Raw genomic sequence first — 47,582 nt, forward strand, 5'->3', positions numbered from 1 at the left:
ACCTGGATCGTCCTCGACCTGGTCATCGCGCTCCTCGGCTCCGTCGGTGTCGTCGACCCGGAGCAGGCGAACGTCGGCTGGAAGATCGCGGTGGCGGCGGTGATCATGGCGGTGCAGGTCGCGATCTCCTTCCTCGGCTACCGCGCGATCGCCGCCTTCGAGCGCTGGACCGTGCCGCCGACCCTCCTGGTGCTGGCGATCATGTCGGTCGTCGCCTGGTTCTTCCTCGACATCGACTGGTCCTACGCCGGCCCCGCGGAGGGCGCGCTCACCGGAGGCGACCGCATCGCGGCCATGTCCATCGTGATGACCGCCATCGGCATCGGCTGGGGCCTCACCTGGCTCGCCTACGCCGGCGACTACTCCCGCTTCGTCGGACCCCGCTCCTCGAAGCGGGGGCTCTACCTCGCCAGCGTCCTCGGCCAGTTCATCCCGGTGGTCTGGCTCGGCGTCCTCGGCGCGACCCTCGCGACGAAGAACGGCTCCGTGGATCCCGGGGAGCTGATCGTCGAGAACTTCGGCGCCCTCGCGATCCCCGTGCTGCTCCTGGTGGTGCACGGTCCGATCGCGACCAACGTCCTGAACATCTACTCGTTCGGCATGGCGACCCAGGCCCTCGACATCAGGCTCGGGCGCCGCGCGCTCAGCCTCATCGTCGGCGTGCTGGCCTTCGCGGCCGCGGTGTTCTTCGTGTTCCAGGACGACCTCGCCACCACGCTCGACGCGTGGCTGGTCGGCCTCGTCGGCTGGGTCGCCCCGTGGGGTGCGATCGTGCTGGTGCACTACACGGTGTTCGAGCCGCGCGTCCGCTCCTTCGGGCACCTGTTCGCCCCCGTCGGCTCGCCGCTGCTGCCGGACGTCCGCTGGCGGGCGCTGCTCTCCTTCGCGATCGGCGCGACCCTGACCTGGCTGTTCATGAACGGCTCGGTGCCCGCCCTGCAGGGTCCGGCCGCGACCGCCCTCGGCGGCGTCGACGTCTCGTGGCTCGCGGGCGGAGTCTCGGCCGGCATCGCCTACCTCCTGCTCGGCCGGGACGCTCCCGCCTGGGTCGAGCGCCGGGAGTCGGCCGCGCCGGTCGCCGCGGAGCCCGAGCCCGTCCGCGGCTGAGCCCGAGCCCCTCCGCGGGCCGGCCCCCTCGCGAGCCGGCCCGCTCCGTCCCACCCCGCACCACGAACGGACCCGCCATGCCCCTCTTCCTCTCCGACGCCGCCGTGATCACCATGGACCCGGTCTCGGGCGCCGTCCCGATCACGGCGAGCATCCGCATCGTCGACGAGCTGATCGTCGCGATCGGCCCGGGCCTCGTTCCCGAGCCGGGCGACGAGGTGATCGACGGGCGCGACCGCCTGGTCGTCCCCGGCTTCGTCAACGCCCACACCCACTCGTGGGAGTACCTCTACAAGGGCCGCTACGACAACCTGCCGCTCGAGCTGTGGATGCTGCTGTCGTACCCGATCCTCGGGAACAGCCGCGTCGCTCCGGATCTGGTGCGGCTGCGCTCGTCGCTCTTCGCCCTCGAATCGCTGAAGGCCGGGGTCACGACCCTGGTCGACGACGTGCTCGAGAACCCGGACCAGGACGCTGAGCAGCTCGCCGCGGTCTTCGATGCGTACGACGAGATCGGAGTCCGCGCCAACATCTCGGGCCACGTGATCAGCAGGCCCTTCCACGAGACGATGCCGTTCCTCGAGGAGTACGTGCCCGCGGAGATCCTCGACCAGGCGCGGTCGGCGTCGCGCCCGACGACGGAGGGCTACCTCGCCTTCAGCCGCGAGGCGTTCGCGACCCAGCACGGGAGGGGAGGCGGTCGGCTGCGCTACATGGTCGCGCCGTCCGCTCCTCAGCGCTGCGGGCCCGAGCTGCTCGTCGGGGCGACCGAGCTGGCGCTCGAGCACGGGGCGGAGTGCCACATCCACGTCCTCGAGACGAAGACGCAGCTGGTGACCGGCGAGCTGTCCTACGGCTCGACCCTGGTCGAGTACATGGAGCGGATCGGCGCGCTCTCCCCGAACACGACCTTCGCCCACGGGATCTGGCTCACCGACTCCGACATGGAGCGGATCGCCGCCGCCGGCACGTCCGTCTCGCACAACCCGATCTCGAACCTCAAGCTCGGCTCGGGCATCGCCCCGTGGCGCGCGCTGCACGACGCGGGCGTGAACCTCGGCCTCGGCACCGACGGCTGCTCGAGCAGCGACTCTCCGCGCATGCTCGACGTCGTGAAGGCCGCGGCGCTCCTGCACAAGGTGACGGATCCGGACATCGCCACCTGGCCGACCGTGTCCGAGGTGCTCACGGCCGGAACGATCGGAGGCGCGCGCAGCGCCGTGCTCGACGACGTCACCGGCAGCATCGAGGTCGGCAAGCAGGCCGACCTCGTCGTCTACGACCTCGAGACGCTGAACTTCACCCCGCGCCAGCGGCTCGAGAACCAGCTCGTCTACTCCGAGAACGGCTCGTCGATCGACACCGTGATCGTCGCGGGCCGGATCGTCGTCTCGAAGGGCGTCTCGACCACCGTCGACGAGGCGGCCCTCCGCGCGGATCTCGCCGCGCAGCTGGGGGAGATCGTGGCCTGGCAGGACTCGCTGGACCGCACGAACGGCGTGCTCACCGAGCCGTTCCGGCGGATGTACGAGCGGGCGATGCGCCACGACGCCCCCGTCGACCGCTTCAGCGGCCGCCGGCTGGTCTGAGGGCGGTCCGGCTCCCGGCGGACTCCCGGCTCGGCACACGGACGGGCGGGGGCGCGGCTCCAGTAGGTTGCGCACATGAGGTGGCGAGCGGGAGCGGTGGCGGTGCTCGTCCTCGCGCTCGCCGGGTGCACCGCGCCGACCGACCCCGAGCCGACGACCGGGCCCACGGCCGCCCCCGTCTCCGGGCAGGTGGTCGGCGGCTACGGCGACCTGCACGTCGCGCCCGACGGGTCGATGATGTTCTGCTACTCCGACCCCGACCCGGGATTCACGGGCGTCTGGCGCGAGTGCCAGGACGGGATCCGCACTGTGGGCGTCGACCCGGCCGCGATCGATGCGACCCTCGGGGAGACGGCGACGGCCGATCCGGGCGGGCACCGCTGGGTCGGCGCGGCGGCCGGGAAGCGCACCACCGAGGACGGCACCGACGTCTACACGGTCTTCCTCGCGGGGACCCGCACGGACGACGCGTTCTCCGTGACCGCGGTCGGCGAGGGCTCCTACCGCGTGCCGTCCGAGTACCAGGAGCTGCAGCCGGGAGTGCCGGGCGGGTTCCTGGTGCGGCTCGAGCCGATCGGCTGAACGGGGGCGCCGGCGCAGGTGGAGGAGCCGAGCGGGGTGCAGCGGCCGGGAGGGACGGAGCGGGCGGAGTCGCGCACCCCTCCGCCCGACCTTCACAGCGGGCGCGGCCGGTACCGCTCGATCAGCGCGTCGAACAGGCCGTTCATCCGCTCGTCGACCACGCGGCGCGACTCGTCGGCGTCGTACCACTCCACGATCTCGCGGGCGCCGTCGCTGAAGCGCACCGAGGGGGAGTAGGCCGGGACGAGGCGGCGGATCTTCGCGTTGTCGAACACCATCGAGTGCGCCTTGTCGCCGACGATCCCGGCACCGAGCTCGGGGTCGGCCGCGGCGATCGCGTCGGAGGAGACGTGCACGAGGCGCGGCTCGACTCCGGCCGCCGCGGCGAGGTCGCGGTGGATCTCGTCCCAGGTCGGCGTCTCGTCGCCGGTGATGTGGAAGGCCTCGCCGATCGCGGCGGAGGCGCCGAGGAGGCCGACCAGGCCGACGGCGACGTCGTCGGCGTGCGTGAGCGTCCAGAGCGAGGTGCCGTCGCCGAGGACGACCACCTCCTGGCCACGCCGCATCCGGTCGACGACGGTCCAGCCTCCGTCGACGGGCAGCGCAGTGCGGTCGTAGGTGTGCGAGGGGCGGACGATCGTGACCGGGAAGCCGCTCGCGCGGTACTCGGCCACGAGCAGGTCCTCGCACGCGATCTTGTCGCGGGAGTACTGCCAGTAGGGGTTCCGGAGCGGAGTCGACTCGGTGACCGGGACGCTGCGCGGCGGCTTCTGGTAGGCCGAGGCCGAGCTGATGAAGACGTACTGGCCCGTGCGGCCGGCGAACAGGTCGATGTCCTGCTGCACGTGCTCGGGCGTGAAGGCGACGAAGTCGATCACGGCGTCGAAGCTCCGGTCGCCGAGAGCGGCGGTGACGGAGTCGCGGTCGCGACCGTCGGCCTGCACCTCGCGGACGCCCTCGGGCAGCGGGCGGAGCGACGTCCGCCCCCGGTTCAGCACGGTCACGTCGTGGCCGAGCCGCAGCGCCTCGCGGACGCAGGCGGCGCTGATGATGCCCGTCCCGCCGATGAACAGCACGCTGAGCGACATGGATCCTCCTCCGGCGGCGCCCGCGGCGGACGCCTCCCGATCCGATTCCCCCACATCGGGGCGCCGCACGCGAGTCCCTTGACCCGGCTACCGCTCGACGGGACGCCGTTGCTCGTCCTCCGGCTCGGGGGCGAGCAGCGCCTCCGGAGCGGCCGCCGCGGTCGGCGCGTCGGGCGCCGTCCGCTGCTCGAGGGAGCGGCCCCAGGCCGTGCCCGCGAGGATCAGCGCGATGCCGAGGAAGCCGACCGGCGCGATCGGATCGCGGGCGAGCGCGACTCCGACGACCGCGGCCCACACCGGCTCGGTGCCCAGCAGCAGGCTGACGCGGGAGGGCGAGGTGCGGCGCACCGCCCACGTCTGCACGAGGAAGCCGAAGACGGTGCAGACCAGGACGAGGTAGAGGAACAGGCCGGCGCCCACGGGGTCGAGCCCCGCGACGTACTCGGGGATCGGCACGCCGACGACGAGCGACGCGGCGCTGAACACGACGGCGCAGGTGCCGAGCTGCACCGTGGTCAGGCGGAGGGAGTCCATCGGCGCCCGCGCCGAGAGGCGGTGCATCGACGTGACGTGCACGGCCCGCACGACGGCGGCGCCGAGGATCAGCAGGTCGCCGGGGGAGAGCGGGCGGAGGGAGCCGTTGCCCGCGAGCAGCGCGACCCCGACGACCGCGACGAGGCATGCGAGCAGGAAGCGGCCCGGGAGCCGGCGCTTCGAGACGGCGGAGTCGAGGATCGGCGTGATCACGATCGTCAGGCTGATGATGAGGCCCGCGTTGGTGGCGGAGGTGCCGGCGATGCCGTAGGTCTCGAGCGCGAAGATCGTCGCGAGCAGCGCCCCGATGGTCACGCCGACCCGCCACTCCGCCGCGGTGATCCGGTGCCGCCGCGCCGCGACGATCACGGCCAGGCACAGGGCGGCGAGGGTCATCCGCGAGCCGAGCAGCGCCATCACGCTGGAGTCGGTGACGAGCTCCTTCGCCGCGAAGTAGGTCGAGCCCCAGGAGGCGGCGACCACGAGCAGGAGGAGGTCGACCCGGAAGCGGGAGAGGAGAGCGCGCACGGCTCATCGTGGCGGCACGGAGACCCGCAGGACAAGACTGCATCTTCTTCGCCGACGCGTAAGTTGGAACTCATGGAACTCGGACAGCTCAGGGCTCTGCGGGAGCTCGGCGAGCGCGGGAGCATCGCCGCCGTCGCCGCCGCGATGCGGGTGTCCCCCTCCTCCGTCTCGCAGCAGATCAGCGCGCTGCAGCGCCGCACGCCGACGGCGCTGACCTTCCGCGACGGGCGCCGGACCGCGCTGACCCCCGCCGGCCGCGCTCTCGCGGCCGCCGTGGTCGAGGTGGAGGTGGCGCTCGAGCGCGCGGCCCGGGCGGTCGCGGACTTCGAGGGGGAGCCGAGCGGCACCGTCTCGGTCGCCGCGTTCCACAGCGCGGGGCTGGCGATGTTCGGCCCGCTGCTGGAGGCGCTGCGCGCACCGGGTCTGCCGGGCGTCGCGCTCGCCGACTTCGACGTGGCGCAGAGCGCCTTCGCCGGGCTGACCGCGGATCACGACCTGGTCGTCGCGCACCGGCTCGCCGGCAGCGCCGAGTGGCCCGGGACCGTGCGGTCGACGCCCCTCCTCTTCGAGCCGCTCGACCTCGCGCTGCGGCGCGACCATCCGCTCGCCGCGAAGGACGTCGTCCGCCCCGCCGACCTCCGCGACGAGGAGTGGGTCGCGGTGCACGAGGGCTTCCCCCTGGAACGGGCGATCGACGCCATCGCGGTCCTCGCGGGCGGCGACGCGCGCATCCCGCACCGGATCAACGACTTCCTGGTCGCGGCGGCGGTCGTGTCGGCGGGCGACGGCGTGGCGCTGCTGCCGCGGTACACGACCGACCTGCGGCGCACGCCGGAGGTGGTGCTGCGGCCGCTCGGGATCCCGGGGCTCGGCCGCCACATCGACTGCCTCGCCCGGCCCGAGACGCTGGAGCGCTCGGCCGTGCGGGCCGTGCTCGAGCAGCTGACCGGGATCGCCGCGGGGCTCGCCGCCGCGCCGTAGCATCGTGCCGTGCACCGCCTGATCGAGACCACGGCCGGAGACCCGGCAGCCACGGACCTCTTCGCCCTGCAGGAGGCCGACCTCCTCGCCCGCTACGGCGGCGACGACACCGGTCCGCGCCCTCCCGCCGACGCTCCGACCCTGCTGCTCGAGGTCGACGGCGGGCTCGTCGGCTGCGTGGCGCTCGCGGTCGAGGACGGCATCGGCGAGATCAAGCGGATGTTCGTGGTGAGCGCCGCGCGGGGCCGCGGGCTCAGCCGCGTGCTGCTCGCCGGCGTCGAGCGGCTGGCGGCCCGCGAGGGCGTGGAGCTGCTCCGACTGGTCACCGGCACGGAGCAGCCGGAGGCGATGGCGCTCTACGCGAGCGCCGGCTACGACCCGATCGCGGGCTACGGCTACTGGGGCGACGAGCCGAGCGCCCGCTGCTACGCGAAGCGGCTCGACCGCGAGGCGCTGCTCGCCGACGCGGGCTGACGCCGGGCTGGCGCTGGGCTGATGCCGGGCTGGCCGTTCGGCCGTCGGGGCGTGACGCCGGGCTGACGCCGGGCTGCCCGTTCGGCCGTCGCGGGCCGGCGCCGGACTGACGTCGGATTCTGCGCTCGCCCGTCGCGGGCTCTCCGGGCCGCTCGGTCCGGGGTGCTCGCGAGTCGGGCCGCCCGCTCGGAGGGTCCGTATCGGCGAGTCCGACGGGGCATCTGCGACGTCGTGCACGACTGGTCGGCGCTGCGGAGAAGTCGCTGAGGATGAGGCGCGGGAGGCGCGGCGCGCCGCCTCAGGGCAGGTTCGCGCCAGAGCGGCCTCGAGCGGCGTGCCCCGTCGCGGAGCAGGCGACTCTGTCGGAGCGGCACGGGCATCCTCCCGCGCCTCTCACCCGACTCTGCCCCCGATACCCAGGGGTGCACGATGACAGAAGGACTCCGATGCAGAACGAAGACACCAGCACGCCGACCGGCGCCCCCGATCGTCTGACCCAGCGCCGAACCGTGGTGAAGGGCGCCGCATGGGCGATTCCTGTTGTGGCCGCCTCGATCGCCGCTCCGATGGCGTCGGCCTCGACCGCCCCCCAGTGCGCCCTGCAGGACGCGCAGCGCATCGACGCCACCTCGACCACCGCGCTCGCGGCCCGGACGATCCCCGTGCCCGCGGGAACCCAGTGGGTCCGCTTCACGGCGGTCGGCGGAGACGGCGGCGGCGTCCGCAACGGGTCGGACGTCAGCACCGCCGGTGCGCGGGTGACGGGCACCATCCCCGTCGACGCGCTCGGCGGAGCGTCCGAGATCGTCATCACCGCGGGCTCGGGCGGCAGCAACCAGGCCGGCGGCCGGGGGCTCGGCAACGGCGGGGCTCCGGGCACTCCGGGCTACATCGGCTCCGGAGGAGGGGGCGGGGCCAGCGGGATCACCGCTGCGGGCTCCCTTCTCGTCATCGCGGGCGGCGGCGGCGGTGGCGGAGCCGGCTTCACCTCGAACGACTTCACCCGGTCCTTCCGCGCCGGGCCGAACGCGGCGTCCGGCGGTCCCGTCGGCGGCTCCGGCTACGACAGCGCCGTCTCGCGCGCGGACAGCAGCACCGGCTCCACCGAGCAGGCCCCGAGCACCGGTGGAAGCCAGACCGGGCCGGGGCAGCCCGGTGTGACGACGGTGAACGTGACCGAGTCGGTTCTCGGCAGCCCGGGCTCCGGGCGCGACGGCGGTGCCGGCGCACCGAGGACGAACGCGAGCCGCCAGGTGACCTATGCGTCCGGTGGCGGTGGCGGCGGCTACTTCGGCGGTGCCGGCGGCGGCACCTCCCTGTGGGTGCGGGGTGGCGGCTCCTACGCGGCCAACGCGTCGACGGGCGCAGGAGGCAGCAGCTTCGCCGCGTCCGGCGTGACCGTCGAGAACTCCGACGTCGACACCCGTTCGCAGACGATGGGCTACGTGGAGGTCGCCTTCTTCGTCTGCGAGTAGCGCCTGCCCGAAGGCCAGGTGAGCCTCCGTGGTCGCCCGCTCCGGCGTGCGACCACGGAGGCTCGTCGTCGTCACCGTCCGCTCCACGTCGTCCCCGTCCTCCTGATGTCTCAGCACCATATCAGTATGGGACGGGAGGCGCCAGCCCTCACTCCTCCTGCGGCTCCGCGCCGTCGTGCTGCAGGCGCACCAGGACGCGGCGGAGGTGCATCGCCGCGAGGACGCCGGGCCCGAGGGTCCGGGAGGTCGCGGCGGTCCGCTCGTCGACGACCTGCACGAGGTGCCGGATCGCGCGGGCCGCGCCCCCGATCGCCCGGTGCGCGGCGGGGGAGCCGGCGTCATCGCGGTCGATCGCGTCGGCGACCGCCCGGCAGGCCTCGCTCAGCGGCGGGCCGAGGGCCGGATCGAACGGGAGCGCGCCCGGCCGCTCCCAGATGGTGTCCGCGAGGGCGCCGCTCAGATCGCGGACGTGGAAGAGGATCGCGTCGAGCGTCTCGAGGCGGAGGTGGTCGGGTCGGGAGTCGCGCCGGTGCAGCAGCGCGCGCGGGTTGCCCTTGCGGCTCTCGTCCGCGTCCGCGAGGGCCGCGCGGACCTCCTCCGCCGTCCGGGCCAGCTCCTCGCCGTTGCGCGCCCACGCCTCGTGCTCGGGCGGCCACGTCTCCTCGAGCGCGGCGGCCAGCTGGCGCAGGTGCTCCGCGAGCTCGCGCTGGAACGCGTCGACCCGGGCGGACGCCGCCTCGACGGTGAGCCCGGGGGCGACGACCACGTTCACCAGCAGCCCCACCACCACGCCCACCGCCATCTGCACGAGGTAGCCGAGGGAGTAGTCCTCGGCGTCGGCCCCGCCGATGATCAGCACGAAGAGGGCTGCCATCGGCACGTACTCGCGGCCCGCGCCGAACCACCCCGTCCCCGAGAGGACCACGCCGATCCCGACGACGAGCGGGATCGTCCACCAGGTCGGGCCGACGGTGACCACCACGAGGGCGGCGAGCCCGATCCCCGCCGCCAGACCGAGCAGGGTCTGCAGTCCGGTGCGGACCGAGCCCATCAGGGTCGGGTACATGCTGACCAGGGCGCCGAGCGGCGCGTAGTACGGGTACTGCTCCGCGACTCCGGGAGCGAGCGGCGCGACGGCCCAGGCGATGCCGACCGCCAGCGCCGTCTTGAGAGCCAGCATCAGGCGCGAGCCGGTGACCGCCTCCCGCCAGGCGAGGGCGGCGCGGGACGTCCGGGTGCGGGGCATCCCGGCACCCTAGGCGAGGGGCGCGGCCCGTCTCTCCCCTCTTGACAGCGGCGGCGGAGGAGGCGTGGAGCGGCGGTGGCGGGCCGAGGACGGCGGCTCGGGACGGCAGTGCTGTTCCCAACAGAGGAAGAACGTCCGATCCGGCCCTCCTGATCCGCGCCGTTCCGCGGGGCACCGCGAATCCTTCCTCCGTTGCGACCGCGACCGCGGATCGTGCGGCCCGCGTGAGGCGGAGCCACACCTCGACGATCGTGCCGGCCGTCTCGACGGCAGGGTCCCGAGCCCCGTCTCAGCGCGCCAGATGCTCGAACAGGGGATCCGTGTACGTCGTCACCGCCGCGTATCGGGCGGTCAGCCGCCGGTACTCCTCCGCCCGCTCGGGGTCCGGCTCGACGCGGTCGCGCTCGGCGACGGTCGCAGCCACGGCGGTGTCGAAGTCCGGATGCACGCCGGCGCCCACGAGCGCGCAGATCGCGGCACCCGTGCCCGCGGCGTCGGTCACGCGCATCCGCCGGGCGGGCCGGTCGAACACGTCGGCGACGATGCTCATCACGAGGTCCGAGCGGGAGCCGCCGCCCGAGACCACGATCTCGGCGAAGCGGCGGCCGAGCGCCGTCTCCATCCGGTCGACGTGCCCCCGCATCGTCATCGCGATGCCCTCCAGGATGCTGCGGTGCACGTGGAAGCGCCCCTGCCGTCCGTCGAAGCCGAGCAGCGCACCGCGGCGGTCCGGAGCGTCTCCGGGCGCGAGCCAGTCGAGCAGCGCGATCAGGCCGTCGGCGCCGGGCGGCACCAGGGCTGCTCCCGCGTTGAGCTCCTCGTCGGTGAGGCCGCCGGCGAGCAGCTCGCGCCACCAGCTCACCGTCCACATGCCGCGGCGGATCCCTCCGCTCTCGTAGAGGTAGCGGCCCGGCTCGCTGCCGAAGTTCACCCAGTACGCGTCCGACGAGGGGGCGAAGGGCCCCGTCGACATCGCGGCGATGTAGGTGCCGAGGGAGAGGAGCAGCTGGTCGTCGGAGCGCAGGCCGCTGCCGAGCGCCTCGACCGCCTTGTCGTTCGCGGTCCCGAAGACCGGGAGCCCGGCAGGCAGCCCCAGGGCTCCGGCCGCCTCGGCGCTCACCCGCCCGAGGAGCTCCCCCGGGTCGACCAGCTCGAACAGCTGCTCGGGCCGGAGGCCGGTCGCCTCGTAGGCGGCGGGGTCCGTCGACCAGCGCCGTGTCGCCTGGTCGATCGGCCAGACGCCCTGGTGGTTGGCGGCCGCGTCCCGGCGCTCGCCGGTGAGGCGGTGAGTGATGTAGCCGGAGGAGGTCGTGACGGACGCGACTCCCGGCCGCTGCACGTGCGGGCGCGAGACGCGCTCGTCCATCCAGCTCAGCATCGGCTCGGCCAGGCGTCCGTCGGCGTCGAGCAGCGCGCGGCAGAAGCGGATCGTGCACAGCCCCAGGCCGACCAGTCGCGCCGGATCGCCCCGGAACGACGCCATCGCCTCGGCGCAGGCGTCGACGATAGACTCCCAGACGTCGTCGCCCGGATGCACGACGTGCCCCGGCTCGGGCGTCTCGTACCCGCGGAGCCGGCGCTGCGCCGAGGCGTGCACCGTCCCGTCCTGATCGAGGATCAGCACCTTCGTGCTCTGGGAGCCGTTGTCGACCGCGACGACGTAGCTCGCCTGGTCCGCGGCGCTCACGAGTCGAGGGCGATCAGCGTGCCGGCGTTCATCACGCCTCGCGGGTCGAAGGCGTCCTTGAGCGTGGTCAGCATTCCGAAGGCGGAGCCGTGCTCCTGCTGCGTCCAGGGCGTGCGGTACTTGCCGATGCCGTGGTGGTGCACCATCGAGCCGCCCAGGCGCAGCGACTCCTCGACGATGATCGCGTTGAGCGGGACGTGGTACTCGTCGATCTCCTCGCGCGGGGACACGTGGATCGCGTAGTCGTAGACGAAGTAGAGGTTCGTGCCGGTCTGGTAGCTGTGCGACGAGTGCGCGCCCAGCATCGTCAGGTCAGCGGCGCGAGGGAACTCCCCGCGGATCCGGGTCATGACCGCGTCGTAGAGCGCGCGCACCCGGGACCAGTCGATCGAGACCTCGGTGGTGTAGCCGAGGTGCGCCTCGCGCAGCATCGTCTCCTTCTCGGCGTCGATCTTGTCCTGGCCCCAGTTGAGACCGTCGAACCAGCGCTCGATCAGTGCCGTCTCGACGCGCTGGTGCGGACGGGAGGCGAACATCTCCTCGATCGCCTCGGCCGTGGCGTCCGCGATCCGCTTCGGGCCCTCGGCGACCAGGATCACGACGCTCCTCCCCCCGGCGAAGTGCGCGAAGTGCTGGGCGGCGTCCTCGGGCGAGTACGCGCGGCAGACGGAGGGGCGGTAGCCCGCGGTCACCAGCTCGCGCAGCGCGTCGACGCCGTCGGCGAAGTCGTCGACGAGGAAGCCGAAGAAGCGGTTGTTCTCGGGCTGGTACCGGAACACCTTGATCGTCACCTCGGTGATCACGCAGAGCGCGCCTTCGTTGCCGATCACGATGTGGCGGAGGTCCGGTCCCGCGGCGCGGCGCGGCACGTTCTTGATCCGCGCGACCGTCCCGTCCGGGAAGACTGCCTCGAGTCCGACGACCATGTCCTCGATCGCACCGTAGAGCGTCGAGAACTGGCCGATCGAGCGCGTGGCGACCAGGCCGCCGTACTGCGCGAGCGGCTTCGACTGCGGCGAGTGCCCGGTCGTGAGCCCCTGCTCGCGCAGCTCGTCCTCGAGCCGCTGCAGCGGCACTCCGCACTGCACGGTCGCCATCATGTCGACCGGGTCGATCGAGAGGATCGCATCCATGCGGGAGCCGTCGAGCACGATCGTGTCCTCGATCACGGTCTCGAGGCCGCCCTCGGTGGCCGTGCGGCCTGTGCGGGGGACCACGTTGACCAGGTTCGCGTCCGCGAACCGCAGGACGGACGCCACCTCCTCGGCGGTGCGCGGATAGGCGATCACGGCGGGGATGGGCCCGTCGAAGATCCCGTGCACCGACTGGTACTTCTTGAAGCGGTCGACGGAGGCGAGCTCCAGCTCGCGCGGGTCGGTGTCGACCGATCCCGCGCCGAGCAGCTCGGTCACGGCGGCGACGATCTCGTCGCGGCGGAGGGGGGAACGGGAGGCGGCCATGCGGTGGTCCATCGCTTTCGGGAGGGTCGGGAGGGAGGTCATCAGCGGACGAGATAGCCGCCGTCGACGACCAGGACGTGGCCGTTGACGTAGTCGGAGGCGCGCGAGGCGAGGAAGACGGTGGCGCCCATCAGGTCGCCCGGGTCGCCCCAGCGCTCGGCGGGGATGTGCTCGAGGACCCGTCGGTCCGCGTCCGGGTCGGCGCGGGTGGCGGCGGTGATGGCGGTGGCGAAGTAGCCGGGAGCGAGAGCGTTGACCTGGATGTTGTCGCGGCCGAGCTCGTCGCAGTAGGCCTTGGTGAAGCCGACGATCCCTGCTTTGGTCGCGGCGTACGCGGGGGAGCCCTTGCCGCCGAGGAACGAGAACAGCGAGGCGATGTTGATGATCTTCCCGCCGCCCTGCGCGCGCATCCGGACCGAGGCCTCGTGCGCCAGCTCGAACGCGGCGGTCAGGTTCACGGCGAGCATCGGGTCCCACTGCTCGCGGCCGAAGTCGTCGACGTCGGCGAGCAGGCAGATCCCGGCGGAGTTCACCAGCACATCGATCGCTCCGAAGCGCTCGACGCAGGTCTGCACGACGCGGGCGGGGGTGCCCCGCACGCTGATGTCGGCTTCGACGAACTCGTAGCGCGCGCCGGTCGCCTCGACGAGCCGACGGGTGGTGCCGTCGTCCTCGGCGAGGCTCGGCACGAGCACGTCGGCGCCGGCGGTGGCCAGGGCGAGGGTGAAGGCGCGGCCGAGGCCGGTGTTGCCGCCGGTGACGACCGCGGTCCGGCCGGCGAGCGAGAAGTAGTCGGTCGAGAAGTCGGTGATCTCCATCGAGAGGTCCTTTCCGGGGCTCAGGCGCGGTGCGGATCGGCGATGCCGACGTAGCGGGTCTCGAGGTACTCCTCGATGCCCTCGGCCCCGCCCTCGCGGCCGAGGCCCGACTGCTTCACGCCGCCGAAGGGCGCGGCCGGGTTGGAGACGACGCCGGCGTTGAGGCCGAGCATCCCGGTCTCGAGCTCCTCGGCGAGTCGGAGCCCGCGGTCGAGATCGCGGGTGAAGGCGAAGGCGACCAGGCCGAACGGCGTCGCGTTCGCGAGCTCCACCGCCTCCGCCTCGGTGTCGAAGACGACGATCGGGGCGACCGGGCCGAAGATCTCCTCGTCGAGGATTCTCGCGTCGCGCGGCACATCCGTGAGCACGGTCGGCTCGTAGAAGTAGCCCGCACCCGGGACGGCGGAGCCGCCGAGGGCGAGCGTCGCCCCGTCCTCCAGGGCGCCGGAGACGAGCTCCGACACCTTGCCGCGGGTCGCCTCGTCCACGAGCGGTCCGAGAGTGGAGCCGGGCTCGGTGCCACGGGCGACGCGGAAGCCGGCCATCCGTTCGACGAAGGCCGAAGTGAAGCGCTCGGCGATGCCGCGCTGCACCAGGAAGCGGTTGGCTGCCACACACGCCTCGCCCCCGTTCCGCATCTTGGCGAGCACGGCGCCCGAGACGGCGGAGTCGAGATCGGCGTCGTCGAAGACGAGGAACGGGGCATTGCCGCCGAGCTCCATCGAGACCCGCAGGACCTGGTCCGCCGAGTCGGCGATCAGGCGGCGGCCGACCTCGGTCGAGCCGGTGAAGGACAGCTTGCGCAGCCGCGGGTCGCGCAGCAGCGGACCCGTGACGGCTCCGGCGCTTGTCGTCGGCAGCACCGTCAGCACGCCGTCGGGCAGGCCCGCCTCGCGGAGCACCTCCGCCAGCAGCAGGGCGGTCAGCGGTGTGAGAGCGGCGGGCTTGAGGATCATCGTGCACCCGGCCGCGATCGCCGGCGCGATCTTGCGGGTGGCCATCGCCAGCGGGAAGTTCCAGGGGGTGATGAACAGGCACGGACCGACCGGGCGCTTCAGCACCAGGAGGCGATTGAGCCCGTCGGGTGCTGTGGCGTAGCGCCCGGAGATCCGCGGTGCCTCCTCCGAGAACCAGCGCAGGAACTCGGCGCCGTAAGCGACCTCGCCGCGCGACTCCGCCAGCGGCTTGCCCATCTCGAGGGTCATCAGCAGCGCGAAGTCCTCGGCGCGCTCGGTGACGAGCTCGAAGGAGCGGCGGAGGATCTCGGCGCGGGCGCGGGGTGCGGTCGCGGCCCAGTCGCGTTGCGCGGCGGCCGCGGCGTCGAGCGCGCGGGCGCCGTCCTCGGGTCGGGCGTCGGCGATCTCGAGCAGCGTGCGGCCGGTGGCGGGATCCTGGACGGCGAAGGTGGAGCCGTCGGCGGAGTCGGTCCAGCCGGAGCCGAGCAGCAGCTGCACGGGGATCCGGGCGAGGAGGGCGGCCTCGTCGGCTGCGGTGGTCATGGGGGTCTCCGGGGTGGTTGTCGTGGCGGTCACAGGCGCAGGTCCCGCCCGATGAGGTCCTCGTAGAGGCGGAAGGGCGTCATCTCTCCGGCGCGATCGCCGTAGGAGGCGCGGGCGCGGCGGTAGATCTGCTCCACCAGGCCGCTGAGCTCGGCGGGCACGCCCACCGAGCGGGCGAGGTCGATCGAGAGGCCGAGGTCCTTGCAGGCGAGAGCGATGGCGAAGCCCTCGTCATAGTCGCCGGCGGTCAGGATCGAGAGCACGTCGCGCTCGACGAAGGTGCTGTTCGCGGGGCTCGCGATGAGGGAGTCGCGCAGCACTCCGAGGTCGACGCCGGCCTTCGTGCCGATCGCCAGCACCTCGGCGGTCGCGACCAGGTGGGAGAACCACAGCTGGTTGATCATCAGCTTCACCGCGTATCCGGTGCCGTGGCCGCCGACGTGCAGGATCCGCTCCGGATCGCCCATCGCCTCGAGCACCGGGCGGACCCGGGCGACGTCCTCGGCCTCTCCGCCGACGAAGATCTGCAGCATCCCGCTGGCGGCGCCGACGGCCATGCCGCTGACCGGCGCGTCCAGGACCCGCAGGCCCCGGTGCCGTTCCTCGGCGCGGACCCGGTCCGCCACCTCGGGGACCGAGGTCGACATGTCGATCCAGGTGCCGCCGTCGGCGATCCCGGCGAGGATGCCCGAGGGGCCGCCGACGACGTCCGAGACGTGGCGCGGAGTCGGCAGCATCGTGATGACGAGGTCGCTCGAGGCCGCGACCTCGGCGGCGGTCGCCGCCCAGACGGCGCCGCCCGCCACCAGCTCGTCGGCCGACTCGCGGCGAATGTCCGTGACGACGAGCGGGAAGCCGGCCTTCTGCAGGTTCCTGGTCATCCCGGAGCCCATGTTGCCGAGGCCGATGAACCCGACGGTCGGGGTGGTGGCGGGGGGCATGGTGATCGTGTCTCCTGTCATGGGACGGCCGGAGCCGTGTAGAACGGGTTCGCCGGAGCGCCGCGGACGGCGAGGACGTCCTCCAGCGGCGGCAGGCGTCGGGCGCCGTTGCGGAGCGCGGTGGCGGTCGCCTCGCGGTTGTGGCGGTAGACGGCGTCGGCGTCGTCGGCCGCTGCGTTCACCCAGACCGCGGCGATCACGACGCACTCGTCCACCACGGCGGGATCGACGGAGCCGTCGGCCACCGCGTCCGCCACTCCCGCCGCGACGCCGGCCTGCGCCGGGCCCCAGATCATCACGCCGTGCTCGTCGCCGGCCGGGGCCGACTTGGTGACGAAGAGCGTGAGCGGCTTCACCGGGAGCGAGGGGCGCAGCACCGCGACGAAGGGGACGTGGCCGGCGCTGGGAGTCGCGAGCGCGGTCGCCCAGGCCGTCCCGGCCGGGCCGGTGCGGGCGCCGAGAACGGTGTTGATGTGGGCGGCGTTGACGCCCTCGCCGACGAAGCTCTCGCCGACTTCGAGGATCGGGGCGGTCATCCGAGGAGCCCCTGCTCGTCGAGCCACTCGCTCGCGACGTCCTCCGGGTCCTCGCCGTCCACGTCCACGCGGGCATTGAGCTTCTGCATCTCCTCCGTGGTGAGAAGCGGGGAGACCTCGGCCATCACGTCGGCGATCGCCGGGTACTCGTCGAGCACCGACTGCTGGAGTGTGAAGCCGCCCTGGTAGACGGGGAAGAACTGCTGGTCGTCCTCCATCACGGTCAGGTCGAGGGCCGAAATGCGGCCGTCGGTCTGGAAGACCTCGCCGAAGTTGCAGTCGTCGCCCTTCTGCGTGGCGGTGTAGATGACGCCGGTGTCCAGGAGCGTGACGTTCGAGTCAGGCACGTCGAGCCCGTAGGCCGTCTTGAGGCCGGGCCAGCCGTCGTCCCGGGTCGAGAACTCGCTCTCGATGCAGAAGGTCTGCTCGTCGGCGGGCAGCTTCGCGACGTCGCTGAGGCTCTTCACGCCGAGCTCCTCCGCCTCGGAGGAGCGGATCGCGAAGGCGTAGGTGTTGTTGAGGGGCGCGGGGTCGAGCCAGGCGATGTCCTTCTTCGCGTCGGCCTCCTTCACCGCGGCGAACTGGGCCTCGGCGCCAGGGATCGGCGACGTGTTGCCGTTGTAGGTGATCCAGGAGGTGCCGGTGTACTCCCAGTAGCCGACGAAGTCCTTGTTCTCGAGCGCCTGGCGCACGTTCGCCGAGCCGACGAGCTTGGTGTTCGCCTCGAGATCGGCGCCGTGGGCGTTGAGGAGGTCGGTGGTGATGTGGGCGAGGATGTACTGCTCCGAGAAGTCCTTCGACCCGATCTCCCCGGAGAGGCCCGAGAGCTCGTCCCCCGCTCCTCCCGAGCCCTGGGAGGCGCCCCCGGAGCATCCGCTCAGGGCGGCGACGCTCGAGACGGCCGCGGCGACGATGACGACGGTTCGCTTCTTCATGGTTGTTCCTTCTGTGCAGGGGTGTGCGGGGGTGCGGATGTGCAGGAGTGAGGGGGGCGGGCCGGCGGCTAAAGGCCGCGCGGGCGCACGGCGTCCTCGACCAGGCCGGCGGCCCAGTCGATGAGCACCGCGATGCAGGCCACGAGCACGGCGCCCGTGATCAGGACGGGATAGCGCTGCAGCTTCAGGCCGTTGACGATCATGTCGCCGAGCCCGCCGGCGTTGATGAAGGTGGCGATGGTGGCGACGCCGACGCAGAAGACGAGCGAGGTGCGGAGCCCGGCGAGGATCACCGGCGAGGCCAGCGGCAGCTCGATCCGCCGCAGGACCTGGTTCGGGGTCATCCCCATCCCGCGCGCCGACTCCCGGACACCGGCGTCGACCTGCTCCAGCCCGGTCAGCGTGTTCCGCAGCACGGGGAGGAAGGAGTAGGCGACCAGCGCGACCAGTGCGGTGGCGAATCCGGTCTGCCACACGATCGCCAGCAGGATCACCACGCCCACCGCGGGCGTCGCCTGGCCGATGTTCGCCAGGCCCAGCACGACGGTGTGGAACACCTTCGACTCCGCCCGGTAGACGGCGATGCCGGCCGGGATCGCGAGGACCGCGACGAGCGCTGAGGCCGTCACGGTGAGCACGACGTGCTCGCCGACGCGGGCGAGGATGTAGCCCGGGTTGAGGGTGCGCTGCTCGATCGAGTCGAGGGTGCTGCTGCTCAGCCAGAGCAGGGTGACGGCGAGCACCACGACCACCGACAGTGGAGCGGCGACCCGGCGGAGCACACGGCCCGAGCGGCCCGTCCGGAGCGCGACGGGGGGAGCGATGACGGCCATGTCAGCGGTCCTGTCCCGGCGCGGCCAGCGGATCGGAGTCGCCGGTGAGCACCGCCGAGATCGCGGCGTGGTCGAGGGAGCCGCGGACGGTTCCGCCGCCGTCCACCACGTCGACGCAGGGTGCTCCGGTGAGCACGAGCAGGTCGAGGGCGTCGCGGAGGGTGGCCGAGAAGCCCACCCGCGGCGACCCCGAGGGGCCCGCCGCCCCGAGGCGGGCGCCCCGCACCGGGATCAGTGCGAGGCGCTTGAGCGCCGCGCCGCTGCCGATGAAGGAGGCGACGTAGTCGTTCGCCGGCGCCGCGAGGATGGCTGCCGGAGTGTCGAACTGCTCGATGCGCGACCTCTCGCTCATCACGGCGATCCTGTCGCCGAGGCGGATCGCCTCATCGAAGTCGTGGGTGACGAAGATGATCGTCTTGCCGATCTCGCTCTGCAGGCGCAGGAACTCCGCCTGCAGCTTCTCCCGCGTGATCGGGTCCGTCGCGCCGAACGGCTCGTCCATGAGCATGACCGGCGGATCGGCGGCGAGCGCCCGCGCGACTCCGGCCCGCTGCTGCTGCCCGCCGGAGAGCTGCTTGGGGTAGCGCTGCGCGAACTGGTCCGGGTCGAGCTGCACCGTGCGCAGCAGCTCGTCGACGCGCTCGGCCGTGCGCTGCTTCGTCCAGCCGAGGAGCCTCGGGACGACCGCGATGTTCTCGGCGATCGTGAGGTGCGGGAACAGGCCGATCTGCTGGATCACGTAGCCGATGTGCCGTCGCAGCTGGTTGGGATCCAGGCTGAGCACGTTCTTGCCGTCGATCCGGATCACTCCGCTCGTCGGCTCGATGATGCGGTTGATCATCTTCATCGTGGTGGTCTTGCCGCATCCGCTCGGCCCGACGAACATGACCAGCTCGCCGGGCTCGATCCGCATCGAGAAGTCCTCCACAGCGGGTGCCGACTGGCCGGAGTAGGTCTTGCTGACGCCCTCGAGCTCGATGGCGACTCCTCCCTCCCGCTGCGAGATCGCGGAGAGGAAGCCCGTGTCGGTGGGTTCGGGGGTGGTCATCTCAGGCACGCAGACCTCTCGAGGTGGTGAAGCGGGTGATCAGGAGGAAGGCGGCGTCGACCAGCAGCGCCAGGACGACGACGGCGACGGTGCCGGTGAGGGCGTAGTTGAGCGCGTTCTTCGAGCCGAGCGAGGAGAGGCCCTTGAAGATGTACTGGCCGAGGCCGGGACCGGCGACGTACGCGGCGATGGCGGCGATGCCGATGGTGAGCTGCGCGGCGACGCGGACGCCGGTGAGGATGATCGGCCAGGCGATCGGCAGCTGGGTGGTGAGCAGGACCCGCAGCGGACCCATTCCCATTCCGCGCGCCGCCTCGAGCACGTGGCTCGGGACCTCGCGGAGGCCGACCACCGTGTTCCGGATGATCGGCAGCAGCGAGTAGAAGACCAGCGCCACCACGGTCGGCGCCCAGCCGAGCCCGAGCACGGGGCTGAGGATCGCCAGCAGGGCCAGCGAGGGGATCGTGATCGCTATGCCGGCGGCAGTGATGGCGAGCGAGCGGGGAATCGGGCGGTCCCACACCAGCAGGCCGATCACGACGCCGAGCACCAGGGCGATGGCGAGCGAGACCGCCACGACGAGCACGTGCTCGAGGACGAGCTCCGCGATGTCGTCGAAACGGCGACCGAGGAAGACGACGAGTCCGGAGACGTCGGATCCGGGCACGGATGACTCCCTTCTCTTCATTGAGCGGGGCCGCCGAGTGGCGACGTGGTCAGAGTACGAAGAGCGGTGCCATAAAGACAATGGATGTTGCTCATATGACAACTGCCGTCTACCGTGGCGTCATGCAGGACGACAGCGCGGCACCCCGGCGCAATTCCTCGGGCCTGGCCCGCGACATCGAGATCCTCGAGATCCTGGGCGGTCCGGAGGCCGAGGAGTCGGGCGGGCTGGGCGTGATGCGCATCGCGCAGCTCACGGGCCGCGACAAGGCGGTCATCTCGCGCAGCCTCGCCACTCTCTCCGACGCGGGCCTGCTCGACCGCGATCCCGTCACGCTCGGCTACCGGCTCGGGAGCCGGATCTTCTCGCTCGCCGCCCGCACCCTCGAGTCGCAGCTGATCGCGCGGTCGCGCCCGCACCTGCGGAGGATCGCCCGCTCGACCCGGGAGACGACGCACCTCTGCGTCCTCCGCGGCGGCAATGTGCTCACTGTGCTGAGCGAGCTCAGTCCCCACGAGGTCCGCACGACCGGCTGGGAGGGAGTCATCACGGCCGCCTGGCGCACGCCCTCGGGGCGGGTCCTGATCAGCGACTGGGACCGCGCCTCCCTCTCGGCCTGGTACGACGAGCACGGGCACGACCGGCCGGTGGTGGGGCCGGTCGATCCGGCCATGGCCGCGGCCGGCTTCTCGGTGCTCGAGGAGCCGCCGGTCGACAAGGCGGTCGTCTCGGATTTCGACTCGCTCATCGCCGAGCTCGCGCGGATCCGGGAGCGGGGCTGGGCCACGCTCGACGAGGAGCTGGAGCGGGGGGTGGTGGGCGCCTCGGCCCCGGTCCGCGACTTCTCGGGCCGCATCGTCGCGGCGATCAACGTCAGCGCTCCGAAGTCGAGGATCGGGTCGCAGCTGGACGCGCTCGGTGCCTACGTCTCGCTCACGGCGCGCGAGCTGTCGACGTACCTGGGTGCGCCGGCCTGAGCGCGGCGCGGTCGGCGCTCCGGGCGGTCGAGCTGTTCCCAACAGAGGAAGAACGTCCGATCCGGCCCTCCTGATCCGCGCCGTTCCGCGGGGCACCGCGAACCCTTCCTCCGTGACGAACGCGACCGCGGGGACCGCAGGTGCCGCGAGCCGATGCCACCCCCTCTGACGGGGGCCGTTGAGTTTGCGCAAACGCCCTGTTACCGTGAACAAACCGTGCGGCCAGCGGCGTCGGAGACCTCGAGGTGGAGGTCGCGCCGAATCCTGCGAGTCACGGCCAGTCCTTCTCCGAGGTCCACCGGGCCTCTCTCCGCGGCGCCCTCCGGCGCCTCTCTCCGCGGCGCCCTCCGGCGCCTCTCCGGAGCCCCTCCGCCCCCGGGGGCGCGCCGCTCACGGTGCGCCCCCGGGCCCCACGCCGCCCCCTGACGATGGAGTCACGATGACGACCGCACCGACGCCCGCCGACACCGAGCGCCCCCGATCCGCGGGGCTCCGGCGCCGCCTCACGGCCGGGCTGCTGATCCTGCTCGCCGCGGTGGTGGCCCTGCCCTTCACCGCCGCCTCCCCGGCCGTCGCCCTCGGCGAGCCGACCTTCACCAACCCGATCGCTCCGGACACCGCCGATCCCACGATCGAGTTCCACGACGGCAACTACTACATGGTCGCGACGACCTGGGACAACCGCGTCGTGATGCGGAAGGCGCCCACCCTCGCGGCGCTCGGCACCACCGCCCCGACCACCGTCTACACCGACACGAACCCCGGCCGGAACGCCAACATGTGGGCGCCCGAGCTGCAGCGGCTCCAGGGCCCGAACGGCTGGCGCTGGTACCTCATGTACACGATGGGGACCGCGGGGAACTTCGACGGCCAGCACCTGCAGGTGATCGAGAGCGCCGGGGACGACCCGATGGGCCCGTACACCTACAAGGGCCGCCCCGTGCCGACCGACCGGTGGAACATCGACGGCGCGTACCTGGAGCTGAACGGCGAGCTGTTCATGACCTGGTCCGAGTTCCAGCCCGGGAACGGCCTCCAGAGCAACTACATCGCCCGGATGTCGGACCCGTGGACCGCGACCAGCACCGGCACCGTCCTCTCGGAGCCGGTCGAGCCGTGGGAGACCATCGGCATGCCCGTCAACGAGGGTCCGATCCCGCTGCAGAAGGACGGCCGGACCTGGATCGTCTACTCGGCGAGCTTCTGCGGCACCGAGGACTACCAGCTGGGCACCCTCGAGTACGACGGCACCGGCGACCCGGTTCTCGCCTCCTCCTGGACCAAGAGCGACGGACCCGTCTTCTCGAAGGCGAACGGCGAGTACGGCACCGGTCACAACGACTTCTTCGACTCGCCCGACGGCACCGAGACCTGGAACCTGTACCACGCGAACCCCGGCCCGAACGACGGCTGCAGCCGCCAGCGCTCGGCCCGCGCGCACATCGTGGAGTGGACGGCGACCGGCGAGCCCGACTTCGGCGCTCCGCTCGGCACCGCGGCCCGCATCCCCGTCCCCAGCGGCGAGAACGCCCCGATCACCGCTCGCGTCGAGGGCGCCCCGTGGCAGCTCGTCAGCCGCAGCACCGGCCTCTGCGCCACCGTCTCCTCCGCGCAGAGCGGCGACGGCGCCGGCGTCGTGCAGGGCTCCTGCTCGACCCCGCGCGCGAACTGGATGCTCGACGCCACCGGCGAGGGCACCCTCCGCGTGATGAACGCCTCGAGCGGCAAGGCGCTCGGACCGGTCGGCTGCGCCACCGGAACCGCCGGGCTCCAGCAGTCCGCATGGCTCACCACGAGCTGCCAGCAGTGGACGGTCGCCCCGGCCACCGGCGGCTACTCGACCCTGACGAACCGCACCAGCGGCAAGCTGCTGGAGGCGTCCGGCTCGACCGTCCGCCAGGCGGCCGCCACCTCCGCCGCGGCTCAGGAGTGGGTGCTGCGCCCCGCCGGACCCGTCGCCGTCACGTCCTTCGTCACCGGCAAGTCCTTCGACCTGCCGAACTGCTCCACGGCCGACGGCGCCCTGCTCCAGCAGCAGGACTGGCTCGGCTCGCCCTGCCAGCGCGTCACCTTCGGCTCCGCCGCCGACGGCGCGCTCGAGATGCACCCCGTCTCGGCCGCCGCCAAGTGCCTCGCGGTCACCGGGGGCTCCACCGCCGACGGCGCGACCGTCACCCAGGGCGCGTGCGGCGTCACGGGCAGCAGCTGGCGCCTCCGCCCGGGCAACGACGGCACCGTCGAGCTGCGGGCCGCGCACAGCGGCAAGGCGCTCGACCTGTCGAACTGCTCCGCGCAGAACGGCACCAGGATCGGTCAGTGGAGCGTCCTGAACAACGACTGCCAGCGCTTCCGCGTCTCGCTCGGCGCCCCGGCGTCGACGGTGCCGCTGCAGCCGGTGGCGACCTCGGCCGCGCGGTGCGTCGCCGGCAAGGTCGTCGTCACCACGGTCGTGAGGAACGCGGACGACCTGCCCGTCGACGTCACGATCGGCACCGGTACCGCGGCGAAGCGGGTCACCGCGCTCGCCGGCGGAGTGAGCACGTCGACCGCCGTGACGACCCGTCAGACGAGCGTCCCGGCCGGATCCACGACGGTCGCCGTCGCGGGCACCGACGACGCCGGCCGCACCGCGACCGTCACCGCGAGCCACCCCGCGCTCACCTGCGGCTGACCCCCTCCTGCCGGTCGAGCAGCCGGCGCAGCGGCGTATCGAGACCTCCTGCTCCGTGCACGGGTCTCGATACGCCCCTCACGGGGCTCCGCATCAGCAAGGACTCCGCCGTCTGAGCCGCCCCCTCTGCCGGTCGAGCAGCCGCTCAGCGGCGTGTCGGGACCCCCGTGCTCCGCACGCAGGTCCCGACACGTCCCTGACGGCGCTGCTCGACCCAGCAGGGCCCTGCACCCCGAGACCCTCCCCTCGAACAGCACCACTCCACTGAAGGAGCACCATGCCCCCCACCACCACACCCGCGCGGCGAGCGCCGCTGCGCGCAGCGCTCGCCGCGCTCGGCCTCGGAGCAGTGCTGCTCTCGGGCCTCGTCGCCCCTGCTCCGGCCGCGCAAGCGGCCGATGCCGTGATCCCGCAGCAGGGCCTCCTCGCCGACTACCGGTTCACGCAGACCACCGGCAGCACGGTCCCGAACACCGTGAGCGGAGGCGTGGGAGCCGCCACCGTCCGCAACGCGACCGACGCGCTCTGGACCGGCACGTCGCTCCGCCTCACCGGCGGCCCCAAGAGCAGCACCACGGCCCCCTGGGTGCAGCTGCCCGCGAACCTGCTGACCGGCCGCTCGTCGGCCACCGTCACGATCGAGACCCGCGCCGACGCGTCGATGCTCTCGAACTTCCACTTCCTGTGGAACATCGGCAGCGACAGCACGAACCAGTACTGGTTCGCGTCCGTCCGCGATCGCGTGCGCACCGCGATCACGACCAGCGGAGGGAACGGCGAGAACAACGCCCGCAGCGCCTCCGCCCTCACCGCCGACCGCTGGTACAACCTCACGTCGGTGATCGACGGCAGCGCCGGCACGATCTCGTTCTTCGTCGACGGCGTCCAGGTCGCCTCGGCGCCCACCGCCCTGCGCCCCTCGTCGGTGGCCGACCAGTCGCTCAACACGATCGGCCGCGCACCGTACCCCGACCCGTTCTACACGGGCGAGGTCTCGGCGTTCCGCGTCTACGACCGCGCGCTCACCGGGGCGGAGGTGGTGGCCGTGTCGACCGTCGACGCGAAGCCGCACGCCTCCACGTTCTCCCCGATCGCCGCCGCCGTGCTGGCCGGGGTCGCCCCGCTCACCGTCGACGACTCGACCACGAACCTGCCCGACTACGGGGGAGCGGTGACCTGGTCCTCCAGCGACCCGACCCTGCGCGTCTCGGCCGACGGCCGCACCCTCAGCGCCGACCGCCCCGCCGTGGGCCAGGCCGCGCGCGCCTCGACGCTCACCGCGACGGCGTCGATCCGCGGAGTCGTGCAGACCCGCTCGATCGCCGTGACCGTCGAGCCGCAGGTCGGCGTCGACACCCCCTACGGCTACCTGATGGTCCACTTCGTCGAGGACTCCGAGGGCTACGCCGAGAAGATCTACCTCGACGTCTCCCGCGGCGACGACCCCGAGAAGTGGGACCCGCTGAACGGCGCGAAGCCGATCCTGGCCTCCGACCTCGGCACCACCGGCGTCCGCGACCCGTACCTGACCTACAACCCCGACACGAAGAAGTACTACATCATCGCCACGGACCTCCGGGTCTTCGGCGGCGACCGGGGCCCCAGCACCTGCGACACCTGGTGCTACTGGACCACCGAGGGCAGCACGAAGATGAACGTCTGGGAGTCGAGCGACCTCGTGTCGTGGAGCGACCTGCGCCAGTTCGACGTGGCGCTCGACGCCGCGGGGACGAAGAAGCTCGAGGCCGGCATGATGTGGGCTCCCGAGGCCACGTGGGTGCCGGACTACGCGGGACCCGGCAAGGGCGCGTTCGTCGTCTACTGGTCCTCGACGGTCTACCCGACCGCGGCGCACACGCCGGGCACCGGATCCTCCCGCGTGCTCTGGGGAGCGACCACGGACTTCACGCAGGCCACCTACTCGTACGGCGGCACCTTCATCGACACCGGGGCCGACACGATCGACACCACGCTGATCCAGGACTCCGGCACGACCTACCGGATCTCGAAGGACAACGGCACCGGCAAGGGCATCTACATGGAGTCGACCACCTCGGCGACCTGGTGGCTGCCGACGACTTCGTGGACGCAGATCCAGTCGCGCATCGGCGCGGTATGGTCCGGCGGCAACCCCGGTGGGGTCGAGGGCCCCGCGGTGTTCAAGGACCACGGCGAGGACACCTGGTACCTCTACGTCGACGTGATCCCCGCGACCGGCTACAGGCCGATGGTGACGAACGACCTCGACGCGGGCTGGACCCAGCTGACCGACCCGGGCTTCTCGCTCGCCTCGTCGACCAAGCACGGCGGCATCGTCTCGCTGACCGCGGGGCGGTACGCCGAGGTCCGCTCGGCCGACGCCGCCTCCGCGGTCCGCTCGGACCTCGGCGAGGTGACGGTCGCCTCCGGCGCCGACGCCGCGGCGGCTCTGCCCGCCCGCGCCGACGTCGTGCTCGCCTACAACCGCGGCACCGCCTCGCAGCCGGTCACCTGGGACACCTCCGCGGTGGCGACGGCGCCCGGCCGCTACTCCGTCACCGGAGTCGTCCGCACGATCGGTGCGAACGACAACCAGTGGGTGGGCGCGAACGGATCGACGGCCTACGACGCCGCCGACCGCCGGCTCTCGAGCTCCACGGCCGTCACGGTCACCGCGACCGTAGTGGTGACGGCACCGACCTCGACGCTCACCGCCTCCACCCGCTGCGTCGCGGGCAGGGTCGTCCTCACCGGAGTGGTGAAGAACACGGGCACGACGCCCCTCTCGGTCGTCATCCGCTCGCCGTTCGGCGCCTCGCAGACGCTGACCGCCGCCCCCGGCGCCAGCGCCTCGGCCGCCTTCACCACCCGCCAGGCCTCCGTCCCGGCCGCCGCGCTCACCGCGGGCGCCCTGACCGCGGCCTACCCGGCGCGCACCTGCTGACGCACGCGCGCCGCTGACGCCGAGACGGCCCGCCCCCGCCGAGACACCGCCCCACCGCGGTGCCTCGGCCGGGAGCGGCCGTCTCGGCGTCAGGCGCCTCAGCGCTGCGCGCGGGCCGCCCCACATCCCGGCACGGCAGGCTGTACGGATGAGCGCGCCTGGAACCACCGACCCCCTCGACCGCGTCCGCGTGCGCGGCGCCCGCGAGAACAACCTCCGGAGCATCGACGTCGACGTGCCGCGCGACGCCCTCGTCGCCTTCACGGGGGTCTCGGGATCGGGCAAGAGCTCGCTCGCCTTCGGCACGCTCTACGCGGAGGCGCAGCGCCGCTACTTCGAGTCGGTCGCCCCCTACGCGCGGCGGCTGATCGACCAGGTCGGCGTGCCGGACGTCGACTCGATCGAGGGCCTGCCGCCGGCCGTCGCCCTCCCGCAGCGGCGCTCCGGAGGCTCGGCCCGCTCCACGGTCGGCAGCGCGACGACGCTCTCGAGCGTGGTGCGGATGGTGTTCTCGCGCATCGGCGCCTACCCCGAGGGCGCGCCGATGCTGCTGGCCGAGGACTTCTCGGCCAACACCGTGCAGGGCGCCTGCCCGAGCTGCCACGGCATCGGCCGGGTCTACGACGTCCCCGACGAGCTGATGGTGCCGGACGACTCGCTCTCGATCCGCGACGGGGCGCTCGCCGCCTGGCCGACCGCCTGGCACGGCAAGCAGCTGCGCGACAGCCTGATCTCGCTCGGACACGACATCGACGCTCCGTGGCGCGACCTGCCCGCGGAGGACCGCGACTGGATCCTGCACACTCCTGACTCCCCGCAGGTTCCCGTGTGGACCGACCGCTCTCCCGCGGAGGTGCGCGCGGCCGTGGCCGCCGGTGACGAGCCGCGCTACATGAGCACGTTCCTCGGGGTGCGCCGCTACGTGCTCGACACCTTCGCCGGCTCGAAGAGCGCCCGGATGCGCGAGCGCGCGGCCTCGTTCGTCGTCAGCGTCGCCTGCCCGGTGTGCGGCGGCCGGAGGCTGAAGCCCGACGCGCTCGCCGTCACCTTCGAGGGGCTCGACATCACCGAGCTGTCGGCGCTCCCGCTCGAGGAGCTGGTCGTCGTCGCGCGGCGCGTGCTGGAGCCCGGCTGGACCCCGGCCGACGGCGCTCCGCAGACCCGCCTGGCCGCGCAGCGGCTGGTCGAGGACCTCGTCGCCCGCCTCGCGCCGATCGTCGACCTGGGCCTCGGCCACCTCTCGCTCGACCGCTCCACGCCGACGCTCTCCTCGGGGGAGCTCCAGCGGATGCGCCTCGCGACGCAGGTGCTCTCGCGCCTCTTCGGCGTCGTCTTCGTGCTCGACGAGCCGTCCACGGGCCTGCACCCCGCCGACACGGAGGCGCTGCTCGGCATCCTGCGGACCCTGCGCGCGACCGGCAACACCGTCTTCTTCGTCGAGCACTCCCTCGACGTCATCCGCGAGGCCGACTGGATCGTCGACATCGGCCCGGGCGCGGGGTCGGGGGGCGGCACCGTCGTCTACTCCGGCCCGCTCGACGGCCTGCCGGGCGCCCGCGGCTCCGTCACCCGCCGCTACCTCTTCCCCGAGGGCGACCCGGCGCCGCTGCGCTCCCGCCGCACCGCGGAGCAGTGGATCGAGCTCGCCGGAGTCTCGCGGCACACCCTCGACGACCTCTCCGTCGCGTTCCCGGTCGGGGTGCTCACCGCGGTCACCGGCGTCTCCGGGTCGGGCAAGTCGACGCTCGTGAACCAGGCGCTGCCCGATCTGCTGCGCGCCTCGCTCCGCGCCGACGTCGCCGAGGACGCGCCGGCCGAGGAGGGCGGGGAGGCGGACCCGCTGCTCGACGCGGCCGCGGCGGCGACCCGCGGCACCGCCTCCGGGCCCGCGGACCGCCTGCGCCGGGTGGTGCAGGTGACCCAGACCCCGATCGGCCGGACCTCGCGCTCGAACGTCGCGACCTACACGGGCCTGTTCGACCCGGTGCGGACGCTCTTCGCGGCCACCCCGGAGGCGAAGCGCCGCCGCTTCTCGGCGAGCCGCTTCTCCTTCAACCTGCCCAGCGGGCGCTGCCCCGTCTGCAAGGGCGAGGGCTCCGTGGAGGTGGAGCTGCTGTTCCTCCCGACCGTCGAGGCGCCCTGCTCGGCGTGCGGCGGCACGCGGTACAACGACGAGACCCTCGAGGTCACCCTCGGCGGCCGGACGATCGCCGACGTCCTCGCGCTGAGCGTCGCCGACGCGCGCGAGGCCTTCGCCGAGGACCGCGAGGTCGCCCGCCACCTCGACGCGCTGGTGGACGTGGGGCTCGGCTACGTCTCGCTCGGCCAGCCGGCGCCCGAGTTGTCCGGGGGAGAGGCGCAGCGGGTGAAGCTCGCCTCGGAGCTGCGTCGCGCCCAGCGCGGGGACACGCTCTACCTGCTCGACGAGCCGACGTCGGGCCTGCACCCCGCCGACGCCGACCGCCTGCTCGAGCACCTGCAGCACCTCGTCGACGCGGGCAACACGGTGATCGTCGTCGAGCACGACATGCGCGTCGTCGCCGACGCGGACTGGGTCGTGGACCTCGGCCCGGGGGCGGGCCGGGCCGGCGGCTCGGTGGTCGCGACGGGCACTCCGGAGGAGGTCGCCGAGGCCGCGGGCAGCCGCACCGCTCCGTACCTCCGGGCGGCTCTGGACCGGCGCCGCTGAGCGCTCGAGGACCCTGTCAGTCCTCTCACCGAAACCTCACCGAAAGATATTGTTAACGGTAACATTCGAGGCGGCCCGCCCCCCTGGGCCGGATTTCTCAACGACGAGAGGCCTCACGAATGAGACGACGACTCCCCCTGGCCACCGTGGCGGTGATGGCGCTGACGGCGGGTCTCCTGTCGGTCGGCCCCACGGCCCAGGCCGCCCCCACCACCTCGCTCGACGCCGCGAAGGTGCTCGAGCTCCCGTTCGACGGGTCGCTCGCCGACACCAGCGGTCGTGGTACCGCCCTCGGGATGCAGAAGGGCACCGCCTCCTACGGCACCGGCCTGAACGGCCGGGCGTTCGAGTTCACCGGATCGAACGCGATCTCGCTCGGCACTGCGGCGGCGCTGCAGCCCGCCGACCTCACCGTCTCGTTCTGGTACAAGCCGACCAGCGCGATGACCGGTGAGCAGGTCTTCACCTGGAACAAGACCGCCTACAACTCCGACGGCTGGTACCTCACCTCCGAGGGCGACGGCACTCCGCTCGCCCTCTCGATCGGCCCGTCCGGCGGTCAGCCGTACAAGGTCGCCGTCGAGACCGCCCGCTCCGGCTTCTTCCCCGCGGGGGAGTGGACGCACGTGGTCGCCACGTACGACAAGAGCACCAAGGCCGTCGCCTTCTACCGCAACGGGGTGAAGCAGACCGCCGTCGTCAAGACCGCGCCGTCCTCCTCCGCATCCGGCGTCCTCGGCTCCGAGAGCACCTCGACGAAGACCCTCGGCTTCAACGGCCCCCAGTACAACGGCGCGCACCTGCGCGGCCTGCTCGACGACTACGCGCTCTACAACGGCGTCGCGACCACCACCGACGTCGTCGCCCTGACGAAGGCCGGCAACCCCTCCTTCGACCCCGCGAGCATCGCCCGGGCCGACCTCGAGCTGGTCGCCCCGCCCGCGAGCACCAGCACCGGCTTCACCCTGCCCACCGTCGGCGCGAAGGGGTCCGCCCTCAGCTGGACCTCCTCCGACCCGGCGACCGTCGCGATCAGCGGAGGCACGGCCGCGGTCACGCCGCCCACCGGCTCCGCGACGCAGGTCGTCCTCACCGGCTCCGCCACCTACGGGGGCAGCACCGCGGTCACGAAGACCTACACTCTCCAGGTGCAGCCCCGGGGAGTGAAGACGTCGAACTACCTTCTGGAGGCCGGCCTGTCCGACGTCTCCGTGCAGGACCCGTACCTCGAGAACGGGGAGCAGCAGACCGTCGAGTACCTGCTGAGCCTCGATCCCGAGATGTTCCTCTACTCCTTCTACCGCGAGGCCGGGCTCGCCCCGACCACGAGCGGCGGATACGGGGGCTGGGAGCGCGAGAACGGCACCCGGTTCCAGGGCCACTTCTTCGGCCACTACGTGTCCGCGCTCTCGCAGGCCTACGCCACCACCGAGGACCCGACCACGAAGGCCGCCCTGCTCGCGAAGCTCACCGCCTCCGTCGACGGGCTGAAGAAGGTCCAGGACGCCTACGCGCTGAAGGACCCCGCGAACGCCGGCTACGTCTCGCCGTTCCCGACCCGCTACCTCCCCTCGGGCGGCGACGGCCTGCTCGTCCCCTTCTACAACCTGCACAAGGTGCTCGCGGGCCTCCTGGACGCCCACGAGCACGCCCCCGACGCCGTCTCGCAGAAGGCGCTCGTCGTCGCCGGCGGCTTCGGCAGCTGGATCACCGCCTGGGCGGGCCGTCAGGCGAACCCCGGTCAGCTCCTCAACACCGAGTACGGCGGGATGAACGAGGCGCTCTACCGCCTCTACGAGACCACGCACGACCCGGCGCACAAGCGCGCGGCGGAGTACTTCGACGAGACGGCGCTGTTCCGCAAGCTGGCGGACAACGAGGACGTCCTCAACGGGCTGCACGCGAACACCACGATCCCGAAGCTGATCGGCGCGCTGAAGCGCTACCGCGTCTTCACCGACGACCCGGCGCTCTACGCGACGCTGACCGACGCCGAGAAGTCGGACCTCGACATGTACCGCCGCGCCGCCGAGAACTTCTGGCGCATGGTCGACGAGACCCACACCTACGCCAACGGCGGCAACAGCCAGTCCGAGCACTTCCACGCCCCCGGCACCCTCCACGAGTACGCGACCAACGGCCAGACCACCGGCTACGGCGAGAACTCCACCTCCGAGGGCTGCAACATCTACAACATGCTCAAGCTCACCCGGTCGCTGTTCCAGGTGACGGAGGACGTGAAGTACGCCGACTTCTACGAGGAGGCGTTCATCAACGGCGTCCTCTCGGTGCAGAACCCGGACACGGGCATGGTGACCTACTTCCAGCCGCAGACCGCGGGCTACGCGAAGGTCTTCGGGCACGAGCACGACGAGTTCTGGTGCGACCACGGCACCGGCATCGAGAGCTTCACGAAGCTCGGCGACTCGATCTACTTCGAGAAGCCGAAGACCGTCTTCGTGAACCAGTTCCGCTCCTCCGTGCTCCGCTCGTCGGCGAACAACCTGAGGCTGAGCCAGACGGCGGACATCCCCGCCACCGACACCGCGACCCTGCGGGTCGAGGCGCTGGCGGGAGGAGCCGTGGCCGCGGGCACGACCCTGAAGCTGCGCGTCCCGTCCTGGATCGACGGAGCACCGACGCTGACCGTGAACGGCGCGACCCGCACGGTCACGGCCGAGGCCGGCTACGTCTCCGTCGCCGTCGCCGCCGGTGACGTCCTCACCTGGACGCTGCCCGCCGCGGTCGCCGCCGTCGCGGACACCGAGAGCGCCGACTGGACCGCCTTCCGCTACGGACCGGTGCTGCTGGCGACCGAGCTCAACCGCTCGAACGTCGAGGCGTCCTACGTCGCCGGCGTCCTGGTGCGGATGGGCACGGCCGACAAGTCCGTGAACTCGAACATCGTCGTGGGCGACTCCGCGGCCTGGACCTCGGCGATCCGCGACAACCTGGTGCGCCTGCCCGACGGCGCGGACGGCAACGGCCGCACCACGATGCGCTTCGGCATGAAGAACGTCGACGCCGCCTCCGCCGCCCGGGTCTTCACCCCGTACTACAGCCTCTACAACGCCCGCTACGCGACGTACATGACCCTGATCGAGCCCGACTCGGCCGCGGCGCAGGCGCTGATCCGGACCCAGAAGGAGCAGCTGCGCGTCGACGAGACGACCATCGACTCCCTCACCTCGTTCGACAACAACAACAGCGAGGCCGACAAGAACTACAAGAGCGCGCGGTCCGGAGTCGGCACCTGGCGCGGGGAGGGCTACCGCGACGGCGAGCGCTCGGCGGAGGCGTACTTCCAGTACGACATGATCGTCGACCCGACCCTACCGGCCAACCACCTCGGCGTCCGCTACTACGGCGGCGACGCGGGACGAACCTTCGACGTCTACCTCAACGACGTGAAGCTCAAGACCGAGGTGGTCTCGGGAGCGGCCGGAGCGACGAGCTGGTACGTCCAGTACGACCGGATCCCGGCGTCCGTCCTCAGCGGCCTCGCCGCGAAGGACAGCTACAAGCGCGACCAGAGCGGGAAGTACGTGCTCGACGCGCAGGGACGGAAGATCCCCGTCGTCACGGTGCGCTTCCAGGGCACCGGGTCCAGCTACGTCGGCGGCGTCTTCGGGGTCTACACCACGGAGTCGACCACCTACGCGGTGGACCCGGAGCTGACGAAGCTCTCCTCCGACGTCGGGACGCTCTCGCCGGCGCTCGCCGCCGGGGTGCGGGACCACACCCTGACGGTGCCGGCCGGCACGACCAGCGTCTCGCTCGACCTCGACCCGGCCGTGCCCAGCGGTCTGGTGAAGGTCGACGGCGTGCTGATCGACGACACGCTCCGCCGCACGGTGCCGCTCGCGGCGTCGGGCACGACGAGCGTGGTCGTCGAGTCGTCGGCGCAGGACCACACGACCACCGCGACCTACCGCCTCTCGATCGTCCGCGCCTCCGCGGCGACGGTGCCGACCACCGTGACGGCCACCAGCCGCTGCGTGGCGGGCAGGGTCGTGGTGACGGTCTCCGCCCGGAACGACGCGAAGGTCCCGGCGGCGATCGCCATCGCGTCCTCCTGGGGCTCGAAGTCGTTCACCGGGATCGCTCCGGGGTCGAGCGCGTCCCACGCCTTCACCACCCGCGCCGCCTCGGTGGCCGCGGGCTCGGCGACGGTGACCGCGACGGCCACCCTGGACGGAGCCGCAGTGACGACCACGAAGCAGGCCGCGTACTCCGCTCTCACCTGCAAGTGACGTGACGACGACGGCCGCCGGGGATCGCCCCCGGCGGCCGTCGTCGTCAGTCGGAGGCGCGGTAGAGGCCCTGGAGCAGCCCGATGACGTCGCCCAGGACGGGCGGCGGGTCGCTCCGGATCCACGCGGCGTGCACGGGGACCGGCGGGGCGTCGCGGACGACCCGGTAGGCGAGGCCCTGCCGTCGGTACTGGCTCACCGTCGATTCCGCGGTCACTCCGCGGGCGGAGCCGCTGCTGATCACCGTGAGCCAGTCGTCGACGTCGGTCGTCGGCACGGTGATCCGCGGCCGGTCGTGCTCGGGCCAGAGGTCGAGCCGGGTGCTCCCGGTCCGGTCGTCGAGCGCCAGCGGAGCGGTCGCCACCTGGGCGAGGGTGACCGTGCGCTTCGCGGCGAGCGGGTCGTCGACGGACAGCGCGCAGTAGCGCTTCTCGGTGCCGATCAGAGCCGACTCGACGTCCGCAGCCGGGGATCCGCGCCGGAGGATCGCCAGATCGCTGAGGCCCTCGGCGAGCCCCGCGGTGGGCGTGTTGGAGCGGATCAGCCGCAGCTCGTGCTGGGGGAGCGCGGCCGCCCAGCGGCGCTGGAACTCCTGGGTGTGCTCGCCGAGAGCCGACCAGGCGTACCCGATCCGGATCGTGTCCGTCCCGGCCGCCGCCTCCTCGCGCAGATCGTCGACGACGGCCAGGACGCGGCGGGCGTGCCGCAGCACCCGCTCGCCCGCCGGCGCGAGCTCGACGCTGCGAGTCGTCCGGTGGAGGAGCCTTCGTCCGAGGACGGACTCGAGCGCCGCGACGTTGCGGGAGACCGCCGTCTGGGAGATGCCGAGGTCGATCCCCGCGTCGGTGAAGGTCCCGGCGTCCACGACGCCGACGAACGACCGGAGGTGGCGCAGTTCCAGTTCCATGACCGCATCCTATTCATGCGGTTCCCGCATCGATCGGACCGGTTATGCATTGTGAGCCGGGGCCGGACGGCTCGCAGACTTCCGGCATGACGAAGCAGCTCCCCGGCGACGGCCGGACCGTCGGCGTCGCGACCGCCCTCGCGAGCGCCCTCTCGAACCAGCTCGGGGCGGCCTCCGGGACTCTGGCCTTCCCGGTCCTGGGGTCCGTCGGAGTGGTCGCCGTCCGGCAGATCGTCGCCGCGCTGATCCTCCTCCCGGTCGTCCGGCCGCGGATCCGCGACCTGACCCGCGCGCAGTGGTGGCCCGTCCTGCTCCTCGCCGTGGTGTTCGGAGCGATGAACCTCACGCTCTACGCGGCCATCGACCGCATCGGGCTGGGGCTGGCGGTGACCCTGGAGTTCTGCGGGCCGCTGGCGGTCGCGCTCCTCGGCTCCCGGAGCAGGACCAGCGCGCTCTGCGCCCTCGTCGCCGGAGCGGGCGTCGTCGCGATCGCCGGGCCGAGGCCCTCGTCCGACCAGCTGGGGATCGCGCTCGGTCTCGCGGCCGCGTGCTGCTGGGCCGCGTACATCCTGCTCAACCGGATCATCGGACTCCGGCTGCCCGGAGCGCAGGGGACCGCCACGGCGACCGGGATCTCCGCCGCCGTCTTCCTGCCCGTCGCCGTCTGGACGCTCGTCACGACGCGCCCCGACGCGGGCACCGTGCTCCTGGCGGTCGGCGCCGGCGTCCTGGCGACGGCCGTCCCGTTCGTGGCCGACGTGATCGCGCTCCGGAGGCTCCCGGCGAGCGTGTTCGGGACGCTCATGAGCGTCAACCCCGTCCTGGCAGCCCTCATCGGCGCGGTCGTGCTCGGGCAGGACGTCGGCGCGGCCGGATGGCTCGGCATCGCCCTCATCGTCACTGCGAACGCGGCGGTCCTCCGGCGGGGGCGTCGCGCGCGGTGAGGCCCGGCGGCGGGCCGAGCAGCTCGACGACGGCGTCGAGCACCGCATCGGTCCTCCGCGCCAGGGGGGAGTCGGCGGAGACGAGCGCGCTGATCCGCTCGCGGGCGACGCGGCCGAGCGGCGTGATCCCGATGATGCGCTGCCGCTGGTCCGTCGGCGACACGCGGCGCTCGACCAGTCCCCGCGCCTCGAGCTGCCGGCAGAGGAAGGTGACGTTCTGAGGGGTGCAGTGCGCTCGGGCGGCCGCCTCACTCATGGACGGCGCGGGCTCGTCGGGGTCGATGCTCCAGAGGAGGTGGGCGGTCGTGGCGGTGATGCCGTACTCGCGCAGTGCCGGAGCGAGCGCCTCGTCGGTGCGCGCCACCACGTCGTAGACCGCGGCCAGTGCGTCCGCCAGCCGCTCGTCCCGTCGCGTCGCCATGCGAGCAGAATATCGCTTCAAGTCCTGAAGCATGTACCTTGAAGCTTCAAGGATTGAAGGGAATCAGAGCCCTTCCGAGACCACCGCGCCCCTTCTCGGGCGCCGAAGGGAGACCGCCGTGGAGATCGCACGACTCGACGGGCGCACCGTCGTCGTCACCGGGGCCGCCGGCGGCATCGGCTTCTTCGTCGCGGAGGGACTCGCCCGCCTCGGCGCACGGGTCGTCGTCGCCGCCCGCTCGGCGGCCCGGGCGCACTCGGCCATCGGGTTGCTCCCCGAGCCGGGCCTGCACCGCCACCTGCCGCTGGACCTCTCCGACCGGGAGTCGATCCTGTCGGCGGGGGACGCCCTCCGGCGCCTCGGCACCCTCGACGGCATCGTCCTCAACGCGGGGATCATCGCCGCGCCGAGGACCGCTGCGACGGGCGCTTTCGGCGTCGAGTCGACGGTCGGCGTGAACGTCCTCGCGCACCTCGAGCTCCTGCGCTCCGCACTGCCGGCGCTCGAGGAGGCGCCGGCCGCGCGGATCGTCAGCACCGGCAGCATGCTCACCCGGCGGATCCCCTTCGACCCCGACGACTGGCTCTCGCAGAAGTCCTACCGCCCCCGCGTCGCCTACGCGATGTCCAAGCACGCCGCGGAGATCCTGGGGTTCGAGCTCGACCGGCGCCTCCTCGAGGCGGGGTCTCGGATCCGCTCCGTCGTCGCCCACCCCGGCGGCGCCATCGACGCCCTCACCCCCGAGCGGCCGCCGCTCCACGAGCGGCCGCTGCCCGTGCGGCTCCTCGCACCCGCCCTCGCGCCGCTGGTCTCGCGCCTGGTGCAGGGGAAGGACTCCGCGGCGCGACCCGCCGTCGCCGCCGTCGCCGCACCGACACTGCCGTGGAACGCCTACATCGGCCCCCGCCACGGAGCCGCGGGGGAGCCGGTGCTCGCGACTCCCGTGCCCAGCTCGACCGACGCGGCGCTGGGCGCGCGGCTCTGGCACGAGGCGGAGGCGATCCTCGGCGGCCCGGTCCTCGGGGCGCTCTGACGGACCGGCCCTCGCGGGGGCCGCTGGAAGAAGAGGCGTGGCGGCGAGCAGCCGACCCGAGCGGTCCGCGGCACCGTCACTCCGGACCGCGGAGGGGCAGCGGGACGCGAGTCCGTCGCGCGGGTCCGAGCGCGCCTGCGCCGAGCCCACCGCACGGGACCGGCGTCGACGATTCTCACCGTCGACGATCCTCGCCGTCGACGATCCTCGCCGTCGGCGATCTCGAGACGGATCCGGGCCGACGCCGGGCCGACCTCGCGGGTCGGCCCCTCGACCGACCCGGCCGCGGTCACGCCGCTGTGCGTTACCTGTTCGTTATGAAAAAGGCGCCTACACGACCAAACCAGGGACACCCTGGGAAACGGCAGGTCGCGGGAGAAAACTCTCCTCCATGAACCAGACAGCGGCACCCGTGCGCGAGCATCGAGCTCTCTACTTCCTGCTCGCCGCCCTCGCGGGCATCGTCACGGGCGGAGTCCTCCTCGCCGTCGCCGAGCTCATCGCCCTCGCGGTCGCCCGCACCGCGAGCCCCGTGCTCGCGCTCGGCGCCTTCATCGTCGACATCGTCCCGCGCCCGCTCAAGGAGTTCGCGATCGAGACGTTCGGCGAGAACGACAAGACCTTCCTGCTCGGCAGCGTGGGCGCCGCGGTCGTCGTCGCCGCCGCGATCGCCGGAGTGCTCCAGCTGGTCCGCCCGCCGCTCGGCCAGGTGCTGCTCGTGATCGCCGGCGGCCTCTCGATCGCCGCCATCGTGACCCGCACGGGAGCGTCGCCGCTCGCCGCGGTGCCCACGCTGGTCGGACTCGTCGTCGCCGTCGTCGTCATGCACCTCCTCTTCACGCGCCTGCGCGGCTGGCGTGCGGCCCGGGCCTCGGAGGCCAGGGGAACATCCTCCGAGGCCCGTCCGGGCGCCCTCGAGCGCCGCGGCTTCTTCCGCATCGCGCTGATCTCCGCCGTCGGCGCGGCAGTCGTCGGCACCGGAGCCCGCCTGGTCAACGCGGCCACCTCCTCCCTCGCCGGCGTCCGCGACGCCCTGCGCCTGCCGTCCCCGCGCAGCACTGTCTCGGTCCCCGCGGGCGCCGAGCTCGACATCGAGGGCATCACCCCGCTCTACACGCCGAACGCCGACTTTTACCGCGTCGACACCGCCCTCACCGTGCCCAACCTGGACCCGTCGGCCTGGTCGCTGAAGATCACCGGCATGGTCGACCGCGAGGTGACGCTCAACCTCCAGCAGATCTTCGACATGGGCCTCGACGAGTACGGCATCACCCTCACCTGCGTCTCGAACCAGGTCGGCGGCAACCTCGTCGGCAACGCCAAGTGGCTCGGCGTCCCCCTCCGCGACGTGCTGAAGATGGCCGGCGTGCAGAGCGGAGCCGACATGCTCCTCTCGACCAGCAGCGACGGATACACGGCGTCCACCCCGATCACCGCGGTCACGGACGAGAACCTCGACGCGATCCTCGCCGTCGGCATGAACGGCGAGCCCCTCCCGTTCGAGCACGGCTTCCCGGTGCGGATGATCGTGCCCGGCCTCTACGGCTACGTCTCGGCCACCAAGTGGCTCACCGAGCTCAAGGTCACCACCTTCGAGGCCGACCAGGCCTACTGGACCCCGCGCGGCTACTCCGCCGAGGCCCCCATCAAGATGTCCTCGCGGATCGACACCCCGCGGATCGGCGTCCCCGTCACCTCGGGCGCTCTCAAGATCGCGGGCGTCGCCTGGGCGCAGAGCATCGGCATCGAGAAGGTCGAGGTGAGCATCGACAACGGCGACTGGCAGGAGGCGACGCTCTCGACCCCGGTCAACCTCGACACCTGGGTGCAGTGGTTCGTCGACTGGGACGCCCAGCCCGGCTCGCACTACGTCGCGGTCCGCGCGGTCGACAAGAACGGCATGGTCCAGATCGAGGACCGCGCACCGGTCGCGCCCGACGGCTCCTCCGGCTGGCAGCGCACGCTCATCAACGTCACCTGACGCCCCGTGGAGGCGCCGATCCCCGTGGGGTCGGCGCCTCCGGTGCGTCCGGCGTCCGTCGCGAGGACGCCCCCGCAGTGCGGACGGCCCTCGACGCGACGACGCCTCCGCGGCACGTCCCGGCCCGGCGCGCAAGCCTCCGCGGCGGCGCGGCCCGCGAGCAGGCGCCGCCCTAGCCTTCGAGCATGCGCTCCCGGCTCCTCCACCTCCGCGAATCCTTCTGGTTCCTCCCGGCCCTGTTCGGCGTCCTCGCCGTCGGGCTGGCGCTGGGGCTGGTCGAGGTCGACCACCTGCTGGTCCGCGCCGGCGTCAGTGACATCCCCCTGATCGAGGACCTGTCGCCGACCGGCGGCCGGGCGATCCTCTCGGCGATCGGCGGGACGATGCTCGGCGTCGCTGCGACCTCGTTCTCGATCACGATCTCGGTGCTGGCGACCACGTCCTCCGCCTACGGGCCCCGGCTGGTCCGCAACTTCATGGCCGACCGCGGCAACCAGATCGTCCTGGCGGTGCTCACCTCCACGTTCCTGTACTCCCTGATCGTGCTGCGCGCGGTGCACACGGAGGAGGACGCGTCGCTGACGTTCGTGCCGGTGGTGGCCGTCTCGTTCTCGGTGCTGCTCGCGGTGGGCGACGTCGCGGTGCTCGTCTACTTCATCCACCACATCGCTCTGTCGGTGCAGGTGACGACGCTGCAGCAGCGGGTGCTCGGCGAGCTCGTCGACGTCATCGAGCGGCTGCACCCGGAGGACGGGGAGGAGCCGACGAATGCGGAGGAGGCCCTGCCGCCGGCGGGGCGCGAGCCGGTCGTGCTGCGGGCGGTGCGCGGCGGCTACGTCGAGCAGCTCGAGATCGAGCGGCTGGTCGCCCTGGCCCGACGCGGCGACGCGCGGCTCCGGGTGCTCGCGCTGCCCGGCGACCACGTCCTCGTCGGAGACCCGGTGCTCGAGGTCCTGGAGGGGTCCGTCGCCCAGGAGGAGGCGGTCGCCGCGGTCGTCGTCGCCGACGCGCGCACCCCGCACCAGGACCTCCGCTACGCCGTCCAGCAGGTGGTCGAGATCGGAGTCCGCGGGCTCGCGACCGGCACGAACGACCCGTACACCGCGGTCGGCGCCGTCGAGGCCCTGACGAGCGCGCTCGTCGACCTCTGCGGCCGTCCGGAGGCGCGCGGCCGCTACGCCGACGCCGACGGAGTCGTCCGCCTGGTCGTCCCGTGGCCCCGAGCGGGCGAGCTGCTGGCCGACGTGTTCCTCGCCCTGCGCTCGTACGCGATGGAGCAGCCGCTCGTCGTCCGCGCCGGCGTGCGCCTCGCCGAGCGGCTCGCGGTCGTCGCCCGCGGCGGGACCCGCGTCGAGCTGCACCGCCAGGTCCAGGCGTTCGCCGCCGCGCACGCCGCCGCCGACGGCGACGCCCTCGAGGCGCCGGCCCTGCGCGCGTCGCTCGCCGCGCTCGAGAAGCGCCTCGCGGCCTGACGCCCGGCCTGCCCAATGCTCCGGAAAGCCGCCCCGCCCGTGGAGTGCTCGAATCGATTCGAGTAGGCTCGGCGCATGACAGAGAACACCACTGAGCTGCGCGTGGGGGTCGTCGGCCTCGGCTTCGCCGGCACCACCCACCTCGACGCCTTCCAGTCCCTGCCCGGCGCCCGCGTCGTCGCGCTCGCCGGCCAGGAGGAGGCGCGCCTGCACGAACTCGGCGCGACCCGCGGCGTCCCCGACCTCTACGCCGACTGGGAGGAGCTCGTCGCTCGCGACGACCTCGACGTCGTCTCCATCGGCGTCCCGAACCACCTGCACCACCCGATCGCCGTGGCCGCGCTCGCGAGCGGCAAGCACGTCTTCTGCGAGAAGCCGCTCGCCACCACCGCCGAGCTGGCGGCCGAGATGGTCGAGGCCGCCCGCACGAACGACCGGGTGCTCGAGATCGCCTACAACCACCGCCGCCGCGCCGACGTCGCCTTCCTCCGCGACTACCTCGACGACGCACCGCTCGGCGACGTCTACCACGCCCGCGCGAGCTGGCAGCGGCGCACCGGCATCCCCGGCATCGGCTCCTGGTTCACCAGCAAGGAGCTCGCCGGCGGCGGCCCGCTGATCGACCTCGGCTCCCACGTGCTCGACATCGCGCTGCACCTGCTCGACGAGCCGCGCGTGACCAGCGTCTCGGCGGTCGCGTACGGCGAGATCGGCCGCTCCGGCCGCGGAGGGCGCCCGCACGGCGTCGCCGCCACCGGCACGCACGCGTTCGAGGTGGAGGACTTCTCGAGCGCCCTGCTGCGCCTCGACAACGGCCGCTCGCTCCAGCTCGACGCCTCCTGGGCCAGCTACTCGAAGGTCGACGAGGACATCGAGGTCGAGCTGCTCGGCTCGGCCGGGGGCGCGCGCCTCCACATCGCCGACTACGCCACGGAGGGGACTCTGACGCTCTACTCCGAGGTCGCCGGAGCGCCGACCGTCTCGCACCCCGACGTGAAGGTCCCCGCCGGACACCACCGCTCGGTCATCGCCGAGTTCCTGGAGGCGATCGCCTCGGGAGCCGACGCGCCCGCGGGCGGCCCCCGCTACTCCGGCCACTACGGCGAGTACGCGCTGCACCGCAGCCGGGTGGTCGACGCGATCTACCGCTCCGCCGCCGAGAAGCAGGAGGTGGCGGTCGCATGAGCGCCCCGATCGAGGTCCTCGTCTGGAACGAGTTCCGCCACGAGACCCGCGGCGACGAGACCGTGCTGCGCCACTACCCGGACGGCATCCACCGCGTCATCGCGGACGGACTCGCGGAGTCGCTCGGCGACGCCGTCTCGGTGCGCACCGCGACGCTCCCCGAGCCCGAGCACGGGCTCACCGAGGAGGCGCTCGCGACGACGGACGTGCTGCTGTGGTGGGGGCACATCGCGCACGAGGAGGTGTCGGACGAGGTCGTCCAGCGCGTCCTGCGGCACGTGCAGGAGGGGATGGGGATCCTGGTCCTGCACTCGGGCCACTACTCGTCGATCTTCAAAGCGCTCATGGGCACGACCTGCTCGCTGAAGTGGCGCAACGACCGCGACCGCGAGCTGGTCTGGACGATCGCGCCCACCCATCCGATCGCCGAGGGCGTGCCCAGCCCGCTGATCATCCCCGAGCAGGAGATGTACGGCGAGTACTTCGACATCCCGGTGCCGGAGGAGACGGTGTTCCTGTCGACCTTCACCGGCGGCGAGGTGTTCCGCTCCGGCGTGACCTACACCCGCGGCCTCGGGAAGGTCTTCTACTTCTCGCCCGGCGACCAGGACTACCCCGTCTACCACCACCCGGACATCCGGCGCGTGCTGGCGAACGCCGTCCGCTGGGCCCGCCCGACCCGGCCGCGCACGCCCCTCACGGCCGACCACCACCCCCGGGGCTGGTTCGAGTCCTGACGCGAGCTCCCGCGCCCTCCCCTCCCTCTCCGCGAGATGCCGCTCCGGTACGCGACACGCCGTGCCGGGCGCATCGACGTGGCGTCTCGCGGGGAGGTACTGGGGGGATGCAGCAGACGGAGGGGCGCGAGCCGGAGGAGGTGCGCCGGTACGGGGAGGCTCCGGAGCAGATCGCGGACGTCTTCCGCGGGGCGCCCGGCGAGGCGCGCCGGCCGGTCGTGCTCGTGCACGGCGGGTTCTGGCGGGCGCGGTGGGACCGGCGGCACGCCCGGCCGCTCGCGGCGGCACTGGCCGACCGCGGGCACGACGTGCTCCTCCCCGAGTACCGGCGCACGGGCGACCCGGGAGGCGGCTGGCCGGGCACCGGCGACGACGTCCTGGCCGTGCTCGCGGCGCTCCCGGCACTGCTGCCCGGCGCCGGACCGGTCGCCCTCGTCGGCCACTCCGCCGGCGGCCACCTCGCCGTCTGGTCGCAGGCCGCCCGTCCGTCGCCGCACGTCGCCGCTGTGGTGGCACTGGCGGGCGTGCTCGACCTGGCCGCCGCCTCCGCCGACCGCCTCAGCGACGACGCCGTGGGGGAGCTCCTCGGCGGCGACCTCGCGCTGCTCCCGGGCGCCGACCCCGCGCAGCTGCCCGCGCCGCCGCAGCCGACCACGCTGATCCACGGCGTACTCGACGAGGACGTCCCCGACGCCTACAGCCGCCGATACGCCGACCGGCACCCCGCCGTGCAGCTGCACGAGCTCGCCGACGCCGACCACATGGCGCTCGTCGATCCGACGACGCCCGCCTTCGCGATCCTCCTCGCCGCGCTCGCCTGACGCGCGATCGCACCCCCTCGCCCGTCGGCGTGCGCTGGGGACGGATCGCGACGCACCGCCCGCCGACGCGCGACGGGGACAGGCCCCCTACAGGACCGGCGGGTACAGGAAGAGCGGGACCTGGGCGGTGGGGAAGGTGCGGGTCACGTAGCTGTGCTTGCCGCCGTAGTTGTACTCCTCGAGGAGCACGGTGCCGTCGTCGTTGACCTTCTGCACGTAGGAGACGTGGTTGTAGGTCCACCACGCGACGCAGCCGACGATCGGGACGCTGCTGGTCGCCCAGCCCTTCGCGGCCCAGTTGTCCGGCCACTCGTAGGCGCTGCCGCCGAGCGGGGTAATGTTCCCCCACGTGTACTTCCACGGCGCGGAGGTGCGGCCGGCGTCGCGGTTGAGGCGCCAGGCCACGAAGTCGACGCACTCGCGGTAGTAGTAGCCGAGGGGCGAGAGTCCGCCGCCGTCGTCGTCGATGGTCTCGTAGGGCCACGGGTAGTCGTCGCCGACCGCGCGGGTCTGCACGGTCGAGAACTCTCCGCCGTTCGATCCGGAGAGCACGGCCGCCTGGCGGCTGGCCTCGTCGAGCTGCGCCTGGGTCGGTGCGGCGAAGGCGTCGCGGACGGCGGTCTGGCCGGCGGCGTCGGAGGAGACGGTGAGGTTCTGGAGGCCGACCCGGTTCGCGGCGGCGCGGCCGGTCGCGGTGGCGGAGGAGCTGCGGGCGCCGTACGCGGGGATCGCGGCCGTGGCGAAGAGGCCGCCGACCACCGAGAAGGTGCCGAAGGCCAGGGCGCGGCGGCTGAGGCCGCGGGCCCGGGCGGGCTCGGCGGCGCGGGGAGCGACGGGGCGGGAGACGGACGCGCGGCGCGGAGAGGCCGGGATCGACCGGGAGGCGGGGGAGGCGACGGCGGGGACCTCGACCGACACGGTCGGAGCGGTCGCCACGGCCGATGCGGCGTCGACGGTGGTGTCCGCGGAGTCGCCAGCGCCTGCGGAAGCGGCGGAGTCGTCCGATCCGCTGCCCTCGCCCGCGGCACCGGCGGTCGCCGCGCCCGTCTCCGCCTCGGCCCGGGCAGCACGGCGCTCGGCCTCGCGGGCCTCGCGCCGGGTCGGGGGTGCAGTGGTCGGGGTGCCGGCACTCTCCTCAGGGGTGGGAATGCCTGGCTTCGACACGCGTGCGTTCTCCTCGGATGACGGTGGTGACGGGGGTCGGGGGCCGGTGGGAATCCGGCGACGAGCCACTCTAGCCCGAGGCCCGCGCATAACGGAACGATCACGACGGATCCGGCACGGATGCTCCGACCGCTCGCGCCCGTGCGGTGCCAGGATGGGGCGCAACCGGGAAGGAGCTCCTCATGACCGCACCCACCCCCACCGGGCCCGTCCTCGTCGGCATCGTCGACGGCCAGCGACCCGAGGTCCTGCGCACCGCCGCCCGCGTCGCCGCCGACGCCGGAGCCGCCCTGCTGCTCGTGTCGGTCTCGGCCGATCCGTACCTCGTCGGCGAGTACGTCGATCCGATGACCGGCGGCATCCCGCTCGGCTTCGTCGGCGCCGCGGCCGACCGCGGCGAGGGCCCGTCCCTCCCGCCCGGGCTCCGCGAGACGGTCGAGCACGAGCTGGACGGCAGCACCGTGCAGTGGTCGCTGCGCGCGGCGCGGGGCGAGCCCGCCCTGGCGCTCGCCGAGGTCGCCGAGGAGGTCGACGCGCGGATGATCGTGGTCGGCACCCGCGACGCGGGCGTGCTCGCGAGCATCGCCGAGTTCCTCAGCGGGAGCGTCGCCGCCCACCTCGCGCACCGCCAGCACCGCCCCGTGCTCGTCGTCCCGCGCGCCGACCGCGACCCGTCGCGCCCGGCGCCCTGGGACCTCCCGGAGTGACGCGACCCCTCCACCTGCGCCCCTCCGCGATCCTCCTGGTCGCGGCGGGCGGTGCCGTCGGCACGGCGATTCGCGCCGCGATCGGCGCCGCACTGCCTCCGCTGGGCGTCGTGCCGGTCGCGACGCTCGCCGTGAACCTGCCGGGCGCGTTCCTCCTGGGCCTCCTGCTCGAGGCGCTGGCGCGGCGCGGACCGGACGAGGGCGGGCGCCGAACCCTGCGCCTCCTGCTCGGCACCGGCGTGCTGGGCGGATTCACGACCTACAGCACCTTCTCGCTCGACACGGTCGCGCTGCTCGAGGGCGGCCACGTCGTGGAGTACCTGCTCTACACCGGCGGCACGCTCGTGCTGGGCGTGCTCGCCGCGGCGCTGGGCATCGCTGTCGCGGGGCGGCGGAGGGCGGCGGCGTGACGCCCGGCCTGCTGCTCGCGGTCGCTCTCGCGGGCGGAGTCGGAGCGGCCGCACGGCTCGTCGTCGACGGGGTCGCGCGGTCGCTCGTGCCGGCGCGCTGGCCGGTCGGCACCGCGCTGATCAACGTCAGCGGGTCGCTGCTGCTCGGAGTCGTCACCGGGCTCGTGCTGGCCGGGGTCCTCGACCCGGTGTGGCGGGCCGTGCTCGGGACGGGCGTGCTCGGCGGCTTCACCACGTTCAGCACGGCGAGCGTCGAGACCGCGCGGCTGCTGCTCGACCGGCGCTGGGCGGCCGGCCTGGGCTACGGCGTCGGCACGGCGGCCGCCGCGACGGCGAGCGCCGCCGCCCGCGAGCCGACGCGGATCCTCGCGCGGTGACCCCCGGTCGAGGGACGCCTCGACTTCCGGAGCATGGGTGAAGATGGGCGGATGACATCCGTGGGGGGCGTTCCGGAGCTCAGGCTGGCCGTCGTCGACGACCAGCCCCTCTACCGGCACATGCTGTCGTCGCTGCTGCGCGCGGTGCCGGGCGTGCGGAGCGTCGTGGAGGCCGGATCCGCCACGGAGGCGCGGTCGGTGCTGCGGCCCGCGGAGCTCGACGTGGCGATCCTCGACATCGAGCTCGGCGACGGGGACGGCATCGAGCTCGGGCGCCGGCTGCGGTCCACCGCGCCGGGGCTGGGCATCGTCCTGCTCTCGGCCGTCGACGCGATGCACCGCTTCCTCCGCCTCGACCGCGCCGAGGCCCGCGGCTGGAGCTACCTCTCGAAGACCTCCTCCCTCTCCGCCCCCGCGCTGCTCGCCTCCGTCCGCGCGACGGCGGACGGCCGCACCGTGCTCGATCCGGCGCTGGTCGCCGCCCGCGCGGCCCGCCGCGACTCCCCGGTCGCCGCGCTGAGCCCGCGCCAGTACGAGGTGCTCTCGGGCCTCGCATCGGGGCTGACCAACGCCGCGATCGGCGAGCGCCTCGGCATCGCGGTCCGCTCGGTCGACAACCACGTCAACGCCGTCTACGCGTCCCTCGGCGTCCGCTCGGACGGCGAGCGCAACCCGCGGGTCGACGCGACGCTCCTCTTCCTCGAGCACACCGGATGAGCGCCGGCCCCCGCGACGCGCGCGAGGACAACCGCATCGTCCTCGGAGCGATGGCCCTCCTGGGCGGCGTCCTCTCGCTGCTGGCCGCGCTCCAGGCCGTCTTCGCGCTCGGGATGCTGTCGCGGACGCTGCGGGGGGTCGATCCGGGGCCGCTGCTCGACGTGACGACGCGCGTCCTGGTCAACGTGTCGACGATCGGGCTCGCGATCGCCCTGGTCGCGGTGCTGCGTCCCGAGCGCTCGACCGGCGGCGGCCGAGTGGCCCGGACGGCGGTCATCGCCGTGGGGATGGGCCTGGTCCGCTGCTGCCTCCAGGTGCTGACCGGCGTCTACCCGCACTCGGCACTCCCCGCTCTCGCGGTCGAGCTGGTCGTCGGATCCACGGTGATCGCGCTGATCACCGCCTACGGCTACCTGCTCGTGCGCGCGGCGCGGCGGGTTCGCGAGAAGGAGCGGGAGCACGCCCGCGCCTCCGTGCAGGCGCTCGAGGCGGTGCAGGCCCTGCAGCGGGAGGAGCTGCGGGTGCGGCGCGACGTCGCGCAGAGCCTGCACGGCGGCCTCCAGAACGGACTCGTGGTGCTGACCGCCGAGCTGCACGCGGTCGCGAGCGCATCCGACGAGGCGGCCTCGGAGCGGCTGCTCGCCATCGCCGCCCGGCTCGACCGGCTCCGCGAGGACGAGGTGCGCGCGGTCGGCCACGCCCTCTACCCGGTCGAGATCGACCACGGCCTGGTCCCCGCCGTCCGCGACCTCGTCGCGCGCCTCCCTCCCGAGATCGCCGTCGACCTCGACCTCGGCCGCATCCCGGCGCTCGCCGCCGAGGGCGCCGAGCCGCCGCTCGACCAGCGGATGCTCCTGGTCCGGTTCCTGGAGGAGGCGGTCACCAACGCGCTGAAGCACGGCGGCGCCTCCTCGCTGCGGGTGCGCGGCGACGAGGAGGCGGGCGTCGTGGTGCTCACCCTCGACGACGACGGCCGCGGACTCGTCGAGGGGTCGACGCGCTCGGGCCTGGCGCGGCTGGAGCGGCAGCTCGCGGTCTACGGGGGCTCGTTGGAGCTCTCGGACTCGCCCGTGCTGGCGGGGGCGCGGTTGCGGGCGCGGCTCCCGCTGTCCGGCGCGGCGCCCGGCGGGGACGGCGGACGGGCGCCGCGCCGGACAGCGGGAGC

Annotated in this window: 39 protein-coding genes (1 of these 39 only partly in view); 23 read left to right on the forward strand and 16 right to left on the reverse strand. The window is 73.1% G+C overall.

The annotated features are described in order from the left end of the window. From C5D50_RS05645 to C5D50_RS05655, 3 genes are all read left to right on the forward strand, one after another. Nucleotides 1-1,107, forward strand: partial view of a cytosine permease gene (locus tag C5D50_RS05645; RefSeq protein ID WP_104288948.1) — the 3' portion only. It extends 363 nt beyond the left edge of the window; 1,107 of the gene's 1,470 nt are visible here — the last part of the coding sequence; its start codon lies off the left edge, out of view; it ends in the stop codon at nucleotides 1,105-1,107. 77 nt (nucleotides 1,108-1,184) lie between these two features. After that, complete coding sequence (locus C5D50_RS05650) at nucleotides 1,185-2,696, forward strand: amidohydrolase family protein (protein ID WP_104234486.1); 1,512 nt, start codon at nucleotides 1,185-1,187, stop codon at nucleotides 2,694-2,696. 75 nt (nucleotides 2,697-2,771) lie between these two features. Continuing rightward, nucleotides 2,772-3,278: a hypothetical protein gene (locus C5D50_RS05655; protein WP_146086890.1), complete on the forward strand. Its 507-nt coding sequence runs from the start codon at nucleotides 2,772-2,774 to the stop codon at nucleotides 3,276-3,278. 92 nt (nucleotides 3,279-3,370) lie between these two features. Here the strand turns inward: C5D50_RS05655 and C5D50_RS05660 are convergent, their stop codons facing one another. Both C5D50_RS05660 and C5D50_RS05665 read right to left on the reverse strand, forming a co-directional pair. Then, entirely contained in the window at nucleotides 3,371-4,366 is a 996-nt protein-coding gene (locus tag C5D50_RS05660) for an SDR family oxidoreductase (RefSeq protein WP_104283003.1), read from the reverse strand. An 87-nt stretch (nucleotides 4,367-4,453) separates the two neighbouring features. Next, nucleotides 4,454-5,428 carry a DMT family transporter gene (locus C5D50_RS05665; RefSeq protein WP_219814697.1) on the reverse strand — a complete coding sequence of 325 codons (975 nt, stop codon included), beginning with the start codon at nucleotides 5,426-5,428 and terminating at the stop codon, nucleotides 4,454-4,456. A 72-nt stretch (nucleotides 5,429-5,500) separates the two neighbouring features. Here C5D50_RS05665 and C5D50_RS05670 point away from each other — a divergent pair, with 72 nt between their 5' ends. The 3 genes from C5D50_RS05670 to C5D50_RS05680 all read left to right on the forward strand — a co-directional run bounded on the left by C5D50_RS05670 (nucleotide 5,501) and on the right by C5D50_RS05680 (nucleotide 8,358). Continuing rightward, nucleotides 5,501-6,409, forward strand: a complete 909-nt coding sequence (locus tag C5D50_RS05670; protein WP_104283004.1) for a LysR family transcriptional regulator — start codon at nucleotides 5,501-5,503, stop codon at nucleotides 6,407-6,409. Between the two features lie 9 nt (nucleotides 6,410-6,418). Then, complete coding sequence (locus tag C5D50_RS05675) at nucleotides 6,419-6,883, forward strand: GNAT family N-acetyltransferase (protein ID WP_104226986.1); 465 nt, start codon at nucleotides 6,419-6,421, stop codon at nucleotides 6,881-6,883. 446 nt (nucleotides 6,884-7,329) lie between these two features. After that, complete coding sequence (locus tag C5D50_RS05680) at nucleotides 7,330-8,358, forward strand: hypothetical protein (RefSeq protein ID WP_146086891.1); 1,029 nt, start codon at nucleotides 7,330-7,332, stop codon at nucleotides 8,356-8,358. Between the two features lie 148 nt (nucleotides 8,359-8,506). On the opposite strand, the gene C5D50_RS05685 is transcribed toward C5D50_RS05680, so the two are convergent. The 11 genes from C5D50_RS05685 to C5D50_RS05735 form a co-directional block, all read right to left on the reverse strand. Continuing rightward, nucleotides 8,507-9,604: an aromatic acid exporter family protein gene (locus C5D50_RS05685; protein ID WP_104283006.1), complete on the reverse strand. Its 1,098-nt coding sequence runs from the start codon at nucleotides 9,602-9,604 to the stop codon at nucleotides 8,507-8,509. Nucleotides 9,605-9,893: 289 nt separating this feature from the next. After that, complete coding sequence (locus tag C5D50_RS05690) at nucleotides 9,894-11,291, reverse strand: FGGY-family carbohydrate kinase (protein WP_104283007.1); 1,398 nt, start codon at nucleotides 11,289-11,291, stop codon at nucleotides 9,894-9,896. Continuing rightward, the gene (locus tag C5D50_RS05695; protein ID WP_258069565.1) at nucleotides 11,288-12,793 is read right to left on the reverse strand and encodes an FAD-binding oxidoreductase; all 1,506 of its coding nucleotides are present in this window, start codon (nucleotides 12,791-12,793) and stop codon (nucleotides 11,288-11,290) included. The genes C5D50_RS05690 and C5D50_RS05695 overlap by 4 nt, the downstream gene beginning before the upstream one ends. Further along, a complete protein-coding gene (locus tag C5D50_RS05700) occupies nucleotides 12,793-13,569 on the reverse strand; it encodes an SDR family oxidoreductase (protein ID WP_104288949.1) in 777 nt (258 codons plus the stop codon). The genes C5D50_RS05695 and C5D50_RS05700 overlap by 1 nt, the downstream gene beginning before the upstream one ends. A gap of 20 nt (nucleotides 13,570-13,589) precedes the next feature. Further along, a complete protein-coding gene (locus tag C5D50_RS05705; RefSeq protein ID WP_104283010.1) occupies nucleotides 13,590-15,068 on the reverse strand; it encodes an NAD-dependent succinate-semialdehyde dehydrogenase in 1,479 nt (492 codons plus the stop codon). Nucleotides 15,069-15,097: 29 nt separating this feature from the next. Then, nucleotides 15,098-16,030, reverse strand: a complete 933-nt coding sequence (locus C5D50_RS05710) for an NAD(P)-dependent oxidoreductase (protein WP_219812491.1) — start codon at nucleotides 16,028-16,030, stop codon at nucleotides 15,098-15,100. Then, nucleotides 16,027-16,545 (reverse strand): formaldehyde-activating enzyme, encoded by a 519-nt coding sequence (gene fae, locus C5D50_RS05715; protein WP_104283011.1) that lies wholly within the window; start codon nucleotides 16,543-16,545, stop codon nucleotides 16,027-16,029. The genes C5D50_RS05710 and fae overlap by 4 nt, the downstream gene beginning before the upstream one ends. Next, on the reverse strand, nucleotides 16,542-17,480 hold the full coding sequence (locus tag C5D50_RS05720) for a glycine betaine ABC transporter substrate-binding protein (protein ID WP_104283012.1): 939 nt from the start codon (nucleotides 17,478-17,480) through the stop codon (nucleotides 16,542-16,544). Before C5D50_RS05720 ends, fae begins: the two co-directional genes overlap by 4 nt. Before the next feature lie 68 nt (nucleotides 17,481-17,548). Then, nucleotides 17,549-18,313 carry an ABC transporter permease gene (locus C5D50_RS05725; RefSeq protein ID WP_104239638.1) on the reverse strand — a complete coding sequence of 255 codons (765 nt, stop codon included), beginning with the start codon at nucleotides 18,311-18,313 and terminating at the stop codon, nucleotides 17,549-17,551. 1 nt (nucleotide 18,314) lies between these two features. Continuing rightward, entirely contained in the window at nucleotides 18,315-19,361 is a 1,047-nt protein-coding gene (locus tag C5D50_RS05730) for an ABC transporter ATP-binding protein (RefSeq protein WP_104283013.1), read from the reverse strand. Between the two features lies 1 nt (nucleotide 19,362). Further along, entirely contained in the window at nucleotides 19,363-20,028 is a 666-nt protein-coding gene (locus C5D50_RS05735; RefSeq protein ID WP_308471093.1) for an ABC transporter permease, read from the reverse strand. A gap of 122 nt (nucleotides 20,029-20,150) precedes the next feature. On the opposite strand from C5D50_RS05735, the gene C5D50_RS05740 reads away from it, so the two are divergent. The 5 genes from C5D50_RS05740 to C5D50_RS05760 all read left to right on the forward strand — a co-directional run bounded on the left by C5D50_RS05740 (nucleotide 20,151) and on the right by C5D50_RS05760 (nucleotide 33,541). Further along, nucleotides 20,151-21,005 (forward strand): IclR family transcriptional regulator, encoded by an 855-nt coding sequence (locus tag C5D50_RS05740; protein WP_104239641.1) that lies wholly within the window; start codon nucleotides 20,151-20,153, stop codon nucleotides 21,003-21,005. A 439-nt stretch (nucleotides 21,006-21,444) separates the two neighbouring features. Further along, the gene (locus C5D50_RS05745) at nucleotides 21,445-23,676 is read left to right on the forward strand and encodes a family 43 glycosylhydrolase (RefSeq protein WP_104283015.1); all 2,232 of its coding nucleotides are present in this window, start codon (nucleotides 21,445-21,447) and stop codon (nucleotides 23,674-23,676) included. A gap of 277 nt (nucleotides 23,677-23,953) precedes the next feature. After that, the gene (locus C5D50_RS05750) at nucleotides 23,954-26,599 is read left to right on the forward strand and encodes a LamG-like jellyroll fold domain-containing protein (protein WP_104283016.1); all 2,646 of its coding nucleotides are present in this window, start codon (nucleotides 23,954-23,956) and stop codon (nucleotides 26,597-26,599) included. Nucleotides 26,600-26,747: 148 nt separating this feature from the next. Continuing rightward, complete coding sequence (locus tag C5D50_RS05755) at nucleotides 26,748-29,288, forward strand: excinuclease ABC subunit UvrA (RefSeq protein ID WP_104283017.1); 2,541 nt, start codon at nucleotides 26,748-26,750, stop codon at nucleotides 29,286-29,288. Between the two features lie 119 nt (nucleotides 29,289-29,407). Further along, nucleotides 29,408-33,541: a beta-L-arabinofuranosidase domain-containing protein gene (locus C5D50_RS05760; RefSeq protein WP_104283018.1), complete on the forward strand. Its 4,134-nt coding sequence runs from the start codon at nucleotides 29,408-29,410 to the stop codon at nucleotides 33,539-33,541. Nucleotides 33,542-33,587: 46 nt separating this feature from the next. On the opposite strand, the gene C5D50_RS05765 is transcribed toward C5D50_RS05760, so the two are convergent. Then, the gene (locus C5D50_RS05765; protein ID WP_104283019.1) at nucleotides 33,588-34,448 is read right to left on the reverse strand and encodes a LysR family transcriptional regulator; all 861 of its coding nucleotides are present in this window, start codon (nucleotides 34,446-34,448) and stop codon (nucleotides 33,588-33,590) included. Nucleotides 34,449-34,534: 86 nt separating this feature from the next. On the opposite strand from C5D50_RS05765, the gene C5D50_RS05770 reads away from it, so the two are divergent. Next, a complete protein-coding gene (locus C5D50_RS05770) occupies nucleotides 34,535-35,392 on the forward strand; it encodes a DMT family transporter (RefSeq protein WP_104283020.1) in 858 nt (285 codons plus the stop codon). Here the strand turns inward: C5D50_RS05770 and C5D50_RS05775 are convergent. Further along, nucleotides 35,346-35,813: a MarR family winged helix-turn-helix transcriptional regulator gene (locus C5D50_RS05775; protein ID WP_181137306.1), complete on the reverse strand. Its 468-nt coding sequence runs from the start codon at nucleotides 35,811-35,813 to the stop codon at nucleotides 35,346-35,348. The two genes, C5D50_RS05770 and C5D50_RS05775, sit on opposite strands and share 47 nt — an antisense overlap. A gap of 118 nt (nucleotides 35,814-35,931) precedes the next feature. Between C5D50_RS05775 and C5D50_RS05780 the strand changes: the two genes are divergently transcribed. The 6 genes from C5D50_RS05780 to C5D50_RS05805 all read left to right on the forward strand — a co-directional run bounded on the left by C5D50_RS05780 (nucleotide 35,932) and on the right by C5D50_RS05805 (nucleotide 43,042). After that, complete coding sequence (locus C5D50_RS05780; protein ID WP_181137307.1) at nucleotides 35,932-36,846, forward strand: SDR family NAD(P)-dependent oxidoreductase; 915 nt, start codon at nucleotides 35,932-35,934, stop codon at nucleotides 36,844-36,846. A gap of 391 nt (nucleotides 36,847-37,237) precedes the next feature. Then, entirely contained in the window at nucleotides 37,238-38,827 is a 1,590-nt protein-coding gene (locus tag C5D50_RS05785) for a molybdopterin-dependent oxidoreductase (protein ID WP_104226578.1), read from the forward strand. Nucleotides 38,828-39,012: 185 nt separating this feature from the next. Continuing rightward, nucleotides 39,013-40,299, forward strand: a complete 1,287-nt coding sequence (locus C5D50_RS05790) for a DUF2254 domain-containing protein (RefSeq protein WP_104283023.1) — start codon at nucleotides 39,013-39,015, stop codon at nucleotides 40,297-40,299. 75 nt (nucleotides 40,300-40,374) lie between these two features. Beyond that, on the forward strand, nucleotides 40,375-41,484 hold the full coding sequence (locus tag C5D50_RS05795) for a Gfo/Idh/MocA family protein (protein ID WP_104248208.1): 1,110 nt from the start codon (nucleotides 40,375-40,377) through the stop codon (nucleotides 41,482-41,484). Next, nucleotides 41,481-42,221, forward strand: coding sequence for a ThuA domain-containing protein (locus C5D50_RS05800; RefSeq protein ID WP_104226581.1), 741 nt, complete (start codon nucleotides 41,481-41,483; stop codon nucleotides 42,219-42,221). The genes C5D50_RS05795 and C5D50_RS05800 overlap by 4 nt, the downstream gene beginning before the upstream one ends. Nucleotides 42,222-42,328: 107 nt before the next feature. Next, nucleotides 42,329-43,042 carry an alpha/beta hydrolase gene (locus C5D50_RS05805; protein ID WP_104283024.1) on the forward strand — a complete coding sequence of 238 codons (714 nt, stop codon included), beginning with the start codon at nucleotides 42,329-42,331 and terminating at the stop codon, nucleotides 43,040-43,042. An 87-nt stretch (nucleotides 43,043-43,129) separates the two neighbouring features. Here C5D50_RS05805 and C5D50_RS05810 read toward each other — a convergent pair whose 3' ends face one another. Continuing rightward, nucleotides 43,130-44,206: a CHAP domain-containing protein gene (locus tag C5D50_RS05810; RefSeq protein WP_104283025.1), complete on the reverse strand. Its 1,077-nt coding sequence runs from the start codon at nucleotides 44,204-44,206 to the stop codon at nucleotides 43,130-43,132. Nucleotides 44,207-44,388: 182 nt separating this feature from the next. Here C5D50_RS05810 and C5D50_RS05815 point away from each other — a divergent pair, with 182 nt between their 5' ends. From C5D50_RS05815 to C5D50_RS05835, 5 genes are all read left to right on the forward strand, one after another. Next, nucleotides 44,389-44,913, forward strand: a complete 525-nt coding sequence (locus C5D50_RS05815) for a universal stress protein (RefSeq protein WP_104288950.1) — start codon at nucleotides 44,389-44,391, stop codon at nucleotides 44,911-44,913. Further along, on the forward strand, nucleotides 44,910-45,323 hold the full coding sequence (locus C5D50_RS05820) for a CrcB family protein (protein WP_104288951.1): 414 nt from the start codon (nucleotides 44,910-44,912) through the stop codon (nucleotides 45,321-45,323). Before C5D50_RS05815 ends, C5D50_RS05820 begins: the two co-directional genes overlap by 4 nt. Beyond that, the gene (locus C5D50_RS05825) at nucleotides 45,320-45,700 is read left to right on the forward strand and encodes a CrcB family protein (RefSeq protein ID WP_104288952.1); all 381 of its coding nucleotides are present in this window, start codon (nucleotides 45,320-45,322) and stop codon (nucleotides 45,698-45,700) included. Before C5D50_RS05820 ends, C5D50_RS05825 begins: the two co-directional genes overlap by 4 nt. A gap of 51 nt (nucleotides 45,701-45,751) precedes the next feature. Continuing rightward, nucleotides 45,752-46,417 carry a response regulator transcription factor gene (locus tag C5D50_RS05830; RefSeq protein ID WP_104237929.1) on the forward strand — a complete coding sequence of 222 codons (666 nt, stop codon included), beginning with the start codon at nucleotides 45,752-45,754 and terminating at the stop codon, nucleotides 46,415-46,417. Then, nucleotides 46,414-47,582: sensor histidine kinase (locus C5D50_RS05835; protein WP_104288953.1), on the forward strand; the 1,169-nt coding region annotated here is incomplete at its 3' end. The genes C5D50_RS05830 and C5D50_RS05835, both read left to right, overlap by 4 nt.

This window comes from Rathayibacter sp. RFBD1 (genome assembly GCF_002932915.1).
In the GTDB taxonomy this organism is placed as follows: domain Bacteria; phylum Actinomycetota; class Actinomycetes; order Actinomycetales; family Microbacteriaceae; genus Rathayibacter.

Coding starts and splice junctions, on each gene's coding strand:
- C5D50_RS05650 (WP_104234486.1), top strand. CDS start 1,185: ATGCCCCTCTTCCTCTCCGACGCCGCCGTGATCACCATGGACCCGGTC.
- C5D50_RS05655 (WP_146086890.1), top strand. CDS start 2,772: ATGAGGTGGCGAGCGGGAGCGGTGGCGGTGCTCGTCCTCGCGCTCGCC.
- C5D50_RS05660 (WP_104283003.1), bottom strand. CDS start 4,366: ATGTCGCTCAGCGTGCTGTTCATCGGCGGGACGGGCATCATCAGCGCC.
- C5D50_RS05670 (WP_104283004.1), top strand. CDS start 5,501: ATGGAACTCGGACAGCTCAGGGCTCTGCGGGAGCTCGGCGAGCGCGGG.
- C5D50_RS05680 (WP_146086891.1), top strand. CDS start 7,330: ATGCAGAACGAAGACACCAGCACGCCGACCGGCGCCCCCGATCGTCTG.
- C5D50_RS05685 (WP_104283006.1), bottom strand. CDS start 9,604: ATGCCCCGCACCCGGACGTCCCGCGCCGCCCTCGCCTGGCGGGAGGCG.
- C5D50_RS05695 (WP_258069565.1), bottom strand. CDS start 12,793: ATGACCTCCCTCCCGACCCTCCCGAAAGCGATGGACCACCGCATGGCC.
- C5D50_RS05700 (WP_104288949.1), bottom strand. CDS start 13,569: ATGGAGATCACCGACTTCTCGACCGACTACTTCTCGCTCGCCGGCCGG.
- C5D50_RS05705 (WP_104283010.1), bottom strand. CDS start 15,068: ATGACCACCGCAGCCGACGAGGCCGCCCTCCTCGCCCGGATCCCCGTG.
- C5D50_RS05710 (WP_219812491.1), bottom strand. CDS start 16,030: ATGACAGGAGACACGATCACCATGCCCCCCGCCACCACCCCGACCGTC.
- fae (WP_104283011.1), bottom strand. CDS start 16,545: ATGACCGCCCCGATCCTCGAAGTCGGCGAGAGCTTCGTCGGCGAGGGC.
- C5D50_RS05720 (WP_104283012.1), bottom strand. CDS start 17,480: ATGAAGAAGCGAACCGTCGTCATCGTCGCCGCGGCCGTCTCGAGCGTC.
- C5D50_RS05725 (WP_104239638.1), bottom strand. CDS start 18,313: ATGGCCGTCATCGCTCCCCCCGTCGCGCTCCGGACGGGCCGCTCGGGC.
- C5D50_RS05730 (WP_104283013.1), bottom strand. CDS start 19,361: ATGACCACCCCCGAACCCACCGACACGGGCTTCCTCTCCGCGATCTCG.
- C5D50_RS05740 (WP_104239641.1), top strand. CDS start 20,151: ATGCAGGACGACAGCGCGGCACCCCGGCGCAATTCCTCGGGCCTGGCC.
- C5D50_RS05745 (WP_104283015.1), top strand. CDS start 21,445: ATGACGACCGCACCGACGCCCGCCGACACCGAGCGCCCCCGATCCGCG.
- C5D50_RS05750 (WP_104283016.1), top strand. CDS start 23,954: ATGCCCCCCACCACCACACCCGCGCGGCGAGCGCCGCTGCGCGCAGCG.
- C5D50_RS05755 (WP_104283017.1), top strand. CDS start 26,748: ATGAGCGCGCCTGGAACCACCGACCCCCTCGACCGCGTCCGCGTGCGC.
- C5D50_RS05760 (WP_104283018.1), top strand. CDS start 29,408: ATGAGACGACGACTCCCCCTGGCCACCGTGGCGGTGATGGCGCTGACG.
- C5D50_RS05765 (WP_104283019.1), bottom strand. CDS start 34,448: ATGGAACTGGAACTGCGCCACCTCCGGTCGTTCGTCGGCGTCGTGGAC.
- C5D50_RS05770 (WP_104283020.1), top strand. CDS start 34,535: ATGACGAAGCAGCTCCCCGGCGACGGCCGGACCGTCGGCGTCGCGACC.
- C5D50_RS05775 (WP_181137306.1), bottom strand. CDS start 35,813: ATGGCGACGCGACGGGACGAGCGGCTGGCGGACGCACTGGCCGCGGTC.
- C5D50_RS05785 (WP_104226578.1), top strand. CDS start 37,238: ATGAACCAGACAGCGGCACCCGTGCGCGAGCATCGAGCTCTCTACTTC.
- C5D50_RS05790 (WP_104283023.1), top strand. CDS start 39,013: ATGCGCTCCCGGCTCCTCCACCTCCGCGAATCCTTCTGGTTCCTCCCG.
- C5D50_RS05795 (WP_104248208.1), top strand. CDS start 40,375: ATGACAGAGAACACCACTGAGCTGCGCGTGGGGGTCGTCGGCCTCGGC.
- C5D50_RS05800 (WP_104226581.1), top strand. CDS start 41,481: ATGAGCGCCCCGATCGAGGTCCTCGTCTGGAACGAGTTCCGCCACGAG.
- C5D50_RS05805 (WP_104283024.1), top strand. CDS start 42,329: ATGCAGCAGACGGAGGGGCGCGAGCCGGAGGAGGTGCGCCGGTACGGG.
- C5D50_RS05815 (WP_104288950.1), top strand. CDS start 44,389: ATGACCGCACCCACCCCCACCGGGCCCGTCCTCGTCGGCATCGTCGAC.
- C5D50_RS05830 (WP_104237929.1), top strand. CDS start 45,752: ATGACATCCGTGGGGGGCGTTCCGGAGCTCAGGCTGGCCGTCGTCGAC.